Origin of the sequence: Agathobaculum ammoniilyticum, assembly GCF_025567315.1 — a bacterium.
GTDB lineage: Bacteria > Bacillota > Clostridia > Oscillospirales > Butyricicoccaceae > Agathobaculum > Agathobaculum ammoniilyticum.
This window is the reverse complement of the sequence record NZ_JAOQJE010000002.1, coordinates 123,798-180,527: the sequence shown is the minus strand read 5'-3', so window position 1 is coordinate 180,527 and position 56,730 is coordinate 123,798. Positions and strand designations below refer to the sequence as shown.

Annotated in this window: 53 protein-coding genes, 1 riboswitch and 1 other annotated feature (1 of these 55 cut by a window edge); of the genes, 34 read left to right on the top strand and 19 right to left on the bottom strand. The window is 60.0% G+C overall.

The genetic code is table 11. The annotated features are described in order from the left end of the window. Window positions 1-205: the 5' end (the start) of a YeiH family protein gene (locus OCV66_RS03385; protein ID WP_147573783.1), read on the bottom strand. 821 nt of this gene lie to the left of the window's left edge; 205 of the gene's 1,026 nt are visible here — the first part of the coding sequence; the start codon lies at window positions 203-205; the stop codon falls past the left edge of the window. A gap of 135 nt (window positions 206-340) precedes the next feature. Here OCV66_RS03385 and OCV66_RS03380 point away from each other — a divergent pair, with 135 nt between their 5' ends. After that, on the top strand, window positions 341-1,246 hold the full coding sequence (locus OCV66_RS03380; RefSeq protein ID WP_147573782.1) for a LysR family transcriptional regulator: 906 nt from the start codon (window positions 341-343) through the stop codon (window positions 1,244-1,246). A gap of 29 nt (window positions 1,247-1,275) precedes the next feature. On the opposite strand, the gene prfB is transcribed toward OCV66_RS03380, so the two are convergent. Further along, window positions 1,276-2,400: a peptide chain release factor 2 gene (gene prfB / locus OCV66_RS03375; protein WP_054326510.1), complete on the bottom strand. Its 1,125-nt coding sequence runs from the start codon at window positions 2,398-2,400 to the stop codon at window positions 1,276-1,278. Window positions 2,401-2,696: 296 nt separating this feature from the next. On the opposite strand from prfB, the gene OCV66_RS03370 reads away from it, so the two are divergent. Continuing rightward, window positions 2,697-3,626 (top strand): calcium/sodium antiporter, encoded by a 930-nt coding sequence (locus OCV66_RS03370; protein WP_107631417.1) that lies wholly within the window; start codon window positions 2,697-2,699, stop codon window positions 3,624-3,626. Window positions 3,627-3,741: 115 nt separating this feature from the next. Next, window positions 3,742-6,498 (top strand): preprotein translocase subunit SecA, encoded by a 2,757-nt coding sequence (secA, locus tag OCV66_RS03365; protein ID WP_107631416.1) that lies wholly within the window; start codon window positions 3,742-3,744, stop codon window positions 6,496-6,498. A 61-nt stretch (window positions 6,499-6,559) separates the two neighbouring features. Here the strand turns inward: secA and ruvX are convergent, their stop codons facing one another. Next, on the bottom strand, window positions 6,560-7,003 hold the full coding sequence (ruvX, locus tag OCV66_RS03360) for a Holliday junction resolvase RuvX (RefSeq protein ID WP_054326511.1): 444 nt from the start codon (window positions 7,001-7,003) through the stop codon (window positions 6,560-6,562). Between the two features lie 261 nt (window positions 7,004-7,264). On the opposite strand from ruvX, the gene rpmG reads away from it, so the two are divergent. The 5 genes from rpmG to rplA all read left to right on the top strand — a co-directional run bounded on the left by rpmG (window position 7,265) and on the right by rplA (window position 9,537). Beyond that, window positions 7,265-7,414 carry a 50S ribosomal protein L33 gene (rpmG, locus tag OCV66_RS03355; RefSeq protein WP_054326512.1) on the top strand — a complete coding sequence of 50 codons (150 nt, stop codon included), beginning with the start codon at window positions 7,265-7,267 and terminating at the stop codon, window positions 7,412-7,414. Between the two features lie 18 nt (window positions 7,415-7,432). Continuing rightward, window positions 7,433-7,663, top strand: coding sequence for a preprotein translocase subunit SecE (gene secE / locus OCV66_RS03350; protein WP_054326513.1), 231 nt, complete (start codon window positions 7,433-7,435; stop codon window positions 7,661-7,663). Between the two features lie 12 nt (window positions 7,664-7,675). After that, entirely contained in the window at window positions 7,676-8,212 is a 537-nt protein-coding gene (gene nusG, locus OCV66_RS03345; RefSeq protein ID WP_054326514.1) for a transcription termination/antitermination protein NusG, read from the top strand. A gap of 95 nt (window positions 8,213-8,307) precedes the next feature. After that, window positions 8,308-8,733, top strand: coding sequence for a 50S ribosomal protein L11 (rplK, locus tag OCV66_RS03340; protein WP_054326515.1), 426 nt, complete (start codon window positions 8,308-8,310; stop codon window positions 8,731-8,733). A gap of 108 nt (window positions 8,734-8,841) precedes the next feature. Next, window positions 8,842-9,537: a 50S ribosomal protein L1 gene (rplA, locus tag OCV66_RS03335; protein WP_147573781.1), complete on the top strand. Its 696-nt coding sequence runs from the start codon at window positions 8,842-8,844 to the stop codon at window positions 9,535-9,537. Window positions 9,538-9,597: 60 nt separating this feature from the next. On the opposite strand, the gene OCV66_RS03330 is transcribed toward rplA, so the two are convergent. Beyond that, window positions 9,598-9,771, bottom strand: a complete 174-nt coding sequence (locus OCV66_RS03330) for a ribbon-helix-helix domain-containing protein (RefSeq protein WP_147573780.1) — start codon at window positions 9,769-9,771, stop codon at window positions 9,598-9,600. Between the two features lie 118 nt (window positions 9,772-9,889). Here OCV66_RS03330 and OCV66_RS03325 point away from each other — a divergent pair, with 118 nt between their 5' ends. From OCV66_RS03325 to OCV66_RS03290, 8 genes are all read left to right on the top strand, one after another. Next, window positions 9,890-10,153: a hypothetical protein gene (locus tag OCV66_RS03325; RefSeq protein WP_054326517.1), complete on the top strand. Its 264-nt coding sequence runs from the start codon at window positions 9,890-9,892 to the stop codon at window positions 10,151-10,153. Between the two features lie 19 nt (window positions 10,154-10,172). Beyond that, window positions 10,173-10,340: a sequence feature (ribosomal protein L10 leader region), on the top strand. Window positions 10,341-10,351: 11 nt separating this feature from the next. Next, entirely contained in the window at window positions 10,352-10,939 is a 588-nt protein-coding gene (gene rplJ, locus OCV66_RS03320; protein WP_147573779.1) for a 50S ribosomal protein L10, read from the top strand. Between the two features lie 43 nt (window positions 10,940-10,982). Continuing rightward, entirely contained in the window at window positions 10,983-11,357 is a 375-nt protein-coding gene (gene rplL, locus OCV66_RS03315; protein ID WP_054326518.1) for a 50S ribosomal protein L7/L12, read from the top strand. 108 nt (window positions 11,358-11,465) lie between these two features. Then, entirely contained in the window at window positions 11,466-12,596 is a 1,131-nt protein-coding gene (locus OCV66_RS03310) for an SLC13 family permease (protein WP_262563736.1), read from the top strand. A 102-nt stretch (window positions 12,597-12,698) separates the two neighbouring features. Beyond that, a complete protein-coding gene (locus tag OCV66_RS03305; RefSeq protein WP_054326520.1) occupies window positions 12,699-13,466 on the top strand; it encodes a dihydroorotate dehydrogenase electron transfer subunit in 768 nt (255 codons plus the stop codon). Further along, a complete protein-coding gene (locus OCV66_RS03300; protein ID WP_054326521.1) occupies window positions 13,466-14,374 on the top strand; it encodes a dihydroorotate dehydrogenase in 909 nt (302 codons plus the stop codon). Before OCV66_RS03305 ends, OCV66_RS03300 begins: the two co-directional genes overlap by 1 nt. A gap of 3 nt (window positions 14,375-14,377) precedes the next feature. Then, window positions 14,378-15,538, top strand: a complete 1,161-nt coding sequence (locus OCV66_RS03295) for a bifunctional histidine phosphatase family protein/GNAT family N-acetyltransferase (protein ID WP_054326522.1) — start codon at window positions 14,378-14,380, stop codon at window positions 15,536-15,538. Between the two features lie 79 nt (window positions 15,539-15,617). Next, window positions 15,618-15,827, top strand: a complete 210-nt coding sequence (locus OCV66_RS03290) for a hypothetical protein (RefSeq protein WP_147573778.1) — start codon at window positions 15,618-15,620, stop codon at window positions 15,825-15,827. Here OCV66_RS03290 and carB read toward each other — a convergent pair. The 4 genes from carB to pyrR all read right to left on the bottom strand — a co-directional run bounded on the left by carB (window position 15,814) and on the right by pyrR (window position 21,791). Then, a complete protein-coding gene (carB, locus tag OCV66_RS03285) occupies window positions 15,814-18,999 on the bottom strand; it encodes a carbamoyl-phosphate synthase large subunit (protein ID WP_147573777.1) in 3,186 nt (1,061 codons plus the stop codon). The two genes, OCV66_RS03290 and carB, sit on opposite strands and share 14 nt — an antisense overlap. Continuing rightward, entirely contained in the window at window positions 18,999-20,093 is a 1,095-nt protein-coding gene (locus tag OCV66_RS03280; protein WP_054326524.1) for a carbamoyl phosphate synthase small subunit, read from the bottom strand. The genes carB and OCV66_RS03280 overlap by 1 nt, the downstream gene beginning before the upstream one ends. 212 nt (window positions 20,094-20,305) lie before the next feature. Next, window positions 20,306-21,223: an orotidine-5'-phosphate decarboxylase gene (gene pyrF / locus OCV66_RS03275; protein ID WP_107631406.1), complete on the bottom strand. Its 918-nt coding sequence runs from the start codon at window positions 21,221-21,223 to the stop codon at window positions 20,306-20,308. Window positions 21,224-21,260: 37 nt separating this feature from the next. Beyond that, window positions 21,261-21,791 (bottom strand): bifunctional pyr operon transcriptional regulator/uracil phosphoribosyltransferase PyrR, encoded by a 531-nt coding sequence (pyrR, locus tag OCV66_RS03270; RefSeq protein ID WP_107631405.1) that lies wholly within the window; start codon window positions 21,789-21,791, stop codon window positions 21,261-21,263. Window positions 21,792-22,121: 330 nt separating this feature from the next. On the opposite strand from pyrR, the gene OCV66_RS03265 reads away from it, so the two are divergent. The 4 genes from OCV66_RS03265 to OCV66_RS03250 all read left to right on the top strand — a co-directional run bounded on the left by OCV66_RS03265 (window position 22,122) and on the right by OCV66_RS03250 (window position 27,319). Continuing rightward, entirely contained in the window at window positions 22,122-22,304 is a 183-nt protein-coding gene (locus tag OCV66_RS03265; RefSeq protein ID WP_054326526.1) for a hypothetical protein, read from the top strand. A 359-nt stretch (window positions 22,305-22,663) separates the two neighbouring features. Beyond that, window positions 22,664-25,291 (top strand): cation-translocating P-type ATPase, encoded by a 2,628-nt coding sequence (locus tag OCV66_RS03260; RefSeq protein WP_054326527.1) that lies wholly within the window; start codon window positions 22,664-22,666, stop codon window positions 25,289-25,291. A gap of 134 nt (window positions 25,292-25,425) precedes the next feature. Further along, window positions 25,426-25,911 (top strand): MarR family winged helix-turn-helix transcriptional regulator, encoded by a 486-nt coding sequence (locus OCV66_RS03255; RefSeq protein WP_242977885.1) that lies wholly within the window; start codon window positions 25,426-25,428, stop codon window positions 25,909-25,911. Continuing rightward, window positions 25,892-27,319: an MATE family efflux transporter gene (locus tag OCV66_RS03250; protein ID WP_054326529.1), complete on the top strand. Its 1,428-nt coding sequence runs from the start codon at window positions 25,892-25,894 to the stop codon at window positions 27,317-27,319. Before OCV66_RS03255 ends, OCV66_RS03250 begins: the two co-directional genes overlap by 20 nt. 43 nt (window positions 27,320-27,362) lie before the next feature. Here the strand turns inward: OCV66_RS03250 and OCV66_RS03245 are convergent, their stop codons facing one another. Further along, entirely contained in the window at window positions 27,363-28,289 is a 927-nt protein-coding gene (locus tag OCV66_RS03245) for an AEC family transporter (RefSeq protein ID WP_054326530.1), read from the bottom strand. Window positions 28,290-28,497: 208 nt separating this feature from the next. On the opposite strand from OCV66_RS03245, the gene OCV66_RS03240 reads away from it, so the two are divergent. Genes OCV66_RS03240 through OCV66_RS03230 form a run of 3 tightly spaced genes read left to right on the top strand, consistent with a single transcriptional unit; the run spans window position 28,498 to window position 32,037 of the window. Then, on the top strand, window positions 28,498-29,454 hold the full coding sequence (locus OCV66_RS03240; RefSeq protein WP_054326531.1) for an AAA family ATPase: 957 nt from the start codon (window positions 28,498-28,500) through the stop codon (window positions 29,452-29,454). Beyond that, window positions 29,447-30,763 (top strand): DUF58 domain-containing protein, encoded by a 1,317-nt coding sequence (locus OCV66_RS03235; protein WP_147573776.1) that lies wholly within the window; start codon window positions 29,447-29,449, stop codon window positions 30,761-30,763. The genes OCV66_RS03240 and OCV66_RS03235 overlap by 8 nt, the downstream gene beginning before the upstream one ends. Beyond that, on the top strand, window positions 30,760-32,037 hold the full coding sequence (locus tag OCV66_RS03230; RefSeq protein ID WP_054326533.1) for a hypothetical protein: 1,278 nt from the start codon (window positions 30,760-30,762) through the stop codon (window positions 32,035-32,037). The genes OCV66_RS03235 and OCV66_RS03230 overlap by 4 nt, the downstream gene beginning before the upstream one ends. 43 nt (window positions 32,038-32,080) lie before the next feature. Here OCV66_RS03230 and OCV66_RS03225 read toward each other — a convergent pair whose 3' ends face one another. From OCV66_RS03225 to OCV66_RS03215, 3 genes are all read right to left on the bottom strand, one after another. Beyond that, window positions 32,081-32,254 carry a helix-turn-helix domain-containing protein gene (locus tag OCV66_RS03225; protein WP_242977973.1) on the bottom strand — a complete coding sequence of 58 codons (174 nt, stop codon included), beginning with the start codon at window positions 32,252-32,254 and terminating at the stop codon, window positions 32,081-32,083. Between the two features lie 874 nt (window positions 32,255-33,128). Next, window positions 33,129-33,845 carry a queuosine precursor transporter gene (locus OCV66_RS03220; protein WP_107631377.1) on the bottom strand — a complete coding sequence of 239 codons (717 nt, stop codon included), beginning with the start codon at window positions 33,843-33,845 and terminating at the stop codon, window positions 33,129-33,131. Continuing rightward, window positions 33,842-34,555: a radical SAM protein gene (locus tag OCV66_RS03215; protein WP_307718891.1), complete on the bottom strand. Its 714-nt coding sequence runs from the start codon at window positions 34,553-34,555 to the stop codon at window positions 33,842-33,844. The genes OCV66_RS03220 and OCV66_RS03215 overlap by 4 nt, the downstream gene beginning before the upstream one ends. 397 nt (window positions 34,556-34,952) lie before the next feature. On the opposite strand from OCV66_RS03215, the gene OCV66_RS03210 reads away from it, so the two are divergent. The 6 genes from OCV66_RS03210 (at window position 34,953) to OCV66_RS03185 (ending at window position 41,308) form a co-directional block, all read left to right on the top strand. After that, the gene (locus tag OCV66_RS03210) at window positions 34,953-36,356 is read left to right on the top strand and encodes an alanine/glycine:cation symporter family protein (protein ID WP_243182357.1); all 1,404 of its coding nucleotides are present in this window, start codon (window positions 34,953-34,955) and stop codon (window positions 36,354-36,356) included. A gap of 171 nt (window positions 36,357-36,527) precedes the next feature. Continuing rightward, window positions 36,528-38,024: a Na+/H+ antiporter NhaC family protein gene (locus OCV66_RS03205; protein WP_407923245.1), complete on the top strand. Its 1,497-nt coding sequence runs from the start codon at window positions 36,528-36,530 to the stop codon at window positions 38,022-38,024. Window positions 38,025-38,090: 66 nt separating this feature from the next. Beyond that, entirely contained in the window at window positions 38,091-39,446 is a 1,356-nt protein-coding gene (locus tag OCV66_RS03200; RefSeq protein ID WP_054326535.1) for an MATE family efflux transporter, read from the top strand. A 128-nt stretch (window positions 39,447-39,574) separates the two neighbouring features. Further along, window positions 39,575-40,231 carry an ABC transporter ATP-binding protein gene (locus OCV66_RS03195; RefSeq protein ID WP_054326536.1) on the top strand — a complete coding sequence of 219 codons (657 nt, stop codon included), beginning with the start codon at window positions 39,575-39,577 and terminating at the stop codon, window positions 40,229-40,231. Between the two features lie 27 nt (window positions 40,232-40,258). Beyond that, window positions 40,259-40,747 carry a deoxycytidylate deaminase gene (locus OCV66_RS03190; protein WP_054326537.1) on the top strand — a complete coding sequence of 163 codons (489 nt, stop codon included), beginning with the start codon at window positions 40,259-40,261 and terminating at the stop codon, window positions 40,745-40,747. 180 nt (window positions 40,748-40,927) lie between these two features. Next, window positions 40,928-41,308, top strand: coding sequence for a desulfoferrodoxin family protein (locus OCV66_RS03185; protein ID WP_147573775.1), 381 nt, complete (start codon window positions 40,928-40,930; stop codon window positions 41,306-41,308). A gap of 84 nt (window positions 41,309-41,392) precedes the next feature. Here the strand turns inward: OCV66_RS03185 and OCV66_RS03180 are convergent, their stop codons facing one another. Continuing rightward, a complete protein-coding gene (locus OCV66_RS03180) occupies window positions 41,393-42,760 on the bottom strand; it encodes a citrate/2-methylcitrate synthase (protein WP_054326539.1) in 1,368 nt (455 codons plus the stop codon). A 286-nt stretch (window positions 42,761-43,046) separates the two neighbouring features. Continuing rightward, window positions 43,047-45,791: an S-layer homology domain-containing protein gene (locus OCV66_RS03175; protein ID WP_147573774.1), complete on the bottom strand. Its 2,745-nt coding sequence runs from the start codon at window positions 45,789-45,791 to the stop codon at window positions 43,047-43,049. A gap of 297 nt (window positions 45,792-46,088) precedes the next feature. On the opposite strand from OCV66_RS03175, the gene OCV66_RS03170 reads away from it, so the two are divergent. Further along, window positions 46,089-47,387: a hypothetical protein gene (locus OCV66_RS03170; RefSeq protein ID WP_147573773.1), complete on the top strand. Its 1,299-nt coding sequence runs from the start codon at window positions 46,089-46,091 to the stop codon at window positions 47,385-47,387. A 98-nt stretch (window positions 47,388-47,485) separates the two neighbouring features. Next, window positions 47,486-48,853 (top strand): esterase/lipase family protein, encoded by a 1,368-nt coding sequence (locus OCV66_RS03165; RefSeq protein WP_147573772.1) that lies wholly within the window; start codon window positions 47,486-47,488, stop codon window positions 48,851-48,853. Between the two features lie 44 nt (window positions 48,854-48,897). Here OCV66_RS03165 and brnQ read toward each other — a convergent pair whose 3' ends face one another. The 5 genes from brnQ to OCV66_RS03140 all read right to left on the bottom strand — a co-directional run bounded on the left by brnQ (window position 48,898) and on the right by OCV66_RS03140 (window position 54,484). Then, complete coding sequence (gene brnQ, locus OCV66_RS03160) at window positions 48,898-50,199, bottom strand: branched-chain amino acid transport system II carrier protein (protein WP_147573771.1); 1,302 nt, start codon at window positions 50,197-50,199, stop codon at window positions 48,898-48,900. 139 nt (window positions 50,200-50,338) lie between these two features. After that, window positions 50,339-51,706, bottom strand: coding sequence for an alanine/glycine:cation symporter family protein (locus tag OCV66_RS03155; RefSeq protein ID WP_147573816.1), 1,368 nt, complete (start codon window positions 51,704-51,706; stop codon window positions 50,339-50,341). A 129-nt stretch (window positions 51,707-51,835) separates the two neighbouring features. After that, window positions 51,836-51,941, bottom strand: a riboswitch (glycine riboswitch). A gap of 282 nt (window positions 51,942-52,223) precedes the next feature. Next, window positions 52,224-53,201, bottom strand: a complete 978-nt coding sequence (locus OCV66_RS03150) for a permease (RefSeq protein WP_407933172.1) — start codon at window positions 53,199-53,201, stop codon at window positions 52,224-52,226. A 128-nt stretch (window positions 53,202-53,329) separates the two neighbouring features. Then, complete coding sequence (locus OCV66_RS03145; protein ID WP_147573769.1) at window positions 53,330-53,635, bottom strand: ArsR/SmtB family transcription factor; 306 nt, start codon at window positions 53,633-53,635, stop codon at window positions 53,330-53,332. A 225-nt stretch (window positions 53,636-53,860) separates the two neighbouring features. Further along, on the bottom strand, window positions 53,861-54,484 hold the full coding sequence (locus OCV66_RS03140; RefSeq protein ID WP_452039159.1) for a helix-turn-helix domain-containing protein: 624 nt from the start codon (window positions 54,482-54,484) through the stop codon (window positions 53,861-53,863). A gap of 526 nt (window positions 54,485-55,010) precedes the next feature. Between OCV66_RS03140 and OCV66_RS03135 the strand changes: the two genes are divergently transcribed. The 3 genes from OCV66_RS03135 to OCV66_RS03125 all read left to right on the top strand — a co-directional run. Beyond that, complete coding sequence (locus OCV66_RS03135; RefSeq protein ID WP_147573768.1) at window positions 55,011-56,153, top strand: XRE family transcriptional regulator; 1,143 nt, start codon at window positions 55,011-55,013, stop codon at window positions 56,151-56,153. Next, window positions 56,146-56,352 carry an excisionase gene (locus OCV66_RS03130; RefSeq protein ID WP_002341493.1) on the top strand — a complete coding sequence of 69 codons (207 nt, stop codon included), beginning with the start codon at window positions 56,146-56,148 and terminating at the stop codon, window positions 56,350-56,352. Before OCV66_RS03135 ends, OCV66_RS03130 begins: the two co-directional genes overlap by 8 nt. Window positions 56,353-56,430: 78 nt before the next feature. Then, window positions 56,431-56,730 (top strand): integrase DNA-binding domain-containing protein (locus OCV66_RS03125; RefSeq protein WP_262563713.1); only part of this gene is annotated, 300 nt, incomplete at its 3' end.

Below are 56,730 nucleotides of genomic sequence, written 5' to 3'. Positions count from 1 at the left end.
CGTATTGCAGGATTTTTTTGGAGGTGAAGGCGATCCCCGCCTGCATCCTGCCCTTATCGTTCCAGAAAAGTGTGAGTGTCATACCGATTAAAATAGCGAACACCGGCCCACCCACAACCGGCACCGCCTGTCCCAGCAGCCATGCCGGCACCGCGATGGCCAGACACAGCAGCAGTCCCAGACCGTTCTTTTTGAAAAATTCCATCTTTGCGTTACCTCTCTCCACATTGTTTCCCATTTTTGTCTGGAAATAGTATACGCCGCCGCTCTTATTATGTAAAATTATCATTCTTTATTTTATCATAATTTTATGTTATGATAAAGGCAGGAGCTGATCTCTATGTTGGATTTCCGTGTGGATACCTTTCTGGCGGTCTGCCGCTGCATGAGCTTTACGCGCGCCGCAGCCGCGCTGCATATTACGCAGCCCGCGGTCTCGCAGCACATTCGGGCGCTGGAGGCGCAGTACGGCGTCCGCTTTTTTTCCTTTGAGGGGAAAAAGCTGACCCTCACCGACGCGGGGCGGCTATTCCTGCGCACCGCGACCACCATGCGCCACGACGCGCAGCACCTGCGCGACGCGCTGGGCAGCCTGTCCGGCGGCGGGCGGCGGCTGGTGTTCGGCGCGACGCTCACCATCGGGGAATACGTCATGCCCGCCCCGCTCGCGCGCCTGCTGGCCGCGGAGCCGAACGTCAGTCTCCGCATGATCGTCGCCAACACCGCCGAGCTGCTGCGCGGACTTGATCGGGGCGACATTGATTTTGCGATTGTGGAGGGCTTTTTTGAAAAAAGCGAATACGACAGCCTGCCCTATCTGACCGAACGATATGTAGCGGTCTGCGCGCCCGGCTACCGTTTCCGGCAGCCAGTGCATACCCTGGAGGACCTGCTCGGCGAGCGCCTGCTCACCCGTGAGCCCGGCTCCGGCACGCGGGAGATCCTGGAGCGCCGCCTGCGGGAGCATAACCTGACCGTGCGGGACTTCCGCGCGGTCACCGAGATCGGCAGTCTGAACGCCATCAAAGCGCTCGTCCGCATGGGGCAGGGCGTCGCGTTCCTGTATGAGCCGACCGTCCGCGCCGAGCTGGAAAGCGGCGCGCTGCGTGAGATCGCGCTGTCCGGTTTTCCGGTCCTGCACGATTTCACCTTCCTCTGGCGGAAAAGCAGCGTGTTCGCGCAAACGTACCGCGAGATCTTCGACCTGCTGCGCACCGCGTCCGACAGCAAAAGGGAGGAAGCCTGAGGCTTCCTCCCTTTGATTTGTTTCTGCGGTTATTTGCCGGCCCAGTTTCCGGTCGCCAGCGCGGACAGATACGCGTTGATGAACCCGTCGATCTCGCCGTCCATCACGGCGCCAATGTTGGCGTTTTCAAAGCCCGTGCGCGTATCCTTGGCGAGCGTGTATGGCATAAAGACATAGGAGCGGATCTGGCTGCCCCATTCGATCTTCTTCTGGTCTCCCTTGATGTCCGAAATCTTTTCCAGATGCTCGCGTTCCTTGATCTCGACCAGCTTGGAACGCAGCATGCGCAGGCAGTTGTCCTTGTTCTGGAACTGGCTGCGTTCGGTTTGGCAGGAAACCACGATGCCGGTCGCCTTATGGATCAGGCGCACGGCGGAGGAGGTCTTGTTGATGTGCTGGCCGCCCGCGCCGCTCGACCGGAACACCTGCATCTCGTAGTCCTCGGGCTTGATCTCGAAGTCCGCCGAATCATCCGGAATATCCGGTATGACCTCGACCGCGGAGAACGAGGTATGGCGGCGGCCGGAGGCGTCGAACGGCGAAATGCGCACCAGGCGGTGTACGCCGGATTCACCCTTGAGAAAGCCGTAGGCGTTTTCACCCTCGATCAGGATGTCCGCGCTTTTCAGACCGGCCTCGTCCCCATCCTGATAGTCCATGATCTTATAGGTATAGCCGTGGCGCTCGGCCCAGCGGGTATACATGCGGTACAGCATCTCGCACCAGTCCTGGGCCTCGGTGCCGCCCGCGCCCGCGTGGAAGGACACCAGCGCGTTGTTTTTATCGTATTCGCCGGTAAGCAGGGTGGACAGCTTCTGCTCGGCCACGCCCTCCTCCAACTCCTGATAGCCGCTTTCCAGCTCTTCGAGCATGGACTCGTCGTTTTCCTCAATGGCCATTTCGCAGATGGTCAGCAGGTCCTCGCACAGGCTGCTCATACGCTCATAGGCTTCAATCTTGCCCTTGAGCGCGCCCATGCGGGAGACAATCTTCTGGCTCTCCTCCGGATTGTCCCAAAAGCCGGGCTGGGCGGACTTGATTTCCAGCTCCTCCACCTCGCGCTTTGCCTGCTCCATGCCCAGCGAGCGGTACAGTTCCTCCAGCTCGGGCTTCAGATTGTTCAGCTTGACCTTGTATTCCTCGAATTGCAGCATGCAAAATGCTCCTTCATGAATTTTTCAGTACCTTATAGTATAACGGCCCATCCCGCAAATGTAAAGATTTTTTCCAGTTTTGCTTGACAAATGCGGCGCCAGTCTCTATATTTAGGTCTGTATAAGTAAAAGGGAGTAGCTCACGCGCCTGTCCGGTGCGTGGTCGGCATCGCCATACCCGGCTGTTTTGGCAGCCCGTGTCGTTCCGGAAGCAGCGAGACTTTTATTGCTCAAGGCGCAATAAAAGTCTCTTTTTTTGCGTACAAATATGTTATTTTTTCTTAGGGGTGTTTTTTATGCAGTCATTCATCATGCTTGTTCTTGGCTTCGCGCTGCTCGTATGGGGCGCGGACAAATTTGTCGCGGGCGCGTCCGCGCTGGCGCGGCGGCTGGGGGTGTCGCCGCTGCTCGTCGGTCTGACCATTGTGGCGTTCGGCACCTCCGCGCCTGAGCTGGCGGTCAGCGTGACCGCCGCGCTCCAGGGCGCCAATGAGATCGCGGTCGGCAACGTCCTGGGCTCCAACCTGTTCAACCTGCTGGTCGTGGCCGGCCTTTCCGCGCTGATCTGCCCGCTGGTGATGGACCGCACGCTACTGCGGCGCGACTGGCCGCTGTCCCTGCTGGCGGCGGTCATGCTCTGCGCGATGATCGCGCCCGACCTGACCCTCTCGCGGCTCGAGGGCGCGGTGCTGCTCGCTGTGTTCGCACTGACGCTGTTCCTACAGATCCACGCCGCGCTGACGGGCCGCAGCCCGCTCGACGACGCGGCCGAGGATATCGTCATGCCGCCGCTGATGATCGGCGTGAATATCCTGCTCGGCCTTGCATGCATCATCCTGGGTGGGCAGCTCGCGGTAAGCGGCGCGACCGGCGTCGCGCGCATGTTCGGTCTGTCGGAAACGCTGATCGGCCTGACCATCGTGGCCATCGGTACGTCGCTGCCCGAGCTGGTAACCTCGCTGGTCGCCGCGCACAAGGGACAGAATGAAATCGCCATGGGCAACGTGATCGGCTCCAACATTTTCAACATCCTGCTGATCCTCGGCGTTTCGTCCGTGATTACGCCGATTCCGGTGCTGTCCACCTCGATCGTGGACTGCCTTGTCCTGATCGGCATCACCATCGTTTTTTACCTGCCCGCGCGCAGGGGCCGGCTCGGCCGCTTCCCCGGCGCATTGATGGCGCTGTGCTACATTGCATATACCGTGTATCTGATCGCGCGGTAGGCCACGCCCCCTGTTCACAAAAAATTTGTTTGTATCCGCGTATATATGTGGTATAATAGGTCTGATATGATGAAAAAGGGACGCGTATTCCCTCCTGAAAGGCTGAATCAAACAGATGGCAAATTTTTTGACCAAACTCTTCGGCTCCCATTCGAGTCATGAGCTGAAAAAGATCAATCCCATCGCGGACAGGGTCGACGCGCTGGAGGAGCAGTATAAAAAGCTGTCCGACGCCGAGCTGCGCGCCAAGACCGACGAGTTCAGAACCCGCTACCAGAACGGCGAAACGCTCGACCAGCTCCTGCCCGAGGCGTTCGCCACCTGCCGCGAGGCGGCGTGGCGCGTGCTGGGCATGCGGCACTACCGCGTGCAGGTTATCGGCGGCATCGTGCTGCACCAGGGCCGCATCGCGGAGATGAAAACCGGCGAAGGCAAGACGCTGGTCGCCACCCTGCCCGCATACCTCAACGCGATTGCCGGCAAAGGCGTGCATATCGTCACGGTCAACGACTACCTCGCCAAGCGCGACAGCGAGTGGATGGGCAAGGTCTACCGCTTCCTCGGCCTGACCGTGGGTCTGGTGATCCATGAGGTCGAGCCGGCCCGACGCAAAGCCATGTACGAGGCGGATATCACCTACGGTACGAACAACGAGTTCGGCTTCGACTACCTGCGCGACAATATGGCGATCTACAAGCAGTCCATGGTGCAGCGCGGCCATGCGTTCGCCATCGTGGACGAGGTGGACTCCATCCTGATCGACGAGGCGCGTACCCCGCTGATTATTTCCGGCCAGGGCGAGCAGTCCTCCGCGCTGTACCAGCTCGCGGACCGCTTCGCGGCCGGCCTCAAGCAGCTTCGCGTCAAGGAGGTTGACGCCAAGGAGGAGCAGGACGATATCGACGCGGACTATATCGTGGACGAAAAGGCCCGCACCGCAACCCTGACCCCGCACGGCCAGGCCAAGGCGGAGGCGTATTTCCAGGTGGCCAATCTGTCCGATCCGGAGAACACCACGCTGCAGCACCACATCAACCAAGCCATCAAGGCGCGCGGCGTCATGCAGCGCGATGTGGACTATGTCGTGCGCGACGGGCAGATCATCATTGTCGACGAGTTCACCGGCCGCCTGATGTTCGGCCGCCGCTATAACGAGGGCCTGCACCAGGCGATCGAGGCCAAAGAGGGCGTCAAGGTCCAGCACGAGAGCAAGACGCTCGCCACCATCACCTTCCAGAACTATTTCCGCCTGTACGGCAAGCTGTCCGGCATGACCGGCACCGCGCTGACCGAGGAGGAGGAGTTCCGCCACATCTACAAGCTGGACGTAATCGAGATCCCCACCAACAAGCCGGTCGCCCGCAAGGACAATCCGGACGCGGTGTACAAGAACGAGCGCGGCAAGATCAAAGCCACCATCGCGCGCATCGAGGAATGCCATGCCAAGGGTCAGCCCATCCTGGTCGGCACGGTGTCCATCGAGAAATCCGAGGAGCTATCCAAGATCCTCAAGGCCAAGGGCATCAGGCACACCGTCCTGAACGCCAAGTATCACGAGCGCGAGGCGGATATCGTCGCGCAGGCGGGCAAGCCGGGCGCGGTCACGATCGCGACCAACATGGCCGGCCGCGGCACGGACATCATGCTCGGCGGCAACGCCGAAACCATGGCGCTCGACGAACTGAAGAAGGGCGATTACACCCCCGAGCTGCTCTACGAGGCCAACGGCCACGCGGAAACCGACGACCCCGAGGTACTCGCCATCCGCGCGAAGTTTGAAGAGCTGTACCGGAAATACAAGCAGGAAACCGACGCGGACGCGGAAAAGGTGCGCGCGGCGGGCGGCCTGTATATCCTGGGTACCGAGCGGCACGAATCCCGCCGCATCGACAACCAGCTCCGCGGCCGTGCCGGCCGTCAGGGCGACCCGGGCGAATCCTCGTTCTATATCTCGCTTGAAGACGACCTGATGCGCCTGTTCGGTTCGGAAAAGATCCAGAATATGATGGATTCCCTCGGCATCGAGGAGGACGAGCCGATCGACCAGAAAATCCTGTCCGGCGCGATCGAAAACGCGCAGAAAAAGATCGAATCCCGCAACTTTGCCACCCGTAAGCATGTGCTTGAGTACGACGACGTGCTCAACACCCAGCGCCAGACCATCTACAGCCAGCGCCTGCAGGTGCTTGAGGGCAAGGATGTCAAAGACAGCATTGTCAAAATGATCGACGACACCATCGCCCGCGCGGTACACGCGGCGGTCGGTGAGCATACCGTCATCGAGCCTGCGATGGTCGAGCAGGCACGGCGACCGTTCCTCGGCGTATTCCTGCGGCCGGAGGACTGCACGTTCACGCCCGAGGAGTGCGACGACCTGACCGCGGACCAGCTCACCAACGTGCTGGCGGACCAGGCGCACCGCGTCTACGAGGCAAAGGAGCAGGCGCTCACACCGCCGATCATGCGCGAGCTGGAGCGCGTGGTGCTGCTGAAAAATGTGGATACCAAGTGGATGGACCATATCGATGCGATGACCGAGCTGCGCAACGGCATCGGCCTGCGCGCATACGGCCAGCACGATCCGGTGGTCGAGTACAAGCGCGAGGGCTTCGACATGTTCGACGCGATGATCGACGCCATCCGCGAGGACACCGTGCGCATGATCTTCCTGGCGCAGGTGCGCACCCGCGAGGAGCCCAAGCGCGAGCAGGTCGCCAAGGAGACGAGCGCCGCCGGCGCGTCCGACGGCACGGCCAAGCCCGAGCCCAAGCGCGTGGGCAAAAAGATCGGCCCGAACGATCCGTGTCCGTGCGGCAGCGGCAAAAAGTACAAAAAGTGCTGCTACCTCAAGGCGGATAACCCATATAAATAAAAGCGCCCCGCGGCCTGCCGCGGGAAAAAGGAGGGCGGCCCGCCGGGCTGCCCTCCCCTTTTTATTCCTCCCGCCTGCCGCCGGCCTGTTGCTGCCGGCGTCTGAAATCCAGATAGCCCTGCAGGATCAGCGACGCGGCGACCGCGTCCACACTCTCGCGGTGCTTTTTGCTCTTTTTGCCGCTCTGGTGCAGGATATCGTGCGCGGCGACCGTGGTGCGCCGCTCGTCCCAGAGCGTCACCGGCCGGCCGGTGCGCTCCTCCAGCGTGCGCGCCAGCGCCTCGCACTTTTCCGCGCGCGGCCCCGCCGTGCCGTCCATGTTTTTCGGCCAGCCCAGCACGATCTCCTCGATCCTGTTTTCCGCGACAAATGCCACCAGCCGGTCCACCAGCCTTTCATAATTCCATTCGTGGATGACGCTCGGCGAGCCGGCCAGAAAGCCCGATGGGTCGGAAACCGAAAGGCCGGTACGCGCGTCGCCGTAATCGACGCCCAAAATACGCATATGTATACTCCTATATCTTGTGGTTAAACTCAGTATATCATAAAAACATAAAAATTTCAGCACTTTTTCGCAAAAAAACCTTGACCGCCCACCACCCCCATGCTATACTGAAAGAACCTATGCAGGTTCTTTTTTTGCGCCCATTTTTCGCGTGTCTCGGAAAATGGCGCCGGAACACTGGCAAAGGGAGGCAAACAGTCCCGCGCCCATGCCGCAGGGGTATGGGATGGGGCGAAATATTAAAAGGAGGTGCCGTTATTTATGCGCGTTAAGATTACGCTCGCCTGCACGGAGTGCAAGCAAAGGAACTATGACACGAACAAGAACAAGAAGAACGATCCGGACCGTCTGGAAATGAACAAGTACTGCCGTTTCTGCCGGAAGCACACGCTGCACCGCGAGACGAAGTAAGAGAAAGGAAGTAGCTTCATGGCTGAAGAAACCAAGGTTAAGAAGCCCGGTCTCTTTGCACGGATTGGCAAGTGGTTCCGCGAACTGAAAAGCGAGTGCCGCAAGATCGTCTGGCCCACCCGCCAGCAGACAGTGAACAATACGCTTGTCGTTATCGCCTGCGTTATCGTCATCGGTATCTTTATCTGGATCCTTGACCTCGTATTCAATCTCGGCATCCAGACGCTGCTTACGCATTTCGCCGCCTAAAAGGAGGCATTTATGTCAGACGCTGCAAAATGGTATGTGGTCCACACATACTCCGGCTACGAAAACAAGGTAGCCTCTTCGATCGAAAAAGCGGTCGAAAACCGCAAGCTGCACGACCTGATCCCCGCGGTCAACATCCCGACCGAGACCGTCACTGAGGTCAAGGACGGGAAAAGCCGCGAGGTCGAGCGCAAGCTCTTCCCGGGCTATGTGCTCGTCAAGATGGTCATGACCGACGAAACCTGGTACCTGGTCCGCAACACGCGCGGCTGTACCGGCTTTGTCGGGCAGGACAAGTCCGGCGGCTCCAAGCCGATCCCGCTGACCGAGGACGAGATCGCCGCGATGGGCGTGGAGAAGCGCGAGATCGAGGTCAACTACGCAGTGGGCGACAGTGTGCGCGTCATCGACGGGCCGCTGGCCGGCTTTATCGGCGTCGTTTCGGCCCTTGAGCCGGACAAGAACAGGGTAAACGTCACGGTTTCCATGTTCGGGCGCGAAACCCCTGTCGAGCTTGAGCTCGACCAGGTGGAAACACTCGAGGAGTGATCCACCGGAACGCACGTTCCGTTTTCACGGCAAGTGGGAGAGTATGAACGCATACTCGCCAGCCACCACATTTTTTGAAGGAGGAACCTTTCGACATGGCACAGAAAGTAGTAGGTTATATCAAGCTCCAGATTCCCGCGGGCAAGGCGACCCCGGCTCCCCCGGTCGGTCCGGCCCTCGGCCAGCATGGCGTTAACATCATGGCCTTTACCAAGGAATTCAACGAGCGCACCAAGAACGATGCCGGCATGATTATTCCGGTTATCATCACGGTCTACGCGGACCGTTCGTTCAGCTTCATCACCAAGACCCCGCCGGCGCCGGTCCTCATCAAGAAGGCCTGCGGCATCGAATCCGGTTCGGCTGTACCGAACAAGACCAAGGTCGCCAAGCTTTCCAAGGCGGACTGCCAGAAGATCGCGGAGACCAAGATGCCCGACCTGAACGCCGCTTCCCTGGAAGCCGCGATGAGCATGATCGCGGGTACCGCGCGCTCGATGGGCATTACCGTCGAGGAATAATTTAAGAATAAGCTGAATGGATTTTGACCGCGCTTTTTGCAGGCGCCGGTCAAAGTGGGAGGGTTAGGTTTAGCCTATTCCCGCATTACCACTTAAGGAGGATTTATTGTGCATAAAGGTAAAAAGTATGTAGACAGCGCAAAGACGATCGACCGCACCCGTCTGTACGATCCGTCCGAGGCGCTCTCCACCGTTATTTCGACCGCAAAGGCCAAGTTCGACGAAACCATCGAGCTGCACGTCAAGCTGGGCGTTGACTCCCGCCACGCGGACCAGCAGGTGCGCGGCGCGATTGTGCTGCCGCACGGCACCGGCAAGAACGTGCGCGTCGCTGTTTTCGCCAAGGGCCCCAAGGCGGACGAGGCGCTGGCCGCCGGCGCCGATATCGTAGGCGCGGAGGACCTGATGGAGCGCATCCAGAAGGAGAACTTCTTTGAGTTTGACGTGGTTATCGCCACGCCGGACATGATGGGCGTTGTCGGCCGCCTGGGCCGCGTGCTCGGCCCCAAGGGCCTGATGCCGAACCCGAAGGCGGGTACGGTTTCCATGGACGTTGCCAAGGCCGTTCAGGAGTCCAAGGCCGGTAAGATCGAGTACCGTCTGGACAAGACCAACATCATCCACTGCCCGATCGGCAAGGCGTCCTTCGGCACGGAAAAGCTGCAGGATAACTTTGACGCGCTCATGGGCGCGATCATCAAGGCCAAGCCGGCCGCGGCCAAGGGCCAGTATATCCGCTCCTGCGTCGTGGCCTCCACCATGGGGCCGGGCGTCAAGGTGAACGCGGCGAAGATGATGGGCTAAGCCCCATTGCGGCATAACCGACCCACAGGGATGCAAAAAGCGCGCCATACGGCGCGCTTTTTATTTTTCGGGGATTTCATAATGGTATTTCTTGAGCAGGTCCTCGATGGCTTCGTCATGAAGTTTCGATTTAGGGATGCGGGTTTCTTCATGAAGCCGGTTAAACGCTTCCATCAAGTCATTCCGCATGGTGGATGTAAATTGCTTGCGGTTCACCAATGGATATTCTGACATATGCCCGCCTCCTTTCCTTACTTATTCTAAGAATGCAATAAAGATAATACAAGGGCATTATATTTACTTGACCTTAATTAAGTTTATGTGTATATTATAAGTAAGGAGGGGATATTCTATGCGCAACCGAAACGACTTCCGCTGCAAGGACTGCAGGTATTATCAGACGCTGTTCCTCTATCACGAAAATATGGAAGACTATTACGAAACTGATTACGGCTTGTGCGTTGACTTCGATGTTTCCCGCCCCGTGCGCTTTGACGAGGACGCCTGCGGCTATTTCCGGCGCAGGGACCTCACCCCCCGCGAGGAGTACGAGGAATATCTGGACGAGCTGCGCAGGCCCGAACTTTCGGATGATTTTTATTTTAAATCCCCTTGACAGCACCGCGCTTTTCGGATATAATATATGAGCTTGGTCAAAGACAGCTGGCAGCCGCATGGCTTTAATGGCGTTCCCCGCCGCCCGCCGAGGTCAACACGGAACGGATTTTTTAGGATCCTTTATGAGGTTTTCTGTGTACCCTCCCTGTGTCTTTGCACCGGGAGGGTACTTTTATTTTTTAGGAGGTGAATTAAGATGCCGAATGCAAAGGTTCTGGAGGAAAAGAAAGCTCTGGTCGCTTCCTTGGTGGAGAAGATCAAGAATTCTCCCGCCGGCGTCCTGGTGGATTACAAGGGCATCAACGTTGAGGATGACACCAAGCTCCGCCGCCAGCTCCGCGAAGCGGGCGTTGAGTATATGGTCATCAAGAACACCCTGATCCGCTTTGCCGCCAAGGAGCTGGGCTTCGACGCGCTGGACGAACACCTGAACGGTACTTCCGCGCTGGCGATCTCCACGTCCGAGGACGTGATCGCGCCCGCGAAGATCCTGGGCGACTTCGCCAAGACCCACGAGAACTTCACCATCAAGGCCGGTTACCTGGAAGGAAAGGTAATCGACACGGACGAGGTGAAGAAGCTGGCCAACATGCCGAGCAAGGAAGTCCTTGTCGCGCAGGTTCTGTACAGCTTCAATTTCCCCATTATGCAGCTTGCTATTGCCTGCGACGCTATTGTTAAAAAGGCGGAGGGCAACGAGGAGATGAAGGTGGCCGAGCTGGTCGCCGCGAAGGCTCCGGCTGCGGAGGAAGCTGCAGCAGAGGAAGCTCCCGCTGCGGAATAATTAAAAAATCATTGACAAATCACTTATAATGGAGGTTTATCCCATGACTGTTCAGGAGATTATGGATGCTGTAAAAGAGCTCAAGGTTATGGAGCTCTCTGAGCTGGTAAAGGCTCTGGAAGAAGAATTTGGCGTTTCCGCTACGCCTGTTGCTGTTGCCGGCGTTGGCGGCGGCGCGGCTGACGGCGCTGCGGCTGCCGAGGCCAAGACCGATTTCGACGTTGTTCTGGTTGAGGCTGGCTCCTCCAAGATCAACGTAATCAAGGTTGTCCGCGAGATCACCGGCCTGGGCCTGAAGGAAGCCAAGGAGAAGGTTGATTCCGCTCCGCAGACCATCAAGGAGGCCGCTCCGGAGGCTGAGGCGAACGAGATCAAGGAGAAGCTGGAGGCTGCCGGCGCCAAGGTCGAGCTCAAGTAAGCCGCTTTTCTGCTTGACGGAAACGGCAGGTATTGCTCACGCAATACCTGCCGTTTTTTGCATCCATTCCGCACCTGTATCAGAGAAATGAGAAAGAGGGAAAATGTTGTGCATTCTCTTCCGACGCGCCTTTGCGCCTTCCTGCGGCGGGAGGCGGTGCTGTCCATCGCGCTGCTCTGCGCGGCCCTGTCCATGCTGGCCGTGCCGCCGGACGCGGGCTATGCCGGCTATATCGACCTGCGCGTGCTGTGCCTGCTGTTCTGCCTGATGGCGGTGGTGGCCGGCCTGCAGCAATGCGGCCTGTTCCAGGTGCTTTCCCAGCGCCTGCTGTCCGGCCGGAAGCAGCTTCGCCTGCTCTACCTTGTGCTGACGCTGCTGCCGTTCTTCTGCTCCATGCTGATTACCAACGATGTGGCGCTGCTCACTTTCGTCCCGTTCACCGTGCTGGTACTCGGCCGCATCAGCAGGACGGAGGCGCTCGTCCGCGTGGTGGTGCTGCAAACGCTCGCGGCGAACCTGGGCAGCATGGCGACACCGGTCGGAAACCCGCAGAACCTGTTTCTGTGCTCGTATTACACGCTGTCTTTCCGCTCGTTCCTGTCCGTCGTCCTGCCGCTGGCCGCAGCCAGTCTGCTGGCGTTGTCCGCGGCCGCGCTCGCCACGCCGGGCGAAACAATCGAAATCGCTTTCCCGCGCCGCGAGTCCATCACACAGCCACGCCTGTTCGTCCTGCTGTGCCTGCTGTTCGTGCTGTGCCTGCTGTCCGTGGTGCATGTGCTGCATTACAGCGTCCTGACCGGCGTCGTCCTGCTGTGCCTGCTGCTGTTTGCGCGCGGGCTGTTCGCCCAAGTGGATTACGCGCTGCTCGCGACGTTCGTGTGCTTTTTCATCTTCGCGGGCAACATGGGCCGCATCGAGCCTGTGCGCGGCGCGCTCGAGCTGCTGATGGGGCGCAGCTCCTACTGGACCTCGCTCGCCGCCAGCCAGGTAATCAGCAACGTACCCGCCGCCGTACTGCTCTCCGGCTTTACGGGCAACTGGCAGGCCCTGCTGGCGGGCGTGAACGTCGGCGGGCTGGGTACGCCGATCGCCTCGCTTGCCAGCCTGATCTCGCTCAAGCTGTACTTACGCGCCGAGGGCGCCTCGCTGCCGCGCTTTCTGGCCGTGTTCGCCGCCGCCAACCTCGCCGGACTGGCGCTGCTCTCCCTCCTTGCCGTCCTGCTCGGCCTGACCGGATGAAAACGGCGCGCGCGGGAAAGTTCCCGCATTGTCTTTCCTTTTCCGCGTTTTTCCTGTACAATAGGAACATGAAGCGTAAAACCACCAGAAGGGGGATATGTTATGTCAATACAGGAAAACTGCCGGGTCGTGGCCAATACGCGGCTGGGCGAGGGGTTATATGCCCTCACGATGCACGCGCCCGCCATCTGCGCACAGGCACAGTGCGGCCAGTTCGTGCATATCGCGTGCGGCGAGGGCAACCTGCTGCGCCGACCGATCTCGATCTGCGGCTGGCAGGGCGATGCGCTGCGCGTCGTGTTCCAGACTAAGGGCGAGGGAACGAAGTGGCTCGCCGCGCGGCAGGCCGGCGATGTGCTGGACGTACTCGGCCCGCTCGGCCACGGGTTCGGCGTGGCCGCGCTCGGCGCAAAGCCGGTGCTGATCGGCGGCGGCATCGGCGTGCCGCCCATGCTGCAGACCGCGAAAGCCGCAAAGGACGCGGGCGCACAGCCGCGCGCGGTGCTGGGCTTCCGCAATCGGGGCGCGGTCATCCTTGAGGCAGATTTCCAGGCCGTCTGCGAAACCTTTGTCACGACCGACGACGGCTCCTATGCCCGCCACGGCTTTGTGACCGACGTATTGAAAGAGCTGCTCGCGGGCGCGACCGGTGTGGCCGCCTGCGGCCCCAAGCCCATGCTGAAGGCCATCGCCGCGCTCGCAGAGGACGCAGGCCTGCCCTGCCAGGTCTCGATGGAGGAGCGCATGGGCTGCGGCATCGGCGCGTGCTTGGTATGCGCGTGCGCGCTCAAGGCGGAAAACGGTGAAACCCGATACGGCCACGTCTGCAAGGACGGGCCGGTGTTCGACGCAAAGGAGGTCGCGTGGTAATGGCGGATCTGAGAGTCAATTTCTGCGGCGTGGAGCTGAAAAACCCGCTCACGACCGCGTCCGGCACGTTTGGCTTCGGGCACGAGTACGGCGAATTTTTCGACCTGTCCACGCTTGGTGGTATCGGCGTCAAGGGCCTGACCCCGACCGAGCGCCTGGGCAACCCCGCGCCCCGCATCGCGGAAACCCCATCGGGCATTTTGAACTGCGTGGGCCTGCAGAACCCGGGCATCGACCGCTTCATCGCGGAGCAGATCCCGTTCCTGCGGCGGTATGACACCGCTATCATCGCCAACGTGTCCGGCAGCACAGTCGAGGAATACGAGGGCATGGTGGAAAAGATCTCGGACGCGGACGTGGACCTGATCGAAATGAATATCTCCTGCCCGAACGTCAAGTGCGGCGGCATGGCGTTCGGCACCCAGCCCGCGATGGTCGAGGAGGTCGTCTCCGCGGCGAAGCGCAAGGCGAAAAAGCCGCTGATCGTCAAGCTCAGCCCGAACGTGACCGATATCACCGAGATCGCGCGCGCGGCGGTGGCCGCGGGCGCGGACGCGCTTTCGCTCATCAACACCCTGCTGGGCATGCGTATTGACATCGAAACCAGAAGGCCCATCCTGTCCAGCGTGATGGGCGGCCTGTCCGGACCGGCGGTATTTCCGGTCGCGGTGCGCATGGTGTACCAGGTGCGCCGGGCGGTGGACGTGCCGATCCTCGGCATGGGCGGTATCCGTACGGGACGCGATATCGTGGAGATGCTGCTCGCGGGCGCGGACGCGGTCGCGATGGGTACGGTGCTGTTTGCCGACCCGCTGGCGCCGGTCAAGGCGCTTCAGGAGTTGGAGGCGTGGATGGACGCGCATGGTGTGAAATCCGTCCGCGAGCTGTCCGGCGCGGTCGAGGCGTGAGCTATGACCACGGTTTACCTGATCCGCCACGCGGAGGCCGAAGGCAACGTCTACCGCCGCTGTCACGGGCAGTATGACAGCCTGCTCACCCCGCGCGCCTACGAGCAGCTCCCCTGTCTGGCCAAACGCTTCGAGGGCGTGCCGCTGGACGCGGTGTACGCCTCCGACCTGTTCCGCGCGCGCACAACCGCCAAGGCGGTCGCCCAGCCACACGGGCTGAACGTAGAGCTCCGCCCCGTGCTGCGCGAGATCGACATGGGCGACTGGGAGGACCTCCCTTGGGCCGAGCTGCCGCGCATTTGGCCGGAGGAATATGCGGTCTGGCGCGCCCGCCCGTGGGACGCGCGCCCGCCGCACGGCGAAAGCGTGCTACAGGCCGGTCAGCGCATGCTGGACGGGGTGCGCGGGCTGGTGCGGCAGCACGAGGGCGGCACGATCGCGGTCGTTACCCACGGCTCGGCCATCCGCGGCGCGCTGACCATCGCGCACAGCTTCACGCCCGAGCAGATGGGCGAGATCGGCTGGGGCGACAACACCTGCGTGGCGAAATTTGAATTCGACGGGCCGGATCGGCTCGCGGTGGTGTACGAGAACGACGCCTCCCACCTGCCGGAGCGCCTTTCCACTTTTGCCGCTATCGGCTGGAAGGACAACAAGGGCGTGCCGGAAACGCCGCAGCTCTGGTTCCGCCGCGCCGACCCGATGGACGCGGGCGACGCAGGCAAGATCGTCGCTTTCCTGCGCGAGCTGCACCGGAACGCCTACGGCACGGACGCGAATCTCGATCCGGACGCGCTGCTGGCGGACGTGGCGCGCGCCCAGCGGGTCAGCCCGCGCGCGTGCTGCTTCGGCTGTCTGGAAAGCGGTGAGGAAGCCGCCTTGGTCTACCTCAAGACCTGGTATGACGACGAGCCGGACATAGGGCTGGTCGGCGGCTTCTGCATCGACGAACGCTATCGCGGCCGCGGCCTGAGCGGGCAGATCCTCGGCCAGGCAATCAGCGTATACCGCGCACTCGGCAAGACGTACTTATGCGCGCATGCGGCCGAGCACAACGCCCGCGCGCAGGGCTTCTACCGCAAATTCGCTTTCGAGCAGCACGGCGAATATCGGGACGAAAACGGCCTGCATTACCGTATGTTCAAGCGCATCTGCGTGGATTGACACACTTTGGAGGGGCATTCTACCGCTGGTAGAGCGCCCTTCTTCTGTATCTCGGTTGCCGCGGAGCAGGCTTTCTGCTATGCTGGAAGCACAAAAGGGAGGTGCACATATGGACGCAAAGGCAACGGGCGCGCTGACTGCTGCGGCCGCCGTCCTGCTGGTGTTGACATCCTGCATCGCAGGCCTGCCGCCTCAGAATCCACCCTGTAAAGCATTTTCCCAGACAAAAAGCACCGGAAAGCGTGTTTCCGGTGCTTTTTCTATACAATACAGCCTCAGATTTTGTTAATATCCACCATCTCACAGTTTTCGATCTTCACATCGCCCTCCAGGCAGCGCAGCAGCGCGGAGGCGGTGTCGATCGAGGTCAGGCAGGGGATGGCGCGCTCGACCGCGGTGCGGCGGATATGCACCGAGCCAAGCTCCGGATGGCGGCCCTTGACCGAGGTGGCGATTACATAGTCGATCTTGCCGGACTCGATCAGGTCGATGATGTTGGGGGATGGCTCGTCCACGTTGCGGATGGCGTTGGTCGCGACCATGTGGCGGTTGAGGACGTTGGCCGTACCGCTGGTGGCGTAGATGTCAAAGCCGAGGGACTCGAACCGCTCGCCGATGCGGATGGCCTCCTGCTTGTCCGAATCGCGCACGGAAATGAGCACCGCGCCCTTTTTCTTCATCTGGAAGCCCGCGCCGGTCAGGCCCTTAAGCAGCGCCTCGCGGAACGAGGTGGACACGCCCAGCACCTCGCCGGTGGATTTCATTTCCGGCCCGAGCTGGGTGTCCAGGTCGCGCAGCTTCTGGAAGGAGAACACCGGCACCTTGACCGCGTAGTGATCGCTCTCCGGATGCAGGCCGGTGCCGCAGCCCATGTCGCGCAGCTTTTCCCCGAACATGCAGCGGGTGGCCAGATCGACCATGGGTACGCCCGTGACTTTGGAGATATACGGCACGGTGCGCGAGGAGCGCGGGTTGACCTCAATGACATAAACCTGATCGTTATACAGCACGAACTGGATGTTGACCAGGCCGAGTACGGCCAGGTTTTTGGCCAGCGCCTCGGTGTAGCGGATGATGGTGTCCTTGTGCTTCTGCTCGATGTTGATGGAGGGGTAAATGGAGATCGAGTCGCCCGAGTGTACACCCGCGCGCTCAAAGTGCTCCATGATGCCTGGGATGAGGATGTCGTCGCCGTCGCAGATGGCGTCCACCTCGATCTCGCGGCCCATCATGTATTTATCGACCAGCACCGGATTCTCGACCTTGTTGCGGGAGATAACCTGCATAAACTCGCGCACGTCCTCCTCCTTGTAGGCGATCTCCATGCCCTGACCGCCGAGAACGTAGGACGGGCGCACGAGCACCGGATAACCCAGCTCGTCCGCCGCCTTGACAGCCTCCTCCTCGGTCATGACCGTATGACCCGCCGGACGCGGGATGCCGCACTTCTCCAGGATCACGTCGAACTTCTCGCGGTCCTCGGCTGCGTCGATGCTCCATGCGGGTGTGCCGAGGATCGGGATGCCCAGCTTTTCGATATGCGCGGCCAGATTGATGGCGGTCTGCCCGCCGAACTGCACGATGGCAAAGTCCGGCTTCTCGGCCGCGGCCACGCCGGTCACGTCCTCGGGCGTGAGCGGCTCGAAATACAGGCGGTCGGCCGTGTCGAAGTCGGTGGACACGGTTTCCGGATTGTTATTGATGATAACGGTTTCACAGCCGAGCTTTTGCAGCGCCCAGACCGCGTGTACCGAGCAGTAGTCGAACTCGATGCCCTGGCCGATACGGATGGGGCCGGAGCCGAGCACCAGCACCTTTTTCTTGCCGGTGGCGGGCTTGACCTCGCTCTCCTCGTCGTAGGTGGAGTAGTAGTACGGGGTTTCGGCCTCGAACTCGGCCGCGCAGGTGTCCACCATCTTATAGACCGGCAGGCGCTTTACCGCGGAAATATCCTTGCCGGAAAGCTGCTCAATCGTCTTGTCGAGGAAGCCCATCTTCTTGGCGCGCAGGTACAGCGCCGCGTCGACCGCGTCCGCCGTAGCGAGCGCCTTTTCGGTGTCGATGATGTTCTGGAACTTGTGCAGGAAGAAGGTGTCCATCGTGGTGACCTCGTGGATCTCCTCAATGGTCATGATGCCGCGGCGCAGCGCCTCGCAGATGTGGAACAGGCGCTGGTCGTCCGTGCGGGCCACGCCCTTTTTGACCTCCGCGTCGGTCTGTTGCCGGATGCGCGGGACGATCATGCTGTCCAGCTTGATCTCGCAGCCGCGCACGGCCTTCATCAGCGCGCCCTCAAAGCTGTTGTCGATGGCCATGACCTCGCCGGTGGCCTTCATCTGGGTGCCAAGCGTATTGTCCGCATACACGAACTTGTCGAACGGCCAGCGCGGGAACTTAACCACGCAGTAGTCGATGGTCGGCTCGAAACAGGCCTTGGTTTTTTTAGTCACGGCGTTCTCGATCTCGTCCAGGCCGTAGCCGACCGCAATCTTGGCCGTCACCTTGGCGATCGGGTAGCCGGTGGCCTTGGAGGCCAGCGCGGACGAGCGCGATACGCGGGGGTTGACCTCGATGACCGCGTACTCGAACGAGGTCGGATGCAGCGCGAACTGCACGTTGCAGCCGCCCTCTATCCCTAACTCGGTGATGATGTTAAGCGCAGAGGTGCGCAGCATCTGATATTCCTTGTCGCACAGGGTCTGACTGGGCGCGACGACGACCGAGTCGCCCGTGTGTACGCCCACCGGATCGACGTTTTCCATGTTGCAGATGGTGATGGCGTTGCCCTTGGCATCGCGCATGACCTCATATTCGATCTCTTTCCAGCCGGTGATGCACTTCTCGACCAGGATCTCATCCACGCGGGAGTACATGATACCGGTCGCGGCGATCTCGCGCAGTTCGTCCCAGGTGTAGGCGATGCCGCCGCCCGTGCCGCCGAGGGTATACGCCGGACGGATGATGACCGGCAGGCCGATCTCGCGGGTGAATTCAACCGCGTCCTCCACCGTATGCACGACCTTGGAGGCGATGCACGGCTCACCGATCTTCTCCATCGTGTCCTTGAACATCTGGCGGTCCTCCGCCTTGGCGATGGTGTCCGGCTTGGCGCCCAACAGCTTGACCCCCATCTGGTCGAGGAAGCCGCTCTCGCACAGTTCCATGGCGAGGTTGAGGCCGGTCTGGCCGCCGAGGTTGGGCAGCAGGGAGTCCGGGCGCTCCTTCTTGATGATCTGCTGCACGGCTTCGACGGTCATGGGCTCGATGTAGACCTTGTCCGCCATGGCCTTGTCGGTCATGATGGTCGCGGGGTTGGAGTTGACGAGCACGACCTCCAGACCCTCCTCGCGCAGCGCGCGGCAGGCCTGCGTGCCCGCGTAGTCGAACTCGGCCGCCTGGCCGATGACGATCGGGCCGGAGCCCAGCACCATTACCTTGTGAATATCCTTACGAAGCGGCATTACTGAGCGCCCCCTTTCGCCTTTTCGATGTTTTTGATGAATTTGTCAAACAGATAGGAGGTGTCCATCGGGCCCGGGCATACCTCAGGATGGTACTGCACGGTAAACACCGGCCGGCCGACGTGCTCCACGCCCTCGACCGTGCCGTCGTTAAGGTTGACATAGCGCACGCGGGCGACCGCCGGATCGACGCTTCCGCCCACAACCGCGTAGCCGTGGTTTTGGCTGGTGATATAGGTGCGGTCCGCGTCCAGGTCCTTGACCGGATGGTTGACGCCGCGGTGGCCATACTTGAGCTTGCAGGTCTCTGCGCCGATGGCCAGGCTCAAAAGCTGGTGGCCCAGGCAGATGCCGAAGATCGGGATATTGCTTTCCAGAAGCTTTTTCAGGTTAGCGATAATCTCAACGTTTTCCGCGGGATCCCCGGGGCCGTTGGAGAGCATCACGCCGTCAAACCTGCCCACGACCTCCTCGGGCGGGGTGAGCGCCGGAATGGTGACGACCTCGCAGCCACGCTTTTGCAGCTCGCGCTCGATATTGTACTTCACACCGTAGTCGTACAGCGCGATGCGGTACTTCTGCTCACCCTCGGCGGGATAGGTGCGGCTTTCCTCACAGGTTACAGCCCTCACCGCGTCTTTGACGACATAAGCCTTCATCGCCGCGACGGCCTGCTCGTCCGGCTCGAAGCCCTCGGTGTAGATCACGCCGTTCATGACGCCCTCGCCGCGCAGCTTGCGGGTCAAGCGGCGGGTGTCGATACCCGCCAGGCCGACGACCTTCTGCTCCTTGAGGTATTCGTCCAGCGTCAGGCGGCAGCGCCAGTTGGAGGGATGCTCCGCGATCTCGCGCATGATAAAGCCCGAGACCCAGCTCTTGCGGGACTCGTAATCCTCAAAATTGATGCCGTAGTTGCCGATCAGCGGGTAGGTCATGGTGACGACCTGGCCGTAGTAGGAGGGGTCGGTCAGCACCTCCTGATAGCCGGCCATGCCGGTGTTGAAAACGACCTCGCCGATGCTCTGTCCCTCGTAGCCGACGGAATACCCCTCGAACAGGGTGCCATCCGCGAGCAGTAAATACGCTTTTTTCATTCTTGTATCTCCACGCTCCCATTTTGAAATTCACAGAATTTCCATTCAATCCAGACGCAAGCCGCGCTTGCGTCATCAAAAGTCCAGCTCTGCCGGACTTTTGACACCCCGACCTTGCGGCCTTGGGCCGCGTCCTGGGGTATCGGAAGCCGTTTTCTCCGGAACCGGCTTCCGTATATTATAGGGTGGTATTGGATACCCCCTATAAGATTTTATCGAATCGCCGCGACGATCTCATCCCGCATGCGGATGGCCTCCGCACGGGCGGCTTCCTTGTAGTCCTCGCCGTTTCTGCCGGTCTTTTTCCACGCGCACATGATGCCGCGCGAGGAGTTGACGATCGCGCCCAGCCCATCGTCGTTAAAGGCGTTTGCAATGTCCTTAGCGGTCGCGCCTTGCGCGCCGTAACCCGGCACTAGGAAATAGCTCCTGGGCAGCAGGCCGCGGATGATCTTCTGCTCCTCCGGCCAGGTCGCGCCGACCACCGCGCCGACTTGGTTGTAGCCGCAAGGGGTGTCCAACCCCTCGCCCCACTTGGCCACCATCTCAGCCATGCGGGCGTAAAGCGGCTTGCCCTCCATATCACGGTTCTGCAGCTCGCCCGAGGAGGGGTTGGAGGTCTTGACCAGCAGGAACAAGCTCTTATCCCGCTCGCGGCACTCCTTGAGGAAAGGCTCGACACCATCCGTGCCCAGATATCCGTTGACGGTCACGCTGTCGCAGCCGTAGGGCGCGATCTCGGTGTCGCCCACGCGGGTCTTGCCGAGGTAGGCCTCGGCATACGCGGTCGCGGTCGCGCCGATATCGTTGCGCTTGATGTCGCCGATGACGTACATGCCCTTGGCGTGCGCGTAGTCGATGGTTTCTTTGAGAGCCATCGCGCCGTACGAGCCTAAAAGCTCGTAATACGCCGCCTGCGGCTTGACTGCGGGTACAATATCGCACAGCGCGTCAATCAGGCCGCAGTTGAAGGCGACCATGCTCTCCGCCGCTGCGCGCAGCGTTTCGCCGTGCAGCATCATGTTGCGGCCCGCGATATGCTGCGGGATGTATTCCAGGCGGGCGTCCAGCCCCGCGACGGTGGGGTTGCCTTTTTCCTTGATCTTTTCTACTAATGTTTGGATCGACATAGATGTTCTTCCTTTCTATCGCTGCATGGCGGTTATTCTACTCACTGCCCAGGATCACAACGTTGTCCTCCCCGTCCACCTCGGTCAGGCGGACGCATACGCGCTCGCCCCGCGCGGTGGGCAGGTTTTTGCCGATATAGTCCGGCCGGATGGGAAGCTCGCGGTGGCCGCGGTCCACCAGCACGGCGAGCTGGATGCGGCCCGCGCGCCCGCAGTGCGACACGGCCTCGATCGCGGCGCGCACGGTGCGGCCAGTGTACAGCACGTCGTCCACCAGCACCACGGTCGCGCCGCCGATGCGAGGATCGGGCGGCGGCAACGGCCCGTCCGCGCGCGGCTTATCGTCCCGCCAGGGGGTGACGTCCAGCTCGAGTACAGGCGGCGCCTTGCCCTCCACCTCGCCGAGCTTGGCGGCGATGCGCTGCGCCAGGAACACGCCGCGCGTTTTCACCCCGGCGAGCAGCAGGTCCTCCGCGCCCTTGTTTTTTTCGATGATCTCAAACGCAATGCGGGTCAGCGCGCGGCGCACGCCGTCCGCGTCCATAATTACGGCCTTCTGCCCGGCCATCCTGCGGCCTCCCCTCAAAAAATGGTAAAAAAACAGCCTCCTGCGCCACAAGCAGAAAGCCGTACCAAGCTACACCTGTCCCCCACTCTGCGGCCGACAGCGTACGCACTGTTTTCTGCCTTGGCGGCTCACGGGCCGCGCCTTAAAGGCGGATTGTTGGATATATTATATCGTATGCCGCGGGTTTTGTAAACAGTCGAAGCTCCAAAACAAATTTGTTTTTTTATGCAATTTTTGTTGCCGCCGCACACATGCAAGTCTGCGCACATTCCGGACATACTATGCTTGCAGCACCGAAGCAAATCAAATTATGAAAGGCGGCGGACTTTTATGCGTGTATCTCCCTTCATTTCCGGCATTGCGACCGGCGCGGTGGCGGGTGCGGTCGTCTCTATGGTCGCGGCGGGCGCGATGATGAACCCCTCGGTACGCCGGAGCGCTCAGCATGCGGCAAACAAGGCCGAGCATGCAATGCACAAGGCGGCGAAGGGCGTCGGCCATATGATCGGCTGAGGCGGGGCGGCGGGGGAAGAAAGCGCGCTTTCTCCCCCGCCGCCGCTTTTTCCTACAGGGCACGGCAGCAAGCTCCTCTTGACAAACGCGCGCGCCTCCCCTATAATGGTTACATCCTCAAAAGGGAGTAGGATAAGTTCCGCTGTCAACATCCCGTCCGGATTTCCGGTCTGGCGGCGGACGCCGGCACGGCCGGTCACAAGACTTTTGAGTAAGCGCTTCCACACCGCGAAGCGCTTACTCAAAAGTCTTTTTTATTTGCGTCAGGATCCGCCGCAGATAAAAACCGGCCGCCGGCGGCAAACTATCCCATCCCCCGCCGCATCCCCACTTTTTTGACAAAAAGGAGTTTTGGCTACATGCAACCTGTTTTCTATGACCGCACAGCCGCGCAGGCGCTCAGCGATATGGACAGCGACCGCGCCGGCCTTTCCCCCGCCGAGGCCGCCGCGCGCCTTGCGCGGTACGGACGCAACACCCTTGCGGAAGAGCGCGGTAAATCCGTCCTGCAGGTGTTTTTCTCCCAGTTTAAGGACCTGTTGGTCGTTATCCTGCTCGCGGCGGCTGTGATCTCCATGCTGTCCGGCAATGCGGAGAGCACGATCGTCATTTTCGCCGTGCTGCTTCTGAACGCCGTGCTCGGCACGGTCCAGCACTGCAAGGCGGAAAAGTCTCTGCAAAGCCTCAAGGCCATGTCCTCGCCCTCGGCCAAGGTCGTACGCGGCGGCGCGCGGCTGGTCGTCCCCTCCGCCGAGGTCGTTCCCGGCGATATCGTGGAGGTGGAGGCCGGCGATATGATCGTCGCGGACGGGCGCATTCTGGAGAATTTTTCGCTCAAGGTCAACGAAAGCTCGCTGACCGGCGAAAGCGAGGGCGTGGAAAAGACCGCCGACCCGCTTGCCGGCGGCAAGGTCGCGCTCGGCGACCAGAAAAACATGGTGTTCTCCGGCTCGCTGGCGACCTATGGCCGCGCGGTCATGGTCGTCACCGCGACCGGCATGCAGACCGAACTGGGCCGCATCGCCGCCCTGATGAACCAGACCCGTGAGCGCAAGACCCCGCTGCAGCGCAGCTTGGACGACTTCAGCCGCCGTCTGGCCGGCATCATCCTGGCGATCTGTGCGGGCGTGTTCGCGCTTTCGCTGTACCACGCGGGCAGCTGGGGCTTTCAGGCGGTGCTGGATTCGCTGATGTTCGCGGTCGCGCTGGCCGTGGCCGCGATTCCCGAGGCGCTCAGCTCGATCGTGACCATCGTTCAGGCCATGGGTACACAGAAGATGGCCCGGCAGAACGCCATTATCAAGGAGCTTAAGGCGGTGGAAACGCTGGGCGCGGTATCCGTGATCTGCTCGGATAAAACCGGCACGCTGACCCAGAACAAGATGACCCCGCAGAAGATCTACGCGGACGACATGCTGCTGGACGAATCGCACCTCGACCTTGCCAACGACGTGCAGCGCCTGCTGCTCAAGGCCGCCCTGCTCGCCAGCGACGCCACCACCGACGAGCAGACTGGCGAGGCGATCGGCGACCCAACCGAGGTCGCACTGGTCATGATCGGCGACCGCCTCGGCGTGGACGAAAGCGCCTACCGGAAGCAGCACCCACGCCTGGCCGAGCTTGCGTTCGACTCCGACCGCAAGCTGATGAGCACGCTGCACGATATTGAGGGCGTACCCACCTTATATACCAAGGGCGCGATCGACGTGCTGCTCGACCGGTCGGACTATGTCCTCACCTCCGCCGGTCCGGTTCCCATGACGGAGGAATGGAAGGCACGGATCGCGGCGGTCAACCTCGAGCTGTCGCAGGAGGGGCTGCGCGTGCTGGCGTTTGCCAGCCGGACGCTCGACGCCGTGCGCGGGCTGACGCTGGCGGACGAACACGGCTTTACGTTTATCGGCCTGGTTTCCATGATCGACCCGCCGCGCCCCGAGGCGGTGCGCGCGGTCGCGGACGCGGCGCGCGGCGGCGTGCGCACCATCATGATCACAGGCGACCACAAGGTCACGGCCACCGCGATCGCGCGGCAGATCGGCATTTTCCGCGACGGAGACGAGGCGCTTTCCGGCGTTGAGCTGGATGAGCTGGACGACAGCGCCCTGGACGAGCGGCTGGCGCGCGTTTCGGTCTACGCGCGCGTCTCCCCCGAGCATAAGATCCGCATTGTCGAGGCCTGGCAGCGCAAAGGACGCATTGTTTCCATGACAGGCGACGGCGTCAACGACGCGCCCGCCCTCAAGGCCGCCGACATCGGCGTGGCCATGGGCATCACGGGTACCGAAGTTTCCAAGGACGCGGCCTCCATGATCCTGGCCGACGACAATTTCGCCACGATTGTGGGCGCGGTCGTCAACGGCCGCAGCGTATACACCAACATCAAAAACGCGATCAATTTCCTGCTCTCGGGCAACATGGCGGGCATCCTGTGCGTGCTTTTCACCTCGATCCTCGCGCTACCCGTGCCGTTCGCGCCCGTCCACCTGCTGTTCATCAACCTGCTGACCGACTCTCTGCCCGCAATTGCGATCGGCGTGGAGCCGGCGTCCGGCGATCTGCTGGACCAGAAGCCCCGCGACCCTGGGGAACCGATCCTCACCCGCGACCTGCTGCTGCGCATCTTTCTTTACGGTGCGCTCATCGCCTGCGCCGCTATGGCCGCGTATTTCATCGGCCTGCGCGCCGGCGGCGACGGCCTTGCCATGACGCTCGCGTTCGCCACCCTGACGCTCGCGCGCCTGTTCCACGGCTTTAACTGCCGCGGCAGTCTGCCGCTCTTCCGTCTCGGCCTGCTGACCAACAAGGCGAGCCTGTGCGCCTTTGCTGCGGGTGTCGCGCTGCTGGCCGCCGTGCTGCTGATCCCCGGCCTGCAGGGACTGTTCCAGGTCGCGCCGTTCACCGTGGGACAGCTCGGCGCGGCCGCGCTGCTCGCGTTCCTGCCCACGCTGGTAATTCAGCTTTGCAAAAGCCTCCGGTCCTCCCGTTAAGCCCTGCAGGGACGCGGACAGTAATCCCCTGCCCGCGTCCCTTTTCTAGCCCCCTTATAGTTGACAGCGCAACCGATAAGGTGTACGATAATACTGCGATAATTATTGCGCAATCAACTATTTGAGGAATGAACATGATGAAGCATCAACCAATCACTGTGCTGCGGTACATATCCCTGCTGCAGCGCAACACCCAGCGGTATTTCGACCTGGCGCTGGAGCGGGATAATATCGGCGGCGGGCAGCAATTCTTCCTGCTGTGTATTTTCGAGCAGGACGGCGTCAGCCTGCTCGACCTCGCGCGTTTCGGCGGCTTTGATAAGGGTACGGTGACGCGCGCAGTCCAAAAGCTCGGCGGGGAGGGATATGTTTACGCCACGCCCGACGAGCAGGATAAGCGCGTCCACCATCTCCACCTGACCGACAAGGGGCGCGCCCTTGTCGAGCGCGTGTACACGGTGCGGGATTACTGGACCGCGTCGCTCACCAGCGGGCTGGGGGAAGCCGAGCGCGAGCGCCTGCTGGCCGCCCTGCGCGCCATGTCGGAACATTCCTGCAGCACACTGAAGGAAATCGCCGGCCGGAAAGGAGAGCTGCCCCATGCAGACCCTGCGGGCTGAACCGAACGCCTCCGTTCCCCAGAACCCGCTCGGCTGCAAGCCGGTCGGCCGGCTGCTGGTGACCTTCTCCCTTCCCGCCATCGTCTCCTGCCTGATCAACTCGATTTACAACATCGTGGACCAAATCTTCATCGGGCAGGGCGTCGGCTATCTGGGCAACGCCGCGACAACGGTCGCTTTTCCGGTCATGACCATCCTGCTGGCATTCTCCACCCTGATCGGCGCGGGCAGCAGCGCGCACGCGGCCATCCGTCTGGGGGAAAAGAACGAGGAGGAAGCCGAGCGTACGCTCAACACCGCGTTCTCCTTTTCCATCCTGCTCAGCGTCGTGCTGATGGTCCTCGGCCTGCTCTTCCTGCGCCCCCTGCTGCGCGCGTTCGGCGCGACCGATTCCATCCTGCCTTACGCGCTCGACTACACCTCGATCATCCTGCTCGGCACGCCCTTTAACATGGTTTCGGTCGTGCTGTCCAACCTGGCGCGCACGGACGGCCATCCGCGCATGTCCATGTACGGTATGATGATCGGCGCTTTCCTGAATACGATCCTCGATCCCATCTACATATTCGTCCTGCACTGGGGCGTCAAGGGCGCGGCGATTGCCACGATCACCTCGCAGATCATCTCCGCCGTTGTACTGACCCTGTATTTCCTGCGGCCGAGCCGCGGCAACCCGCGCCACATGCGCCTGCGCCGCGCCTACCGCCGGCCGGACTGGTATCTGGTGCGCCGCGCGATGGCGCTTGGCGTCTCCTCCGGCATCACGCAGTCGGTCGGCTGCATCATGCAGGTTGTGATGAATAATTCCCTGGTGCATTACGGCGACCAGAGCGCCATCGGCGGCGACGTGGCGCTGAGCGCCATGGGCATCGTGATGAAGATCGCCATGATTATGGCCGCGTTCGGCATCGGCGTGGGGATCGGCGCGCAGCCCATCCTCGGCTTCAATCGGGGTGCGAAAAACTTTGCCCGCATCCGCCGCACCTATCTGCTTGCGGTCACATTCGCCACAGGTCTGATTGCGTTCTGCTGGCTGCTCTGCCAGTTGTTTCCTGAGACGATTGTGGGCATTTTCGGCAAGGAAAACGCCGCGTTCACGGATTTTGCGGTCAAATGTCTGCGCATCTACCTGTTCAGCATCTTCTGCGCAGGCTTCCAGATCGTATCCACCAACTATTTCCAGGCCACCGGCCAGCCGCTTAAAGCATCCGTGCTGTCCATGCTGCGCCAGCTCCTGCTGCTGATCCCGCTCATCCTGATCCTGCCGCTGTTCTTCGGCCTGGACGGCATCCTGTATTCCGCCCCCATCGCGGATGCGGCCTCTGCCGCGATCGTCGCGTTCTTCATCGTGCCGGAGATGCGCCGCCTGCGGCAGCAGATCGGGCAGATGCCGCCCGCGGAGGCGTAAAATCAGCGCCGCGGGCATACCCGCGGCGCCTGCCGGCTTTTCCCTACAGTATCCGGACCATCTGCCCGAACAGCGGCAGCGCCGCCATGCTCAGGAGCGACGTCACCGCACAGATCACGCTGGAATACTCCGCGTCCCCGCCGTAGACCTGCACCATCTGAGTGATCGTACTGCCTGAATTCGTGGCCACGGACAAGAGCGCGGCAGTCAGGATCAGCGAGCCGTCCGGCGCCATCTGCGCCAGATGCAGCGCCTTGACCAACAGGAGCGCGGCCAGCGGGCAGGCGACCATTCGCAGCCCGACCACAAGGGGAAGCCTGCGGTACGACCGCACCCTTTCCCAGCTCAGGCTGCCGATCAAAATGCCCGTCACGACCATGCTGAGCGGGCCGAACAGGTCGGCCATTCCCTCCACCGTTCCGCTGACCACCGCAGGCACTGGAAGCTGCAGCGTAAACAGCGCGATGCCAATCAGCATGGAGATCATGTTGGGATTGAGGAACAGCTTTTTCCAGCTTACGGTGCGCTCGCCGGACAGGGTGAACTTACAGTGCGTCCACACCAGGAACGTATGCACGCAGATCATCGCCGTGGCATACACCACCCACTCCTGGCCGATCGCGGCGCCCACAATCGGCACGGCGATGCCGGTGTTGAAATAGATGACCGACATCGACTCCACCGGCGTCAGATGCAGCGGGCGCTTGAGCAGCGTGACGGCGGCCACCAGCACCAGGCTGACGCCCAGCGCCGCCGCATAGGACAGGAGCAGCCCCCTGGTCTTGTCCGGCGTGAACTCGACCATGAACGAATGCAGCACGACCGCTGGCAACACGATGTACAGCATCATCTTGGAAAGGATTTTGCTTTCCTCCACCGTGATGATGCCCAGGCGGTAAACCACAAAGCCGATGAGCATCATCAGGAACAGCTTCCCGACTTCCCCAGCAAGCGACCAGAACATATCCATTTCCCCATTCCCCCTGCCGTTTCCAGACAACGGCTTTTCCCTTATCTTTCAGTTATACCGCCGTTGACGAGCTGCTGTCAAGAGGGCGGGCGCGGCTGATTTACTTTCCCCCCCGCTTTATGGTAGAATACGATATCCCGTTATCCCACGCAGGCAGGCTTTTTTTATTGCGGCAATCTGAACGAAACAAGGCTGGAAAGGAACAACTATGGAAATCTCTGCATTTGCAGCAAAATTGGCTGCGGAAACCGAAAAAATCATCCTCGGCAAGCACGACCGCATCGAGCTGATCATTGCGGCGCTGCTCGCCGGCGGGCATATCCTGCTCGACGACTTGCCCGGTGTCGGCAAGACCACGCTCGTCAAGACCCTCTCGCTCGCGTCCGGCTGCGCGTCGCGCCGTGTGCAGTTCGTCCCCGACCTGCTGCCCTCGGACATCACGGGCATGAACATCTTCGACCAGCGCACCGGCGAATTCCGGCTGCTGCGCGGACCGGTGTTCACACACATCCTGCTCGCGGACGAGATCAACCGCGCCGTGCCGCGCACCCAGTCCGCGCTGCTCGAGGCCATGGAGGAGCAGCACGTCACCATTGACGGCGAAACGCTGCCCCTGCCCGCGCCGTTCTTCGTGCTGGCCACCCAGAATCCGGTGGAATCCGAAAGCACGTTCCGCCTGCCCGCCGCACAGATGGACCGCTTCCTGATGCGCCTGTCCATGGGCTATCCGGACGCGGCCGAGGAGGCCCAGATGCTGCGCAACCTGGGCGACGCCATGCCGTTCGACCAGGTGCGGGCGGTCACCGGACCAGAGGAGATCCTCGCGCTGCGCGCCTCGCTTCAGAATATACAGGTGTCGGACGCGGTTACGGAGTACATCGTCGCGCTCGTCGCCGCGACGCGCGGCTGCCCCGGCGTCGCCATGGGTGCCAGCCCCCGCGCCTCTCGCGCACTGTTCCGCGTAGCCAAAGCCTGGGCCGCCATGCGCGGGCGCGCGTTCGTCACGCCGGACGACGTGCAGTACCTCGCCCGCTTTGTCCTGCCGCACCGCCTGCTGCTCGAAAGCGAGGCCCAGCTCGCCGGACGGACGGGCGAGACCGTGGTCGCGGAGCTGCTCGAAAGCGTACCCGTGCCGCCCGCCCAGAGCGGTATTTACGATGAATAAGCGCCTACAGTTCGGGCGCGCGTCCAGCATACTCGTTTCCCTGCCCGCGGTCGCGCTGTGGCTTATCCTGTGCGTAGCCGCCGCGGTCGGGGACCTGCTCGTGCTGTCCGCGGCCTTCGCGTTCCTGTTCCTGCTGTCCGGCGCGGCGTTTTTGTGGGGCGCGCGGTCGATCCGGCATGTCACGCTGGAGGTTGACTGCTCCCGCACCCGCCTGTATCCGGACATGGAGACCACGTTCTCCTACACAGTCAAAAACGACAAGCTTCTGCCGTTGATCTGGCTGGAGTTGTCCCAGGGAATTCCCGAGCGCGACTGCCTCACGCCTGACGAGACCTTCGAGCGGTACGCCTGCCTTTCCGGCGAAGCGCAGGGGCGGGAATCCACGCCGGACACAGCGGACCGCCCCGCCCCCGACGCCTATCGCCGCACCTTTTCATTCGTAATGGGCCACGAAACGCTCACCCTGCGCAGCGTGTGGACTGCGCGGCGGCGCGGCGTCTACCGCATGGACCGGCTGATGCTCCGTTCGGGCGACGGCTTCGGGCTGTCCCAGGTCGAGGCCCCCTGCCCGCCGAGCAAGCTTCCCCAAGTACTGGTTTACCCGCGCAGCGTGCCGGTCGATATTTCACTGTTCCTGCAGGAACAGTGGCGGCAGTCGGCCGGCTCGGCCGGCTATCAGGAGGATATGGCCGTGCTGCGCGGCCTGCGCCCCTACCAGCCGAGTGACAGCTGGAAGCGCATCAACTGGCGCATGGCGGCGCGCACGCAGGAGCTTAAGGTCAACTTTTACGAAACCATCCAGCCCCTTTCCGCGCTGTTCGTGCTGGACGGGGAATCGTTCTGCGGCCTGTCCACGGATTATGCCGAGCTGGAGCAAGCGCTTGAGCTCCTCGGCTCGGTCATCGCGCGGCTGTTCCGGCGCGGCGTGACCTGCGGGCTTGCGCTGCCCGCCTCCCGCCGGTATTCGGCCGTTACCCTGCCGCCGGTCGAGGGCCGTTCCGCCGCTGAGCTGCTCGGCCTGCTCGCGGGCTACGACTGCCTGGCGCAGCATCTGTTCGCGGAAAACGGCGACCGGCTGGAACAGTGCGCGCCCTCCCGCTTTGACGAGCGCGCCGTCCTGACCGCCGCGTCCGAGGCCGGCCGCGTCTATCTGATCACCTGCGCGCCGGACGGACCCGTGCATGGGCTGGTCGGCCGGTTGGGTGCGACGCGTGTGACCGTATTTGCCGCCGCGGGCGTCGCCTCGTCCGCCGACCCTGACCTGCGTGTTGTGCCGCTGCGGCGGCTGGCAAAGGGGGCGGCGGTATGAACGGGCGCTCCCCCCTGTTCGGCGCGGCGGTGCTGTTTTCCACCATCGCCTCGCTGTCGTTTGTTTTCGGCTTTTTCTCACAGGTCGAGACCGGCTCGTTCACCTCGGCCTGCCTGCCCGTATGGGCCTGCTTCCTGCTGGCGTATCATTTCTGCCTCAGCCGCCTGCTGCGGCGCGCGCAGCCGGTGCGCCGCCTTGCGCTGGTCACGGCGCTGTTTTTCGCGGCGCAGGCCACGGTATCCTTCGCGGTCTACGGCCGCTTTTCCTCGACCATGGGCATCCTGTTCGCAGTCATCATGTGGCTGAGCTGCTATTATATCAGCTATGGCACCCTGCTTCGTCCGGTCACGCCCGAGCGCCTGATCTCGCATCTGGATGGAAACATCGTACTCCTGTTCATCGGTCTGGCCTACTATTCGCTGACGGGACGGCCGATGCGCCCTCTGCTGCCGCTGCTGCTGGCCGCCGTGCTGACGATGGCGGCCGCGGTCGCGCGCCGCTCGGCAGGCGGGCGTTCCGCTTCCCATGCGGGCGGGCGCGGCGCGGCGATCCTGCTGGCCGCCGTGGGTGGCATGGCGCTGATTGCCGGCGGTGTGATCCTGACGCTGAGCGGACAGATCAAATCCGTGTTGCTGGGCGGATGGGCGCTCCTGCGGGCGCTCGTTTCCCGCCTGTACCACGCGTTCAACGCGTTTTTCCTGTGGCTCCTGTCCCACTTCACGCCGGATGAGTCCGGCACGCTGGAGGGAACGCCCCTACCCGGCAACGTGACCGCCGAGCAGTCCGAGCAGGCCGCGCGGTTTTCCGAGCTGATGCTGTACGCGCTGCTCGTGCTGATTATCGTCGGGCTGGCGGCCGCGCTGATCCTGCTGCTGCGCCGCGGCAGACTGCGCCTGACGGTGGGCGGGATGCGCGGCGAGCTGGGCGTCCAGCGCGAGCGGCCGCGCCTGTCCGCGCTGCTGCGCGGGCTTTGGGCGCGGCTGCAGACGCGGATACGGTTTGCAATGCGGTATGTGACCGAGCGCAACACCGCGCCCGGCGTGCTGCACCGCATCCAGCGGCAGGCGCGCCGCAGGCGGCTCGGCCGGCAGGAGGGCGAAACCTGCCGCCAGTTCCTTATGCGCATGAACGCGCTCTATCCCGACTGCGAGGGGGAACTGCGGTTCCTGTCGGACGCGCTCGACGCGCGGTATTTCGGCGGCGGGGATTTCCTGACCGCGCGTGAAGCCGCGATGCTGTGGAAAAAGCTGCGCGTCTCCCGCCGCAGAGCATAAAAAAGCACGGATGGCTTTTCCATCCGTGCTTTTTGCGTCCGGTTCAGCGGACGACTTCGATCAGGTCTTCGATGCCGCAGTCGAGGGCGACGCACAGTTTCAGTAATACATCACTGTCATACCGCGCCACTTCATTCTTAAAGTATCTATCCAATGTCTGATACGGGATTCCCGTTAATTTATTAACTTTGTAACGATTCAATCCGTTTGATTCCATAGCCTCACGGACTGTCAATCTGATAGAATTCATTTATATCACCTGATATATACATTAATTATAAATAATCAAATTGACAATTCATTATTTATAATATACTATTATGTATATATTGTTGAAGTGATATATGATGAATGAAAAATTTTTTGCTCTAAAACACCGCCATGATAAAGACTACCTCCAGCGCTTGGAACAGGACGACCCGCAGCGCTTCTGGCGCGGGATGCTCCGGCTCTGTCTCGCTATGGCGCGGGAGGATGCCGTTCGAGAGAAACACCGCCGGAAGTATTGACCGCTTTATATCCCCTCGGCAACGGGGACGGTGCGCCGCCCGGCGCGGGGGCAAAAGGGGAGGACAACCCGCATGGGTTTTCCTCCCCTTTTGAATTCCCTGCTTTCCTTTTTTCGCGGCTGCAGGGCTTTGGCGCTTCCGCAAGGCCGGTTTACGGCATTTGCTCCCGCAAATAAGGGCGCGCTCCGCGCGCAAGGTGGGTCGCGCGTTCCATCTGCCGCCCATTTGCTATATCACGGTAAGCACAACGGCTTCCACCCCAGGGGGCAGGATGGCGGCGGCTTTCCCCCTCCCGCGCGCGCTGTTACGCGCGCATAGACCGTTTCGGACAGGCGGCATCCGTTTTCCCGCTGTCCCGTTCTAACCTCCGCGCGAACAGAGCTCCCGCAACAGCCCCCGTATTTTTTCGGAGCGGTCCTGGTCAGAAATAGGAACGGCGCAGCCGTTCCGGCCTCCGGCCTGTGCATCAGGGAAAAGGGGTGATTGGCAAGAGGGGAGAAACCGTTGGTTTCTCCCCTCTTGTCCGCCCGCGCCGCGCAGGCGCAGCTTCCCCGCTTTCGCCAAAGCGGAAACGCAAACCAGTCAATCCTCCTGCGCCGCGCGGCCCATTTTTTTCTCATACAGCCGCCGCGCCGCGTATACGACCGGCGTATCCAGCAGCGAGGTAAAAATAAAGATCACATAGCTCGACAGCGCGACTGACAGCAGCGTCGGCATGTCATACGTTCCCCAGAATGCCAGCGCGGTAAACAGAACCGTGTTGACGAGCTGGGAAACCAGCGTCGAACCATTGTTGCGCAGCCAGAGGAACGCGCGGTGGTCGCCCGTGCGCTTTTCAGTAAAGGCCCACCATTTATGGTAAAGCCAGACGTCGAAGATCTGCGCGACCGCGTATACCGCAAGCGAGGAAAGCATCATGCGCGGCGTATTGGAAAACACCGCCCGCATCGGCTCCTGCGCCCAGTCGTTCACCGACGGCGCATACAGCAGCCAGGACTGCGAGACGAGGATAAACAGCACGTTTGCCGCGATGCCCGCCCAAACCGCACGCTGCGCGGTCTTTTTCCCCGCGACCTCGCTCAGGATATCGGTCACAAGGAACGTCGTTGCGAACAGGATGTTGCCGAGCGTCATCTCCATGCCGAACGCATCCACCAAAATCATCACCTCGATGTTTGCCGCGATCGTCGCAAACACCGTGAACGCCATCATCCCGCCCGTACCGAACAGGTAAAACCACAGAAGCACCGTCCCATACAGCACAACGAGCGAAACCGCCAGTAAAATTTCATTTGTCATTCCAGTTCTCCTACACCAAAGTCCGTGTTGTCCAGCAGGATGTCCACGCGGGGCTCATCCCGATAGAGCGGATACACCTGATGGATAAAGGCGTCCCGTGCCGCCTGATCCGGCTTGACAGACGTGGTGTTCGGAACCATGATGTTGACGCATACTCGGTCGAAATAGGCAAGGCCCGTGCGGATATCGCGCGCCATGCTCTCCGCGGTCTGTCCGGCCAGGCCGAACAGCAGGCAGCAGTCATCGAAATCGGCCGCGATTTCAGCGGGATCGGCCGCATCGATGCCCTTGTCCAGCACGCGCTCGCGGTAGTCCGCGTCGAACGTCTCGACACCGATCTTGACGTGCAGCCGCACGCCCTGCGCTGAAAACCGCGCGCGCAGGGCGGGAAGCGTCCTTCGGAACAGCCAATGGCTCTCGATGTGCAGGTCGCGGACGCCTTTTTCGCGGCAGACGCGCTCGATCTCGCGCACAGTGGATTCGTCCAGCTCCGCGAATGAGCCGGAGTTGATTGCCTCCAGCCGGCCGAACACCCCCATGACCTGAGACAATGCCTTCCGGTTGAGCGCAAGATTGGCCTGCTCATCGCGCGATGCGTCCAAATGGTAATCGCAGAACTTGCAGCGCCGCCACGCGCAGCCGCGGCCGCGCAGCAGCACGATCTCGCGCGGGTTCTTGCCCTCGATCACCGAATAGCGGGTCAGTTCCACCGATCCCCCTCCCTTTTGCAAAAAAATAAGGCGCACCGTAACGGTACACCATCACCGCGCCGCAAGGCGCATATCCGACAGAAAATTTGCATATTTGCGCAGCATACAAATTTTCATCAAAAGCCAGGACGTGCGCCTGATTTTTGATACAAGGCAACGGTTCTGCATGCCGTTTTTGCGGCGTGCAAAATCGCGCTTGGGCTTTTCCCGCGTACTGCACTGTGCGGCGCAGCCCGCCCCGACCGGAACTCCGTTTCGATCGAAGCCTTTCCCGTAGTTTTGTTTATAGACAGGATGGTTCCGAACTGTCTGTTCTTCAGTTGCTTTTCCATTATAGCGGATTTCACCGGAAAGTCAAGCATATAGTTAGGATGGACGCTGAACAAGGGGGAATTCCATGATGCTTGACAAAATCGCGCTGATGAACGAAATGGTGCGCGCATTTGTATGGGGCGTACCCATGCTGGTGCTGCTCACCGGTACGGGCATCTATTTCACCGTGCGCACCGGCCTGTTCCAGGTGCGCTATACCGGCCTGTGGCTGCGCAAGACGCTGCTCTCCTGCTTTTCCGGTGCGGCGCGGCGCACCAGCTCGAAAAACGCGGTCTCCCCCTTTGCGACCATGTGTACCGCGCTGGCCGCGACGGTCGGTACGGGCAATATCGCGGGCGTGGCCACCGCCCTGACCATTGGCGGGCCGGGCGCGGTGTTCTGGATGTGGGTATCCGCCTTTTTCGGCATGATGACCGCGTTCGCGGAGAACACGCTCGGCATGCTGTACCGCGAGCGCGGACCGGACGGGGCCTGGCGCGGCGGCCCCATGCTGTATCTCAAGAACGGGCTGCACAGCCCGTTCCTTGCCGCGGCGTTCGCGCTTTTCTGCGTCCTTGCCTCGTTCGGCATCGGCAATATGAGCCAGTGCAACTCGATCGCCAGCGGCCTGTCCAACGTGTTCCGCGTGCCGCCCCCCGCGACCGGTCTGGCGACCGCCGTGTTGCTCGGCGCAGTCATGCTGGGCGGGCTGAAGCGTATCTCCCGCGTGACCGAAGCCCTGGTCCCGTTTATGGCGCTGTTCTATATGGCCGGTGCGCTGGCCGTGCTGTGGCACGGCCGCGCTGCGCTTCCACAGGCCTGTGGGCAAATCGTCGCCTGCGCGTTCGACTGGCAGGCGGGCGCGGGCGGCGTGCTGGGCTACGGCATGGCGCAGGCCATCCGCATCGGCGTATCGCGCGGCGTGTTTTCCAACGAGGCCGGCTTGGGTTCTTCCGTCATGGTGCATGCTGCGGCGGATGCCAAAGAGCCGTGCGAGCAGGGGATGTGGGCGGTATTCGAGGTGTTTTTCGACACGATCGTGATGTGTACCGTGACCGCGCTGGTCATCCTGACCTCCGGCGTTTACGACGCCGCGCAGTACGGCCTTGCCGCGGGTACGCCGCTGCTCGCCCAACTCCAGACCGGCGCCGCGCTCACCGCCGCGGCGTTCTCTACCGTGTTCGGCCCGCTCGGCGGCGGCTTTGTCGCGGTATCGCTGGTGCTGTTCGCGTTTTCCACCCTGCTCGGCTGGTCCTATTATGGACAGCGGGCGGCTGAGTACCTGTTCGGCAGCCGGTCCGCGCCGCTTTACAAGGCACTGTTCATCGCCGCGGCTGCTCTCGGCTGCACGATGCGGCTCGACCTGGCTTGGGCGCTTTCGGATACGTTCAACGGGCTGATGGCGCTGCCCAACCTGGTCGGCGTGTTCGCCCTGCGGCGGGAAGCGCTCGCGGAGTGGCGCCGCTACCGCCGTGCGAAGGATATTTGACAAATCCCCCTTTTCTCCCCCGCTCTTTCCGCACAGATTGCACAAATTTACACAATCCGTTTTGTAAATGCCGGATTCCATCTTGTCAAGCCAGAGAAATGCATATAGAATAATAAAATAGACTTGCATGGAGCCTGCGGATCCTGCAAAAAGAATGAGGGGGAACTGAATATGGACCTGACATCCACCGTCTGGACATTGCTGCCGCCGGTCATTGCGATCGCGCTGGCGCTCATCACCAAGGAAGTATATTCGTCTCTGCTGATCGGTATCCTTTCGGGCGCGCTGCTGCTCACCGGCTTCAACCCGCTGCACGCGGTCGAGACCACGTTTGAGGTCATGGGCAGCAAGCTGGGGGACAATATCGAGATCTGTATTTTCCTGGTGCTGCTCGGCATACTGGTATCGCTCGTCACAAAATCGGGCGCTTCCCGCGCATACGGAAACTGGGCGGTCAAGACCATCCGTACCCGACGCGGCGCGGCGTTCGCAACTTCGTTTTTGGGCGTTTTCATTTTTGTGGACGACTATTTCAACTGCCTGACCGTCGGCACGGTCATGCGGCCGGTCACGGACAAGTACCGCATCACGCGCGCCAAGCTCGCGTACATCATCGACGCGACCGCCGCGCCGGTCTGCATCATCGCGCCGATCTCCAGCTGGGCCGCCGCGGTCGGCTCCTCGCTGCCTGAATCCAGCTCGATGGACGGCTTCTCACTGTTCCTTCAGACCATCCCGATGAACCTGTACGCACTCCTGACGCTCATGTTCCTGATATGGCTGATGGCGGCGGACTTCGACTTCGGTCCCATGGGTAAATATGAGGCCGAGCATAAGAAGGACGAGCTTTCCAGCGTGGAGGAAAACCATGTGGTCGGCGGCACGGGCAAGGTATACGACCTGATCCTGCCGATCTGTGTGCTGATCGTCCTGTGCATTTCGGCCATGCTGTACACGGGCGGCATTCTGGAGGGCGCGAACATCATCGACGCGTTCGCCAACTGCTCCTCCTCGACCTCGCTGGTACTCGGCTCGTTCTTTACGCTGATATTCACCTTCCTGCTGTATATCCCGCGCAAGATCCTGACGTTCAGCCAGTTCTGCGAGGCGTTCACCGAAGGCTTCAAGGCCATGGTGCCTGCCATCATGATCCTGACGCTGGCGTGGACGCTGTCCGGCGTCTGCTCGGAGGATTATCTCAACATCGGCGGCTATGTATCCTCGATTGTCAACGGCGATTCCATGGTATCCGTGCTGATGCCCGCGATCTTCTTCCTGATCGCGCTCGGCCTCGCATTCGCCACCGGCACCTCCTGGGGTACGTTCGGCATCCTGATCCCGATCGCGGTCGCGGTCTTCGGCGACGCACCCAGCACCATGCTGGTCATGACAGTCGCGGCCTGCCTGTCCGGCGCGGTCTGCGGCGACCACATCTCCCCGATCTCGGACACGACCATCCTTGCCTCGGCGGGCGCGCAGTGCAACCATATCGACCACGTCTCCACGCAGATTCCCTACGCGCTGATGGTAGCGGTGTTCTGCTTCATCGGTTATTTGGTCGGTGGCTTCTGCGGCAACGGCTTCGTCGCCCTGGTCGTCGGCGTGATCCTGCTGTTCTGCGCGATTCTTGTGATCTCCGCCCAGCAGAAAAAACGCGCGCAAAACTGAAAACAAAACGCAGGAATCCCCCGATTTCGGGGGATTCCATTTCTCTACCTTGGAAGGTGTATCCTTTTGACTACTGATCTGACCGAGGGCAAGCCCTCGCAAAAGCTGTTCTGGTTCTCGCTACCGCTTCTTCTCAGCGTGGCGTTCCAGCAGCTCTACCAGATGGCCGACTCGGTCATTGTCGGCCGTTTCGCCGTTTCCGTCCAGGCGGGCGAGCTGGCGCTCGCCGCAGTGGGCGCGAGCTATCCGGTCACCCAGCTTTTCATGGCCGTGGCGACCGGCATCAACATCGGCACAAGCGTACTGGTTTCCCAGTTGTTCGGCGCCAGGCGCTATGTGCGCATGAAAAGCGCGGTTTCTACCGCGTTGCTGACCACAACTGCGGTCGCGCTGCTGCTGACGCTGGCCGGCGCACTGGGAACGGACACGGTCATGGACGCGCTGAAAACGCCGGCCGATATTTTTTCCGACGGCGCGCTCTACCTACGCGTTTACGTTTTCGGCCTGCTGTTCCTGTTCCTCTACAATGTGTGTACGGGCATCTTCAACGCCATGGGCGACAGCCGCACACCGCTGGTCCTGCTGATCCTGTCCTCGGTGAGCAACGTGATCCTCGACCTGGTTTTTGTCGCGGTTTTCCACTGGGGCGTCGCAGGTGTCGCCTGGGCGACGTTCATCGCCCAGGGCTGCGCGGGCGTGCTGGCGTTCCTGTTGCTCCTGCGCCGCGTGCATGCGTTCGATACGGGCGGCCATTTCCTGCTTTTTTCGTTCGATATGCTGCGCCGGCTGGTGGGCTACGGCATCCCCTCGATCGCCCAGCAGAGCTTTGTCTCGGTCGGCAACGTCATCATCCAGTATTATGTCAACCTGTGCGGCGCGACGGTCATCGCGGGCTTTTCCGCCGCAACCAAGGTCAATATGTTCGCGCTGACCTGCTGCATGTCGTTCTCCTCCGGCCTGTCAAGCTATGTGGCGCAGAACATCGGCGCGCGCAGGCTGGACCGCATCCCGCCCGGACTTAGGGCGGGTGCCTGCTATTCCATCGGCCTCGCGATGATTTTCACCGCGCTTTACATGCTGCTGGCCAACCCGCTCGTCGGCCTGTTCGTCCCCGCGGGCAGCGCGTCGGGCGTGATCGGCGTGGGGCGGCAGTTCCTGTTTATCGTAGCGCCGTTCTACGGCCTGCTATGCGTCAAATTCGTGTGCGACAGCGTGCTGCGCGGCGCGGGCGCCATGCGGCTGTTCATGGTGACGACGTTCTCCGACCTGATCCTGCGCGTGGGCTTCTCGGTTTTGCTGTTCCGGTTCTGGCAGGAGCTTGGCATCTGGCTCTCCTGGCCGATCGGCTGGCTACTGGGTACCGGCATCTCCTTCTGGTTTTACCGGAGCGGCCTCTGGAAAAAGAACCTACCGGAGCTGTAACGCCCGGCCAGAGAAAAAAAGCCCGCCGGCGGCGTGTCTGCCGGCGGGCTTTTCCGTCCCCCTGCGTCCCGCCGGCGTATAGTTTGCGCTTTTCCTCCCAAAATAAAAAAGAAAAAGGGGGAAATGCCTTGCTAAAGCTTGTCCATGCGAGTAAAATATATGACAGAAGCGGCGTTTGCGCGCTGCGCGGCGTCAACCTGTCCGTCCGGCGCGGCGACTATGTTTCGATCACCGGCGCGTCCGGCTCGGGCAAGTCCACGCTGATGCACATTCTCGGCCTGCTCGATACGCTGACCGAGGGCCGCTACCTGCTCGGCGGGACCGACGTTTCCGGCCTGCCGCCGCAGGCACTCGCCCGCCTGCGCGGCGAGAAGATCGGCTTTGTGTTCCAGCGCTTCCAGCTCATCCCAGGCATGACCGCGCTGGAGAACGTCGCCCTGCCGCTCACCCTGCAGGGCGTGGCGCGGCCGGAGCGGCTGGCGCGCGCCGCGGAGGCTCTGCGTGCGGTCGGCCTGTCCCACCGCACGGCACACAAGCCAAACCAGCTTTCCGGCGGCCAGCAGCAGCGCGTCGCGATCGCGCGCGCGGTGGTCACGCGCCCCTGCGTCGTTCTGGCGGACGAGCCCACGGCCGGACTCGACCCGGAAGCGGCGGCCGAGGTGCTTTCCCTGCTCGACGGGCTGCATGAGCGGGGCAACACGGTCGTACTCATCACGCATGACCATACGGCGGCCGCCCGCGCCGCGCGGCGGCTGTATCTGGAGGGCGGCGTGCTTTCCGGCTGAATCCGTATTTATTCCAGGAGGCATGTTATGAACCGGCGGGATAAGGACAACTATTATCTGGATATGGCGCAGGTCGCGCTCGAGCGCGGCACCTGCCTGCGGCGCAATTTCGGCGCGGTGATCGTCAAAAACGACGTGATCGTTTCCACCGGCTACACCGGCGCGCCGCGCGGCCGCGAGAACTGCATCGACATCGGCACCTGCATCCGGCAGAAGCTGGGCATCCCGCGCGGCGAACGGTACGAGTTCTGCCGCTCGGTCCATGCCGAGGCCAACGCCATCATCGCGGCGCCGCGCGAACAGATGCTCGGCGCGACGCTCTATCTGGTCGGGCGGGACATGTCCACCGGCGAAATCATGCCCGACGCCAATTCCTGCACCATGTGCAAGCGCCTGATTATCAACGCGGGTATCGAACGGGTGGTCATCCGGCGCGACAACGATACATACGATACCATCAGCGTGCGCGACTGGATCTACCACGACGACGTTTTGGACGGCCGACGCGGCTATTGACGCGGCTGGACAGGGGTATCTTCACCAGGATAAGGAGCCGGACGCACTGGCCGGCTTTTTATAGCGGGCCGCCGGAAACGGCTGCTCTCATCGGGCGCGCGGCGCGGGTATTTTTCCCCTCCCGCGCGCGTAAACACAGGACCGCGTGGCATAATAGACACGTAAAGGAGGAGTTTCGTTATGGAGTTAAAAATTTACAAGTGCATGCACTGCGGCAACATCATTGAGAAGATCGAGGATCACGGCGTTCCAGTGATCTGCTGCGGCGAGCCAATGAAGGAATTCAAGGCCGGCGAGACCGACGGCGCCATGGAGAAGCACGTTCCGGTCGTCAAGGCCGAGAGCGATGTGATCCGTGCCTGCGTCGGCGAGGTGACCCATCCCATGACCGAGGAGCATCACATCGCGTTCATCTGGCTGGTGACCGATAAGGCCGTACACCGCGCCGTACTCGACCACACTGGAGCGCCGGAGGCCGTGTTCCGCCTTGCCGAGGGCGAAAAAGCGGAAGCGGTTTACGAATTCTGCAACCTGCACGGGCTTTGGAAGGCTTCGCTCTGAGCGCGCCCTTTCCCCCGCGCCCGCCACGCATCCATTTGAAAAAAGCGTGTTTCCCTCTTGGGGAAACACGCTTTTTTAATCGCATTATCCGCGTTCGTCCAGATTTTTGTATACCACGGATTTGCAGAGCGGCTTGTAAGCCGGACGGATGATCTTGCCGCCCGTGGTGACCTCCTCCAGGCGGTGCGCCATCCAGCCGACGATACGCGCGGTTGCAAACAGCGGCGTATACAGCGACTTCGGCAGGCCGAGCATTTTATACACCAGGCCGGAATACATGTCCACATTGGCGCACATGGGCTTGTCGCTGCCTTTTTTCTCCGCGAAAATGGCCGGCGTGAGCTTTTCAACCAACTCGATCAGATCCATTTCCCGACTGAAGCCCTTGCTCTCCGCCAGGGGGCGCGCGGCTTTTTTGAGCGCCACCGCGCGCGGGTCGCTCAATGTATAGATGGCGTGGCCCATACCGTAGATCAGGCCGGACCCGTCGCCCGCTTCCCCGTCCAGGATCTTGCAGAGGTAGTCCGCGACCGCGCCCTCGTCCGTCCAGTCGCTGATGTTTTCTTTCATCTCCTCAAACTGCCGCACGACGCGCAGGTTGGCGCCGCCGTGCCGCGGCCCCTTGAGCGCGGAAACCGCCGCCGCGATCGCGGAATAGGTATCCGTACCCGACGAGGAGGTGACACGCACAGTGAAGGAGGAGTTGTTGCCGCCGCCATGCTCGGCGTGCAGGATCAGGCAGCGGTCGAGCAGCTTGGCCTCGTCGTCCGAATACTTGCCGTTCGGCCGAACCAGATGCAGAATGTTCTCCGCCGTGGAGCGGTCAGGGTCGGGTACATGCAGAAACATGGAATCCCCGTCGAAATACCGGCGCTTGGCCTGATACGCATGCGAAATGATAACCGGAAACTTGGCCATCAGGCTGATGCCCTGCCGCATGATGTTTTCGACCGTCGTCTCGTCCGGATTGGGGTCGTAGGAGTAAAGCGCGAGCGTGGCGCCCGCGAGCTTGTTCATAATGTCCCGACTCGGCGCGCGCATAATCATATCCTCGGTAAAATTATCGGGCAGCGCGCGTTCCAGGCCGATCGAGCGCTGGAATTCGTCCAGCTGGCGGCGGGTGGGCAGCGCGCCGCACATCAGCAGGTAGCCGACCTCCTCAAACCCGAAGCGGTCCTCCTGTTCCAGGCCGTGGATCAGGTCGTACACATTATAGCCGCGGTAGGTCAGGCGGCCCTCGATCGGCTCGCGCTCGCCCTCGTTGAGTATGTAGCCGTGAACGTTGCCCAGGCGGCTCGCGCCGACCAGGACGCCCGTGCCGTCCGCGTTGCGCAGGCCGCGCTTGATGCGGAAGCGGGTATACAGATCCGACGGGATCTGGTTATGCAGGCGGAAGCTCTCGCTGAGCTCCTGCAAAAGCACTGGGTTGACAAAGGACGGCTGTGTCGTCATATCGGGCTTGCTCCTTCCGCTTGAATCGTTCATTATGCATATATTTTACTCCTGTCCTGCAAAAATGTCAAATACCGTCGCTTGTTGAAACCCACAAAAGCGTATTTTATCCCTTTTGTCCGCTTGTTCAACATGCTTGCACGCAAGTGTCCTGCCCGTATTGTGCAGCGTCCTTTCCCGCGCTGAACCAAGAAAAACCCTTTCCTCGTCCAGCCCGCAGGGAGAGGGCGGGCGCATGAAAAAAAACAGGAAAGCGCCCGCAGGCGCTTTCCTGTTACCGGCGTCGTCAGAATATCGCGACCGTCGTGCCGACCGGAATATTGTTGTAAATCCACCAGATATCGCTCTTGTACATGCGCACGCACCCGTGCGAGATCGGATAGCCCGCGCTGTAATCATATTCGGTATCCGTTCCCGGATAGCACAGGCGCGAATGGAAGGCATAGCCCGTTCCCGGATAGAAGCCGACCACCGGCCGCACGGTATAGGTGCTGGTCGTCCAGCCTCCCGCGGACTTGTAGGAAACCGTGGTCAGGCCGGTCGGGGTCGGGGTGCTGGCCGCGCCCGTGCCGACCAGGAAAGATTTTATCAGCTTCCAGTTGCCCTTCGAGCCTTCAAACACATTGACATGCTGGTAGGCGCGGTTGATCCAGAGCAGGTATTTGGTGCTGCTCGAATAGCCCTTCGCGTTGACCCAGACCTCTTTTTCATAGGTTTCATAGTCGTTATTGACCGCATAGGCCGTGGTGTAGTTGCCCCGATAGGTGGAGGACACCAGATTCAGCACGCGGTTAACGTCCCGCTGGTAATACCATTCGTCCGAGTAATTCTCGATCGGCACGGTCTTTTCCGCGTACAGTTCCTCGGTTTCGCCGGTGGAAGGGTTGTCGTAGGTCAGCCGGAAGCCAATTGTTACGCTGGTTTCCATATCTTTGGTAAAGGTGAAATAGGTTGTATGGCTGGAGGTCTTGTCCGCGGTCAGCGCGAACCGGCTGTTGCGGTACGCCTCCAGCGGCTGGCCGTTCTGATACCACTGGGCCGAGCAGAGCTTTTCCTCGCTCACGCCCGTGAAGCTGACCTTGGTCAGCAGCGAACCGCCCGCCTTGACCGAAGCCGGCACGTCCATTTCGATTGTGACCCCCGCTAGGCCCGGGTCGATGTTTTCGATCTTGGAGTCCGCGCTGAGCGAAACCTCGCAATCCACGGCGCGGATATCGACCGATTCCGCTTTTCCCTTTCCGTCTACCTTAGTGCCGACACCCGCAACAAGCAGCGTCTCCACCTTCTTATTCAGGGTCAGCGTGTTGCCCGCCGCGCCTGCGTTGACCGATACCGCGCGCACCGCGCCGTCCACCACGATGGTGTTGCCGCTGCCGGTGACGGTGAGCGTGTCCGCTTCCATGCCGGACAGGTCGATCGTGCGGTTCGAGGCGGTGATCTCGATGTTGGACGCCTCGCCCTGGCAGGCTACCGCGCCGCCAGTACCCGCGATTACCAGTGTATCCGCGTGCGAATCGTCCCGCAGCGTCACCTCGGCCGTACCCGCCGGATCGACGGCAAGGACGGACAGCGCGGTATCCTTTGAAGCGGTCAGCTTGACCGCCTCCGCGCCCTTGAGTACGACGCGGCCGTCCGCCGTCACGCCCGAGAGCGTCACTTCCTCTGTGCCGCAGGCAAACACACGGTCGCCCGCCGGCGCGGAGCCGGACAGCTCGACCGTGCTGCCGGTCAGCAGCGCGCCGCCGGTCAGCGCGGACAGGTCCGCGTCCTCAGTCGGGAAGTAGGGGACGATGCGCAGCAGCATGGTCACGAACTGCGCGCGGGTCAGCGCGCCGGACGGCGCAAGCGTAGTTTCGGTGTCGCCGTTGACGACCCCCGCCGCGACCAGCGCTGCGGCCGCCTGCTTCTGCTCCGCGGTCATGGAGGCGGTATCCGTAAAGGCGTCCAGCACATCGGACGCGGCTTCCGCCCTGTCATAGGCAAACGCGCGGGCGAGCAGCACGAACGCCTCCGCGCGGGTCGCGGCAGCGTCGAAATTCCGGCTGTCGTCCGCGTCGATCAGCCCCAGATGGATCGCTTTTCCCAGATCGGCCGCATACCAGGCGTTCTGCGGCACGTTTTTCAGGCCCGCAGTAGCGTCCTGCACCGACGCGCCGAGCGTCCGGTTGAGGATGACGATGGCCTCCGAGCGCTTAACCGGATTGTCAGGCAGCATTTTCCCGTCCACGCCGTTGAGCAGCCCCAGCTCGACCGCGCGTTCCAGCTCTGCGGCCGCCCAGTGGCCCGCGATATCGGGGAAGGACGGCTCGGACGGCTCCTCCGGCACAGCGGGCTGGCTGGGTGCGTCCGTCAGCGTAAGCGCAACGGGCAGCTCGCCCGCCATGATGCGGGCGACGAGCAGCTTCGCCTCGTCCTCGGTAAAATCGCCGGTCAGCAGCAGGTCGCCGCCCTCCTGCTCCCCGGGCGCCGCCTGTGCGATGGTTGCGCCGTCAAGCACAGCGGACAGCGTGCTGCTGCCATCCTCTCGCGCATCCAATGCGGCCTGCGCTTCGGCATATGCCCGCCGTCCCTCATCCGTCAGCGTCAGCAATATGTATGCAGTCTGCGCCTCTTCCCCTTCGGCAGACGCGGACAGCCCCGCTTCGGCCGCGGATACGTCCGCGCCGGTCAGCCATGCTTTCCCGTCCGCGTCCGTGAAGGAAAGCCGGCCTTGCAGGGCAAGGAATTCCGCCACGCCTTCGTCGGGTGCGTCCACGGGCAGGGTCACGGTGACCGCCGCCCGATCGTCCGAGAACGACACCTCCGCCTGCGCCAGGTCGAGCTGTGCCAGCCGCCGCTCCAATACGGCGCGCACCCGCTCCATTGTCTCATCGTCCATCCGACTGTCGTCCGCGCCTTCGGGCAGCGCAACCGCATAGGTCAGCACGGCTGGTTGGGTCTCCTCCTCCGGCACCGGATCGGCGCCCGCGGCAAAGGCGGTCGTAAAAAGCAGGACCGCGGCCAACAGGCCGCTCAAAACACGTCTTTTCAAGGTAATGCTTCCCCCTGTATGAACCGTAATATCTTCATTTTACGGTTGACCGGCGGGCTTGTCAAGCGAAAGCGCGGTTTCAGTTTCGCTACAATGCGCATTTCCCCAGTATTTCTCCCCATGCCCCGCCCCGCTGGAGGCGGGTATCCGCTGGATAGGCTTCCGTTTTTTCCCGTCCGCCCCGCCGGAACCCAATCCCGCCCCGACCGTCCAACGCAGAGGGAGGTTTACAACCTTTTTTCCCCGTGCTATACTAAAGTGTATTGAATCGTATTGTTTCAGAGGAGGAACCCACCTATGCTTTGCAAGAACTGCGGCAAGGAGCTGCCCATCGCGGGCAAATTCTGTCCTTTCTGCGGCGCGCCCGTCGAGCAGGCCGGCGTGAACGACGAAACCGCCGTTTTCACCACCCTGCCGGAGGAGCTGAACGGCCCGATCGACACCTCGGCCTTTGACGCCGCCATGCGCGACGCGCACCCCTCGGCCGGCGGCGCGGCGTCTTCCGACCCGCTCGGCGCAACCGACCCGCGCGCCCCCGCGCTCGACGAGCTGCCGCCCATCGACATGCCGCCCGTCCGCCGCGCGGCGGGTACGCCGGACGACCCGCACACCACGCGCTTTGAGCGCCGCGATGAGCCGGACTACCGGCCCTACCGCAAGCCCAGCAAGGGCAAAAAGGGCGCGGTGATCGCCCTGGTCGTCATCCTGGTGCTCGCCCTGATCGGGGGCGGCGTCTGGTTTTTCCTGTCCCGCCAGCCGGACGAAAACCTTACTCTGGCGGAAAAGTATATGAACCGCGGCGATTTCGACCAAGCGCTCGAATACTACCTCGCCGCGCAGGCCGAGGCCAAGGACCCATCCGCGCTGGACGCGACCATCCAGCTTCTGCGCGATTATCAAGACGCACAGGATTACATGGACAACGGCCAGTACACGGAAGCGGTCGCCGCGCTCAAGCAGCTGCAGAACCGCGTCACCGATCCGGATTCCACGCTGTACGCCGCGATCGAGGAAATGATCCAGAAGGCGCAGACCGCGCAGGCTGACAATCAGTTCGCCGCGGATATCCAGGAAGCGCAGAGCTACCTGAGCGATCAGAAATATGACGCAGCCGCGGGCAAGCTGGATTCGCTCGCCGCGGACGACACCCTGACCGACGACCAGAAAAAGCAGGTCGAAGACCTGCAAAAGCAGCTGACCGAGGCGCAGGAGGCCGCCCAGCGCCAGGAGGAGACCCAGCAGAAGCAGGAACAGCAGAAGCAGATGTTCAGCAACCGCATCGACGAGCAGGAGGCAAACGACCAGAAGATCTCTGCTGCCGCGACGCCGGAGGAGGAGCTGGAGCTGACCTCCACCTCGTTCGAGGCTTGGGACACCCTGCTCAGCGAGATGTACGACTATCTGGCGACCGTCCTCAACGCGGACCAGTACGCCTCCGAGGAAGCCAGCTATAAGACCTGGGTGGAGGAGCGCGACAAGGGCGCAGAAAACGCCGCCGCCCAGAGCGAGGACGAGACTGCGGGCCAGCTCGCCGCGGCCAGCTTCAAGCAGAGCTATACCAAGGCGCGCTGCTACAAGCTGCTCGACCTGATGTAAGCGGAAGCACCCGCCGCCGGGTGGCCATTTACGGCCTCCCGGCTTTTTTTCTGCAGCATTTTATGGTATACTGGCCTGGCAAGGGGGAAAGATGATCGATGGAGTACTGCAAACGCTTTCTGCGGGTGCTGCTGGTGTTCGTGCTGGCAAACCTCGCGCTGCTGGAAACGCTGGCGCCACCGCCCGACTGGCTGACGCTGCCGCTGCTGTTCGGCCTGCTGGCGTACTATCTTTGGTTCCATATCCGTCCGCGGCGCGCCAAGGGGGCGACGCACCGCCTGCGCGCGCTGCTCGGCGGCTACGAGCTGCTGTTTGTGGCATTTTTTGTGATCCTGGCGGAAATGGCGTTTTACCCGCTTCTTCTGGCGACGGGCGCGCTGCACCGCGCGGTCCCGGCGCTGGGCGCCGCGCCGGACTGGGTATTCCTCGCCGCGAACCTGCTGCTTTTCGTGCCGCTGGTGGGCGCGCTGCTCGTCAACGGCTTTTTCCGCGTGCTGCTCACCTCCAAGCACTTGCGCGTGGTCTGGCGGGTGCTGCTCCTGCTGTGCTGGTGGGTGCCGCTTTTCAATCTGTACCTGTTCTACCGCGTGCTCAAAGCCGTGCGGCATGAGTATTATTTCGAGCTTTCCCGCCTGGAAAACGAGGCCGTCCACGCGGAAAACCGCGACTGTGAAACGCGCTACCCGATCGTGCTGGTTCACGGCATCTTTTTCCGCGACTGGCAGCTGGTCAACTACTGGGGCCGCATCCCGCGGGCACTGACCCGCTGCGGCGCGACCGTTTTTTACGGCGGGCAGCAGTCCGCCCTGCCGGTGGCGCAGAGCGCCGCCGAGCTGGCGGAACGCCTGCAGGCCGTTCTGCGGGAAACCGGCGCGGAAAAGGTCAACCTGATCGCCCACTCCAAGGGCGGACTGGACAGCCGCTACGCGATCACCCGTCTGGGGCTTGCGCCGCACGTCGCGTCCCTGACCACGGTCAACACCCCGCACCGCGGCTGCATCTTCGCGGAGGAGCTGCTGCGCACCCTGCCGAAAGGCGTGATCGCCTGGATGGAGCGCCGGTACAACGGCCTGTTCCGCACGCTCGGCGACGCCTCGCCGGATTTCCTCGGCGGCGTGCGCGATCTCACGCGGGAGAACTGCCTGTGCTTTAACCGCGAAACGCCCGACCAGGAGGGCGTGTTTTACCAGAGCGTGATGAGCACGATGCAAAAGCCGTCGAGCGCGGGCTTCCCCCTCAACCTGACCTGGCATCTGGTGCGCAAATACGACCGCGAGGCAAACGACGGGCTGGTTGCCCGCTCCTCCGCAGAATGGGGGCATTTCCTCGGCAATCTTTCCGCGTCCGGCCGGCGCGGCGTGTCGCATGGCGATGTGGTGGATCTGATGCGCGAGGACATCCCCGGCTTTGATGTGCGCGAATTTTACATCGGGCTGGTTAAAGGGCTAAAGGAAAAAGGGTTCTGAATAAAGAGGAGGAGGGGCGTTCCACCCCTCCTCCTCTTTATTTTTTACGCCTCCTCCGGCCGGCCGGACAGCAGAAGCCCAAGCAGAAGCCCCGCCAAGCCCGGCAGCACCCAGCCGAAGCCGAGCGGCGCGAGCGGTATCTTGTCCAGCAGCGCTGTGACGCACGGGATGGACACGCCCGCCTGCGCGAGCGCCGCGGCCACGCTCTGCACGCTCACAAAGCCGATGGTGAGCGGATAGACCAGCCGCCGCCGGTGCAGGCCGGGTGCGAACGACAGCAGGATCAGCGCGAGCGCCGCGGGATAGATCGCGTTTAGGACCGGCGTGGACAGCTTAAGGATGCCCGCCAGCCCGATATTGGAAATGGCCATGCTGACCGCCGCGAAAAAGACGACCCACATCCGGTAAGAGACGCGCGGCATCAGTCCGTGGAAATACTCGCTGCAGCAGGACAGCAGGCCGATACAGGTGTTCAGGCACGCGATCACAAAGATCGCCGCCAGCAGCACGCTGCCCGGCGCGCCGAATAGCGCGGAAACCATGCGCGTCAGCGTGTCCGCGCCGGTTTCGCCGCCGGGGAACGCCGCTCCAGATAGCGCACCTACATGCGCGAGCATGGAATAAATCGCCAGCAGCAGCGCGCCCGCGACCCAGCCCGCGCGGATCGTTCCGCGCACGACCTGCTTCTCCTCCTCAATGCCCTTGGCGCGGATGTTGAGCGCAATCACCGCGCCGAAATTGAGCGCCGCGATCGTGTCCATGGTCTGATACCCGCCGAGGAAGCCCTCGACCGCTGGCAGGGAGGCATACGCCGCCCCGGGCGTGCCGTAGTGCGCGGCGACCGGCCTGGCCACACAGCCCAGGAACAGCGCCACGATCAGCACGATCAGCGTCGGGCAGAGCAGCTTGCCCAGGCGGTCGGTCAGCTTTTCCGGCCGCAGCGCGACCAGCAGCGCCACGGCGAAAAACACGGCCGAGTAGCCTGCCTGCAACGCGCTTCCTCCGCCGCCGGCCAGCGGCGCGACCATCTCGAACGAGGTGCTCGCCGTGCGCGGTATGGCAAGCCCCGGCCCGATCGACAGGTACACCAGCAGCGTGAACACCGCCGCAAAGACCGGATGCACCCGCCCCGCCAAGCGGCGCAGGCCGTCCGCCTTCGCCACCGCGATCACGCCCAGCACCGGAAAGCCGATCGCGCTGAGGATAAAGCCCGCCATGGCCGGCCAGGTGTTCGTACCCGCCTGCGCGCCGAGGAAGGGCGGGAAGATCAGGTTGCCCGCCCCAAAGAACATGGAAAACAATGTGAACCCGACCAGCAGCAGGTTCTTCCCGCGCAGCCGCTGCATAAGCCTCCCCCTTTTCCTTCTTTTCATAAGCCTTATTATACTATGTTTCCCATTTCCGCGCAAATACGCACACTAACACGGCAAAGCGGTAAAATAAAAGGAGGCGCGCTGGCAAGCGCGCCTCCGGAAAACCGCGGGTTTATTTTTTTGTGATATCCTCGCCGTGCGCCGCCCGGGCGACAATGCCGGACAGGAACAGCAGCGCGATCAGGTTGGGGAACACCATCAGGGCGTTGAACAGGTCGGACAGGTTCCACACCAGATCGACCTTGAGCGCCGAGCCGATCACGATGCACACCACGACGATCGCCGCGTAGACCTTGGTGGCCTTCTGGCCGAACAACGCCTTGACGTTGGTCTCGCCGAAGAAGTACCAACCGATGAGGGTTGAGAACGCGAAGAACAGCATGCACACCGCCACAAACGCGTTGCCGACCGAGCCGAGCGTGACATTGAACGCCGCCTGCGCCAGCTCAGTACCCTGCAGGCCGTCCGGCACGCCGGACTGAAGCTGGCCCGAGGTCAAAATAACCATAGCGGTGAGCGTGAGTACAATAAAGGTGTCGATGAACACCGAGACAATCGCGATCTCGCCCTGGTCCTGCGGCTTTTCGACCTTGGCCAGCGCATGCGCGTGCGGGGTGGAGCCCATACCGGCCTCGTTGGAGAACAGGCCGCGCGCCACGCCGTAGCGCATCGCCTCGCGCACGGTGATGCCGACCGCGCCGCCCAGGATCGCCTGCGGGTCGAACGCCGCCACGAAAATGGACTTGAGCGCGGGGAGGATCGCCGCGTGGTTGACGCACAGGATGCCGATGCAGCCGACCATGTAAAAGATCGCCATGACGGGTACGACCTTTTCGGTGAACGCCGCGATACGGCCCACGCCGCCCAGGAAGATGAAGCCCGCGATCACCGCGCAGATCACGCCGATGACGACCTGGGGCGTGCCGAACGCAGTCTTAAACGCCACGCTGATCGAGTTGGCCTGCACCATGTTGCCGGTGAAGCCCAGCGCAAAGATGATCGCCAGCGAGAAGAAGCCGGCCAGGAACTTGCCGAACCTGCCGGTGAAGCGCGCCCTGATGTAATAGATCGGGCCGCCGGTCACATGGCCGTTTTTGTCCACGGTTTTATACTTCTGCGCAAGCACGGCCTCGCCGTAGATGGTGGACATGCCGAAGAACGCGGAAAGCCACATCCAGAAGATCGCGCCCGGGCCGCCCGAGTACAGCGCGGTGGCCGCGCCCGCGATGTTGCCCGTGCCGACCTGCGCCGCAATCGCGGTGGTGAGCGCCTGGAACGGGCTCATGCCGTCCTTGCCCGCCTTTTCGCCCTTGAGCGAGAAGCTGCCGAACAGCCGCTTCCAGCCCGCGCCGAACTTGCGCACCTGCACAAAGCGCGTGCGGATGGTGAAAATGACACCCGTGCCGACCAGCAGATACAGCAGCACGCTGTTCCACACGATGTCGCTGACCTTGCTTACCAGATCAGCCAGTTGATCCATTGACATTGTCTTACAATCCCCTTTTTCTTTCCGCGGCAAACAAAAAAGCCAGAACCACCAAGGGTTCCGGCTCACAGAAAACGAACGGACGCCGCGCCGCGCGCAATGCGCCGGCCCGTGCCCGATTAGTCCCCAAACTCTGTCCTTTTGCCTGAGAGATTGGCGCGCGGCCCCCAGCCGCACGCGTTGCACCTTCGGCAGCCCCCCCTGCGGGGCGTTCTCCAGAGCCGCATCCGTTTACAGTCCTCATCCGGAAAACCGGACACCTGAGAGTTTTGCTCCTTCGGCAAGCCGCGCGGCTTTTTCCTGCAAACTTCGTTTGTCGCGATATAATCTTAGAATATTAGTGTACCATTTCGCGGTGCATCTGTCAAGCGCGGTCCCCTGCGCTCCCTTTTTACATTTGGACTGATGGGCTTCAACTCCATCATTTTCACTAAATTCACTGCTCGACCAATACAAGGCTCGAAAAGAACCAAAGGCAACTTCGGCATCTTTTCATACGTTGAAAGAAACACTAAAGTATTGTAAAATAAATAGAAAATTTAATAAAAATATTAAAGAGATAACCTACAATAATAATGCCAAACGTACAAATGGCAATAAAAAGGGTCAATAGTTTAGGCTTTACTGCCTTTTTCAGCATGATTAAAGACGGCAAACTCAATGTTGTTACAGCCATCATAAATGATAAAATTGTACCTAATTGTGCACCCTTTGAAAGTAATGCTTCTGCTACTGGAATTGTTCCAAAAATATCAGCATACATAGGAACTCCGACAAGAGTGGCTAAAATAACACCAAACGGGTTATTACTGCCCAAGATACTTTCAATCCATGTTTCAGGTATCCAGTTATGGATAACTGCTCCGATACCCACACCAATCAAAATGTATGGAAATACTTTCTTGAATGTTCCTACAACTTGTTCTTTTGCATATTGAACTCTATCCTTTTTGGTTAAAGTAGGAGAACTAATATCGACATTACTTGCATTTTTCACGAAATCTTCCACATATTTTTCCATGTGCATTTTTTCAATTAAAGTACCGCCAATTACAGCGATTATCAAGCCTACAATCACATAAGCAAAAGCAACTTTAGCCCCGAAAATACTCATTAGCAATACAAGACTTCCTAAGTCAACCATAGGCGAAGAAATCAAAAAGGAAAAAGTTACTCCTAACGGTAATCCTGCACTTGTAAAACCTATAAACAACGGGATAGAAGAACACGAGCAAAATGGTGTAACTGTTCCTAACAATGCGGATATGATATTTGCACCGATACCATGAAATCGCCCTAAAATTTTTTTACTTCGTTCGGGTGGAAAATAACTTTGAATATACGATATAAAGAAAATCAGTAAACATAACAAGATTGTGATTTTGATTACATCGTATAAAAAGAATTGAATACTTCCACCTAAACGACTGTTAATGTCTAGCCCTAGCAATGATAGCCCATTACCAATTAAGCCATTCAACCATTTCATACCTAATATTTGGTCTTGAAAAAATAGCCATATTGAATTTACTACTCCCAATAAAGTCCCTCCTTTACATGACATATCAATTTTTTTTGATGTGATAAAGTTTTATAAAAGCCACCTTTCGATGACCTTTATTTGCAACAATGTGATTGATTTTCAGTATTTGGTGTTGTTAATTCTAACAATCGTTTTGACGCATATTCACTTCCTTTTTTACTTAAGTTGTAATGCGTCCATTTACCCTCTTGTCTTGCATTAACAATACCAGAGTCGCAAAGTATTTTCATGTGATAAGATAAAGCTGATTGTCCTATGTTCATGTTTTCAATCAGAACACACGCACATTTTTCCCCACTCTTTAAGTAGTCTAAAATAGTAAGCCTTTTTGTATCACAAAGAGCCTTAAAAATTTTTGCGTCTTTAGAAAAATCATTCATTATTATCACTCCTCACATCAAATAATTTTGATATATTTATCATAAGGCTTACAACATGATTTGTCAACACATTACATCAAAATATTTTGATGTATTATTCTTTCTTCCTCTTGATTACCCAACACAGAAAAGAAAAAGCCTTGTCAAGAGCTTGCCACCATTGGTGGTGCTTTGCACTCTTTACTGGGCTTTTTGTTTGCTGTATCTTCTCGTAAGAGGAAAAGATTACTCGTCCTCATCATCAAATTTACCCGTTACCCACGGTAATTTCGATAACAGTTCCATATCTTCTTTAGAGTTCGGGTTTATCATTTTTACAACTTGATAAGGTGTCCTATATTTATGTCCCTCTATGCTTTCTCCAAACATATCCATGCTGTATAAATCATCATAGCGGTCTAACAGTTTTTGGAATTTCAAATGCTGGATAAATTCTTTGATTGGGTAAAGGTCGGACGCTTCAATGCTTTTCCCGTTGATATAGTCTGTAATATATTCCCGTAACTTTTCTAACTCATATTCCAGCCATTCTTCCTCGCTGTCGAAGAAGTTGTCATAATGTCCATGTTTCAATTCTGCATTTAAACGTTCTTCGGCTCTTAAAAACTGACAGACTTCCTTTTCAGATTGATTAACATACTTCCATTCCCCCGACAACAATTCATTGGGCGTTACGTCCAGCACTTCCATTATCTTTTCCAGCGTTTCATAAGCAGGATAGTTTAACCCTCTTTCAATCTTGGAAAGGCTCTGCATATTGATACCAATTTTGTCCGCAAGTTCCTGTTGTTTCATTCCCCTAAATTTTCTTATGGTCTGTATATTATTTCCTAAATGGCTTATTTTCATTGCATACCCCTCCATAACTCGTTATATCTTCGCTATTATAAGTCTATCATGCTTAATATGATTTGTAAAGACAAAAAAAGATATTGACAAATAAGCATATAAGAATTACTATGTTCTTGTAATCAAATAAGCACAATAGAATGAAATACAAAAACATTCAAAAGAAAATATCTATCTGATTAAACCTGTAGATATGAATATCGGTTGAAATGGAACTTGTTAGAAAAGGCAAAACAGGATTTGTTGACAAAGTATTTCTGACACGGTGGCGGAAGCCTCTCAGGCTTACCGCCATGACACCATGTGTCAAGGGGAAGAAATGCTTTGTCGGCTGGCGAGCCTGCGAGCCTTGATTGTGCCCCCGTTATCTAACAGGGGGGCACTATTTCACAAAAGACAAGTCAAAAACCATACAACCCCAAACCTGTGAGTAGTAATGAGGAGTTTTAAGAAGATAGTAACTTCACATTCTTTTGAATAGTGGTTTACAGGTATTTCAAGGCTATTGTGGGATTGGAGGAATACAATGAACAATTTAGAATTTGCACTTGAAATGAAGAATAAACGTCTTGCAAGCGGTCTTTCACAAGGAGAACTTGCAAGTCTTACCCATGTATCAAGATATAGTATCAACCGCTTTGAGAACGGAAAAGCCAACGCCAGCAAGGAAACACAAAATATTATCCTGCGTTGTCTGAATTACTATATCTGCGATAAGCCTTTTTATCTGCTCGTGGATTATCTGTCTGTCCGTTTTCCAACGACTGACGCATTGGAAGTTATCCGAAAGGTGCTTGGCATGAAAGCAGATTATTTTATCCATTATGACTATGGGTATTATGGCTATAAAGAACATTATGCCTACGGGGAAATCAAGGTTATGGCTTCTGATGATGAACACATGGGCGTATTCTTGGAATTAAAAGGAGCAGGCTCACGCAACATGGAATATGTCTTACAGGCACAGAACAGGGATTGGTATTCATTCTTAAACCGCTGTCTTGACTGTGGCGGTGTTATCCGACGTTTTGACTTGGCAATCAATGATATGTGCGGTCTGCTGGATATTCCCATCTTGTCTGAAAAATATAAAAATGGCGGTGCGGATTGTCGCTGTAAAAACTATGAAAATGTGCAAGGCGGTAAACTAAGCGGAAAAAATCGCAATTTAGCAAGCACCCTTTATATCGGCTCAAAAACAAGTACAAAATACTTCTGCCTGTACGAAAAACAAAAGGAACAGGCAACCAAAAAGAAACATACGGATATTATCAACCGTTTTGAAATTCGTCTGCGTGATAAAAAGGCAGTACAGGCAGTTGAGGAATTGTTATTGACATATAACCCTCATGGGCTGGTGTTTTACCTTATTACCGATTTTGTGGATTTTCCCGACTATCCGTTGTGGGAGATATTCATTTCCCATGACAGTTTACCTTTTGAAATGAACCCCGTACCTGTCAATATGGAACGCACTCTGCAATGGCTGGAAAGACAGGTCATGCCGTCAATCGTGATGATAGAGGAAATCGACAGGCTGACAGGCTCAAACTACATGAAAATGATTGATGAATGTACCCACCTTTCCGAAAAACAGGAAATGCTTGTAGAACAGATGTGTACGGATATAGCAGATGTAATCGAAAGTGAGGGGGTGTTTTATGAGTAATGCACAGGATATTCCCGTATGGGAAAAATATACCCTTACCATTGAAGAAGCGTCAAAGTATTTCCGTATCGGAGAAAACAAGTTAAGACGATTGGCAGAGGAAAACAAGGACGCTGGCTGGCTCATTATGAATGGCAACCGCATACAGATTAAACGCCGACAATTTGAACAGGTCATTGATAAATTGGACGCTATCTAGTGCAAATGAGCCTTGTATGTGTTATGATGAACACAAGTCATATCAAGGCTCTTTCCAACAAGGAAAGGAGCAGACACCATGAAAGAAAAAAGACGGGATAACAAAGGTCGTATCCTGCATACTGGAGAGAGCCAACGAACAGACGGGAAATACTTATATAAATATGTAGACGCATTTGGAAACACAAAATATGTGTATGCTTGGAGATTGACACCCACAGACCCGACACCAAAGGGAAAACGGGAAAAACCCTCACTTCGTGAACTGGAACAGCAGATAAGACGGGATATTGAGGACGATATCGACAGCACAGGCAAGAAAATGACGCTTTGCCAACTCTATGCCAAACAGAACGCACAGAGGGCAAATGTGAAGAAA

Bases quoted from the DNA above. Each gene is read 5' to 3' on its own strand.
- OCV66_RS03380 (WP_147573782.1), top strand. From the start codon at position 341: ATGTTGGATTTCCGTGTGGATACCTTTCTGGCGGTCTGCCGCTGCATG.
- prfB (WP_054326510.1), bottom strand. From the start codon at position 2,400: ATGCTGCAATTCGAGGAATACAAGGTCAAGCTGAACAATCTGAAGCCC.
- OCV66_RS03370 (WP_107631417.1), top strand. From the start codon at position 2,697: ATGCAGTCATTCATCATGCTTGTTCTTGGCTTCGCGCTGCTCGTATGG.
- secA (WP_107631416.1), top strand. From the start codon at position 3,742: ATGGCAAATTTTTTGACCAAACTCTTCGGCTCCCATTCGAGTCATGAG.
- ruvX (WP_054326511.1), bottom strand. From the start codon at position 7,003: ATGCGTATTTTGGGCGTCGATTACGGCGACGCGCGTACCGGCCTTTCG.
- rpmG (WP_054326512.1), top strand. From the start codon at position 7,265: ATGCGCGTTAAGATTACGCTCGCCTGCACGGAGTGCAAGCAAAGGAAC.
- secE (WP_054326513.1), top strand. From the start codon at position 7,433: ATGGCTGAAGAAACCAAGGTTAAGAAGCCCGGTCTCTTTGCACGGATT.
- nusG (WP_054326514.1), top strand. From the start codon at position 7,676: ATGTCAGACGCTGCAAAATGGTATGTGGTCCACACATACTCCGGCTAC.
- rplK (WP_054326515.1), top strand. From the start codon at position 8,308: ATGGCACAGAAAGTAGTAGGTTATATCAAGCTCCAGATTCCCGCGGGC.
- OCV66_RS03330 (WP_147573780.1), bottom strand. From the start codon at position 9,771: ATGTCAGAATATCCATTGGTGAACCGCAAGCAATTTACATCCACCATG.
- OCV66_RS03325 (WP_054326517.1), top strand. From the start codon at position 9,890: ATGCGCAACCGAAACGACTTCCGCTGCAAGGACTGCAGGTATTATCAG.
- rplJ (WP_147573779.1), top strand. From the start codon at position 10,352: ATGCCGAATGCAAAGGTTCTGGAGGAAAAGAAAGCTCTGGTCGCTTCC.
- rplL (WP_054326518.1), top strand. From the start codon at position 10,983: ATGACTGTTCAGGAGATTATGGATGCTGTAAAAGAGCTCAAGGTTATG.
- OCV66_RS03305 (WP_054326520.1), top strand. From the start codon at position 12,699: ATGTCAATACAGGAAAACTGCCGGGTCGTGGCCAATACGCGGCTGGGC.
- OCV66_RS03300 (WP_054326521.1), top strand. From the start codon at position 13,466: ATGGCGGATCTGAGAGTCAATTTCTGCGGCGTGGAGCTGAAAAACCCG.
- OCV66_RS03295 (WP_054326522.1), top strand. From the start codon at position 14,378: ATGACCACGGTTTACCTGATCCGCCACGCGGAGGCCGAAGGCAACGTC.
- OCV66_RS03290 (WP_147573778.1), top strand. From the start codon at position 15,618: ATGCTGGAAGCACAAAAGGGAGGTGCACATATGGACGCAAAGGCAACG.
- carB (WP_147573777.1), bottom strand. From the start codon at position 18,999: ATGCCGCTTCGTAAGGATATTCACAAGGTAATGGTGCTGGGCTCCGGC.
- OCV66_RS03280 (WP_054326524.1), bottom strand. From the start codon at position 20,093: ATGAAAAAAGCGTATTTACTGCTCGCGGATGGCACCCTGTTCGAGGGG.
- pyrF (WP_107631406.1), bottom strand. From the start codon at position 21,223: ATGTCGATCCAAACATTAGTAGAAAAGATCAAGGAAAAAGGCAACCCC.
- pyrR (WP_107631405.1), bottom strand. From the start codon at position 21,791: ATGGCCGGGCAGAAGGCCGTAATTATGGACGCGGACGGCGTGCGCCGC.
- OCV66_RS03265 (WP_054326526.1), top strand. From the start codon at position 22,122: ATGCGTGTATCTCCCTTCATTTCCGGCATTGCGACCGGCGCGGTGGCG.
- OCV66_RS03260 (WP_054326527.1), top strand. From the start codon at position 22,664: ATGCAACCTGTTTTCTATGACCGCACAGCCGCGCAGGCGCTCAGCGAT.
- OCV66_RS03255 (WP_242977885.1), top strand. From the start codon at position 25,426: ATGATGAAGCATCAACCAATCACTGTGCTGCGGTACATATCCCTGCTG.
- OCV66_RS03250 (WP_054326529.1), top strand. From the start codon at position 25,892: ATGCAGACCCTGCGGGCTGAACCGAACGCCTCCGTTCCCCAGAACCCG.
- OCV66_RS03245 (WP_054326530.1), bottom strand. From the start codon at position 28,289: ATGGATATGTTCTGGTCGCTTGCTGGGGAAGTCGGGAAGCTGTTCCTG.
- OCV66_RS03240 (WP_054326531.1), top strand. From the start codon at position 28,498: ATGGAAATCTCTGCATTTGCAGCAAAATTGGCTGCGGAAACCGAAAAA.
- OCV66_RS03235 (WP_147573776.1), top strand. From the start codon at position 29,447: ATGAATAAGCGCCTACAGTTCGGGCGCGCGTCCAGCATACTCGTTTCC.
- OCV66_RS03230 (WP_054326533.1), top strand. From the start codon at position 30,760: ATGAACGGGCGCTCCCCCCTGTTCGGCGCGGCGGTGCTGTTTTCCACC.
- OCV66_RS03225 (WP_242977973.1), bottom strand. From the start codon at position 32,254: ATGGAATCAAACGGATTGAATCGTTACAAAGTTAATAAATTAACGGGA.
- OCV66_RS03220 (WP_107631377.1), bottom strand. From the start codon at position 33,845: ATGACAAATGAAATTTTACTGGCGGTTTCGCTCGTTGTGCTGTATGGG.
- OCV66_RS03210 (WP_243182357.1), top strand. From the start codon at position 34,953: ATGATGCTTGACAAAATCGCGCTGATGAACGAAATGGTGCGCGCATTT.
- OCV66_RS03205 (WP_407923245.1), top strand. From the start codon at position 36,528: ATGGACCTGACATCCACCGTCTGGACATTGCTGCCGCCGGTCATTGCG.
- OCV66_RS03190 (WP_054326537.1), top strand. From the start codon at position 40,259: ATGAACCGGCGGGATAAGGACAACTATTATCTGGATATGGCGCAGGTC.
- OCV66_RS03185 (WP_147573775.1), top strand. From the start codon at position 40,928: ATGGAGTTAAAAATTTACAAGTGCATGCACTGCGGCAACATCATTGAG.
- OCV66_RS03180 (WP_054326539.1), bottom strand. From the start codon at position 42,760: ATGACGACACAGCCGTCCTTTGTCAACCCAGTGCTTTTGCAGGAGCTC.
- OCV66_RS03170 (WP_147573773.1), top strand. From the start codon at position 46,089: ATGCTTTGCAAGAACTGCGGCAAGGAGCTGCCCATCGCGGGCAAATTC.
- OCV66_RS03165 (WP_147573772.1), top strand. From the start codon at position 47,486: ATGGAGTACTGCAAACGCTTTCTGCGGGTGCTGCTGGTGTTCGTGCTG.
- brnQ (WP_147573771.1), bottom strand. From the start codon at position 50,199: ATGCAGCGGCTGCGCGGGAAGAACCTGCTGCTGGTCGGGTTCACATTG.
- OCV66_RS03155 (WP_147573816.1), bottom strand. From the start codon at position 51,706: ATGGATCAACTGGCTGATCTGGTAAGCAAGGTCAGCGACATCGTGTGG.
- OCV66_RS03150 (WP_407933172.1), bottom strand. From the start codon at position 53,201: ATGAAATGGTTGAATGGCTTAATTGGTAATGGGCTATCATTGCTAGGG.
- OCV66_RS03145 (WP_147573769.1), bottom strand. From the start codon at position 53,635: ATGAATGATTTTTCTAAAGACGCAAAAATTTTTAAGGCTCTTTGTGAT.
- OCV66_RS03140 (WP_452039159.1), bottom strand. From the start codon at position 54,484: ATGAAAATAAGCCATTTAGGAAATAATATACAGACCATAAGAAAATTT.
- OCV66_RS03135 (WP_147573768.1), top strand. From the start codon at position 55,011: ATGAACAATTTAGAATTTGCACTTGAAATGAAGAATAAACGTCTTGCA.
- OCV66_RS03130 (WP_002341493.1), top strand. From the start codon at position 56,146: ATGAGTAATGCACAGGATATTCCCGTATGGGAAAAATATACCCTTACC.